Below are 57,671 nucleotides of genomic sequence, written 5' to 3' on the forward strand. Positions count from 1 at the left end.
TATATAAATTAAAAAAATAATATAAATTGATTTGTATCATTTATATTTTAAAAATAATTAGCCATAATAGGATTAAGTAAATTTTAACGGGAGGAATTAATATGGGAGCAAAAGATTTTTTAACTTTTAAAAATTGGTGTGTTGTTGGTGATGTAGGTAATGAGAAAAAGTATGCATATAAAATATTAAATAAGCTTAATGAAAAGGGATATAATGTAGTTGGCGTTAGTTTAAAAGGAGGAGAAAACATATTTAAAAGCTTATCAGAAGTTCCTTATAACATTGAGGTTATAGATTTATGCATAAATCCTATTAAAGGAATAGAATTTATTAAAGAGGCTAAAGCTTTAGAAATAAATAAAGTTTTAATTCAACCAGGTGCTGAAAGTGAAGAGATTTTGAATTTTTGTAGGAAGAATGGTATTTGTGCTATAGAAGGATGTGCATTGGTGGAATTAAGTAGAATGTAATATTAAAAAGTTCGCATGTTTAATAAAAAAGTATCTATTGAATAGATTTAAAGTATAAAAATATGTTTTTATACGTATTATAGAGAAATTAATTTACTTAAATATACGTATTTTACAAATGATAATTACAAAAAAACTTATTAATTTCATTTTTTCGACAAAAATATTCGTAAAAGTATTGATAAATATAAAAAATCTGATAATATATTAAAGGTGATTTAGAAAAACAAATGAAAGAAAGAGTGAGATTATGGAAAAGTTCTTTAGGCTTAAAGAAAATAACACTGATGTAAAAACAGAATTTATTGCTGGATTAACTACTTTTATGACAATGGCTTATATACTTATAGTAAATCCATCAATATTATCAGCAGCAGGAATGGATCAAGGAGCTGTATTTACAGCAACGGCTTTATCAGCAGTAATAGCAACTTTAATAATGGGACTTTATGCTAAGTTACCATTTGCACAAGCTCCAGGAATGGGATTAAATGCATTTTTTGCTTATACAATAGTTATCCAAATGGGATATTCATTTGAATTTGCTTTAACTGCAGTTTTATTAGAAGGAATAATATTTATACTTTTAACTATATTTAACGTACGTGAAGCAATAGTAGACTCAATACCAAAGGGAATAAAGAATGCTATATCAGTAGGTATAGGATTACTTATTGCCTTAATAGGATTAGAGGGTGCAGGAATCGTAGTACATACAGATGGAGGAACTATAGTTTCTTTAGGAAACATAGTTTCAGGATCAGGACTTTTAGCAATAATAGGACTTTTAATAACAAGTGTTTTAATAGCTAAAAATGTTAAGGGAGCATTATTTATAGGTATGATTATTACAGCAATAATAGGAATACCTATGGGAATAACTCCATTACCAAGCAAGATTATTAGTATGCCACCTTCAATAGCGCCTACTTTCTTCAAGTTCGATTTCCACAACATATTCTCTTTAGATATGGTAATAGCATTATTTACATTATTATTCATGGATATGTTTGATACAATAGGAACTTTAGTTGGAGTTGCAACTAAGGCTAAAATGTTAGATAAGGATGGAAAAGTACCTAACATAAAGAAAGCTTTATTTTCTGATGCAGTAGGTACAACATTAGGAGCTTGTTTAGGAACAAGTACAGTAAGTACTTTCGTAGAGAGTGCTTCAGGGGTTGCAGAGGGAGGAAGAACTGGATTAACAGCAGTTTCAACTGCATTTATGTTCTTCTTAGCTTTATTCTTCGCTCCATTATTTGCAGTTATAACTCCAGCGGTTACAGCATCAGCTTTAGTTTTAGTTGGATTATTTATGATAGAACCAATAAAAGAAATAGACTTACATGATTTTACAGAAGCTATACCAGCTTTCTTAACAATAATCATGATGCCATTTGCTTACTCAATATCAGATGGTATAGTATTTGGAGTTATATCATACATAATATTAAAATTATTCTCTGGAAAAAGAAAAGAGATAAGTTTAACTACTGTTATTTTAGGATTAGTATTTTTACTTAAGTTTTTAATATAATAATTAGTACAAATAGACTATGTGATTTTATCATATAGTCTATTTTTATATAATTTATTATCAATTTTTTGCATAATGTAGTAAAATAATATAATATAATGGATATCTTATTGGTATAAAACGATTCATTTAATAATGAATGGAGGAAATATTATGAAAGTTGGATTAGTTTTATCAGGTGGGGGAGGAAAAGGAGCATATGAACTAGGTGTTTGGAAAGCTTTAGTTGAAATGAAATTGGACAAGTACATAGAAGTTATATCAGGAACTTCTATTGGTGCATTTAATGCTGCCCTATTTGCTCAAGGGGATATGGACAATGCTCAAGCCTTGTGGGATGAAGTTACTATGGAAAAATTAGTTCCTATGACTAAAATGGATTTGTTAAAAAAAGGTGTAGCTTTAGCTTTAGGAGTAAAAAGTATTAACTTTGTAAAAAAACATATGTCAGATAGGTTAGAAAATGGAGATTTTCCTAAGGATGGAGCTTATGAAGTTGTAAATAAGTTTATAGATATAAATAAGGTTAAAGAATCAGGAAAAATTTGTTATGCTGCCTGTACGGAATTACCAGATTGTAAGGTTAAATATTTTAGAATTAATGATTATGATGAAGAGGTAGGAAGAGAGATAATAATGGCCTCAGCATCACTTCCTTTAATATATGATAGCTCAGAGGTAGATGGTAAAAAGTATTTAGATGGAGGAATGGTTGATAATACACCAATTCAACCTGTTTATGGAGAAGGCTGTGATTTAATTATTGTAGTACATTTATCTAAAGAGGGAACTGTAGATAGAAGCCTTTATCCAAATGCTCAGATAATAGAAATAGTACCTAAGAGTTTAGATGATAGCATGATAAATGGAACGTTAAATTTAGATATAGATGCAAAAAGATTAAGAGCACAGCAAGGTTATGAGGATACTATGAATCTTATGAGTCCTATAATAAGTTTAGCAAAAACTAGCTTTGAATTTGAAATGAATGAAAGAAACCCAATATTATATAAGTTGTTTAATAGTTTTAAGGAATTTAAAGAAAAATGTTCTAAAAGGCACTATGGTTAAAAAAGCTATGGTGTTTTTTTATTTATAAAATAAAAATTAAAGAAAAGGTTACTATAAGAAATAAAGGATTTTTAATTATAAAAATAAAACGTATTAACTAATAGAGATTTTTCAAGTGTTTAGAAATATGAAGAAAAAGAAAGTAATTTTTAAAAAATGAAAGAAATATATATAATAACCCCTTTGACTATATAAGGAATTTCTTATATATTTATAATAAAGCCTAGAATTCCTATAAGAATTAAGGTGATTCATAAATGTTATATTATTTTTATTGATTAATATAATTTTGAAGAAAAAATAGGTTAGTTCATAAATAATACATAAGTAGATGTTTTATTATAAATGGTTAAATAGAACTGGTTAGTATAGATAAGAGAATTCCAGGAGGAGAGAAATGGTGAATTTAGATAAAGGTTTATTAAAAATTATAAAAGATGAAAGTTTAGAAGATTACTTTATAAAGGCTAATTTTGGTTTGGAAAAAGAAAATGTTAGGGTTACAGAAAGCGGAAACTTAGCTTTAACACCTCATCCAAAGGCCTTTGGAGATAGAGAAAAGAATCCATATATAAAAACAGATTTTTCTGAGAGTCAGTTAGAAATGGTAACACCTGTCTGTAATACTTTAGAGGAAGTTTATAGTTTTATATGTAATTTAAATAAGGTTGTATCTTTAGAGATTATGAAAAATGGAGAATTTTTATGGCCACAGAGTAATCCCCCTATATTACCAAGGGAAGAGGAGATTCCAATTGCTAAGCTTTCTAATAGGGCAGATGAATTATATAGAGAAAATCTTAGTGATAAGTACGGCAAAAAGAAACAAGTTATAAGTGGAATACATTATAATTTTTCATTTAAAGAGGAATTTATTAAGTTACTTTATAAAGAGCTTAAAGTGGAAAAGGGTTTTAGAGAATTTAAAGATGATATCTACCTTAGAATGGCTAGAAACTTTCAAAAATATCATTGGTTATTAATATATTTAACTGGAGCAAGTCCTGTTTTCCATGAAAGCTATATAGATGAGATTAAAAAAGATGGCAAAAAACTAGGAGAGGATTCTTATTACATAAAAGATGATACTTCTTTAAGAAATAGTTCTTATGGATATAAAAATAAAAAGGATTATTATATTTCATATAACAGTATAGAAGAATATGCTAGTGACATAAAGAATCTAGTTAATGATAAGGAAATACAAAATATAAAAGAATACTATAATCCTATAAGGTTAAAATCATTAGGAAGCTCAGATATGCTTGAAAGTTTACTTCACAAGGGAATTGATTACTTAGAAGTAAGACTTTTAGATTTAGATCCATTAAGTATTCAAGGAGTAAGTAAAGAAACACTTTATCTAGTACATTTATTTATGATTTATACTTTATTAAAAGAGAACAAGGAAATAACATATAAAGATCAAGAAGAATTTTTCAAAAATCATGATATGGTTGCTTTAAAGGGTAGAAATGAAGAGGCTATTATATATGAAAATGGAGTTCCTGTTTTATTAAAAGACAAAGGAAGAGAAATATTAAGTGAAATGGGTGAAATTGTAGAGAGCTTATTTTCAAATAATGAGGAATTTAAAAATGTTATCAAAAGAGCATTAGAAAAAATTAATAATCCTCATGATACAATTTCAGAGAAACTTATTAAGGATATAAAAGAAGAGGGATATATTAATTTCCACATGAGATTAGCTAAGGAGTACTTAAATAACTTTAAAAATAAAGAATTTAATTTAGTTGGTTATGAAGATTTAGAATTATCAACACAAATATTAATATTGGATGCTATTAAAAGAGGAATAGAGTTCAATATGATGGATAGATTAGAGAACTTTATTTCTCTTAGTGATGGAGAAAAGGTTGAATATGTTAAGCAAGCAACAAAAACTTCTAAGGATTCATATATAACTGCCTTAATAATGGAAAATAAGTTAGTTACTAAGGATATTTTAAGAGAAAATAATATAAGGGTTCCTAAAGGTAAAGATTATGACAATATAGATGAGGCAAAGAAAGATTTTAGATTATTTAAGGATGAGAAAATAGTTATAAAACCTAAGTCTACCAATTTTGGTTTAGGAATTAGTATATTTCCTGGAGAATATTCAAGGGAAGACTATGATAAAGCTGTTGAAATAGCTTTTAGAGAGGATAGTTCAATCCTTATAGAAGAGTTTATGACAGGAAAGGAATATAGATTTCTTGTAATAGGGGAAGAGGTAGTAGGAATACTTCATAGAGAACCTGCCAATGTAATTGGGAATGGAGAAAGTACCATAGAAGAGCTTGTTTTTGAAAAGAATAAAGATCCATTAAGAGGAAAGGGATATAAGACTCCTTTAGAAAAAATAAAATTAGGAGAGATAGAAGAAATGTTTTTGAAAAATCAAGGACTAAGCTTTAAGTATATCCCTAAAAATGGAGAAAAAATTTATTTAAGGGAAAACTCTAATATAAGTACAGGAGGAGATAGTATAGACTTTACTGACAAAATACATCCTAGTTATAAAGAGGTGGCATTAAAGTCTGCTAAGGCTGTTAAAGCACTTATATGCGGAGTAGATATGGTAATAGATAATATAGAGGAAGAGGCACAAGAAAAAAATCATGGCATAATAGAATTGAATTTTAATCCAGCAATACATATTCATTGTTTTCCTTATAAAGGAGAGAATAGAAAAGCTGGTGAAAAAATATTAGATTTATTATTTAATTAAATTAGATATAAGACTTGTAGAAATAAGATAATATTAAATAAAAAGTAGATATATAAAATAAGATTTTAAGGGCTGTATCAAAATATATAAACAAAACTTGCAAAGATAGTCTGAGAATTCCCAGATTTCTCTAAGAATTATTTAAATTCTAAAGATGATCTAGATATTCTCTTGCTATTTGTAAGTTTTATAAGAAGTTATTTTGATACACGCCCTTATTAAGTGTTTAAATAATTTATTTTTATTTATATCTTATTACTTTCATAAATATCTATTATTTCATTAAATAGATCTACATCATCAATTGAATTATATAAATCTCCATCTTTTATATTGTATACATACTCAAGTACAAATTGTTCACCACTTAAAACTTCTTTAATTATTCTAAAACGCTTGTCCATATCTAACATTTCCACTTCACAAAGAATTTCAAGAGGTTCATTTTCATTAGTTTCATTATTGTATTGTTGTTTTATAAAGTTTTTAAATACTATAAGATTAGTATTTTCTTTATCACAATAATTAACTTTTCCAGTTTTGTTACATGATAAACATGGGTTAAAGCCACATTCTCTTATGCATTTTACACACATGCATTCAGAACATACAAATATTTTATCAAGAGAATCTTTATAAGTTTTTTTGAAATCTTCACATTCTTTTATAATTTCATTTTCTTTAGACTTATTTAAAAATGACAGGAAAGATTTTTTTTCTGGAAGTTCTCTAGATAACTTATCTAGTAAATCATTATATTTTTTTAATATTTTAATGTTTTTGTAGTATGCTCTTTCTTTTAATGTAGAATCTTCGCTTAAATCTTCAATATCATCTAAAACAAAGATTAGCTGACTGTAAAGATTGCCATAAGTATTTTTTTCTTTATCTAAAAATTCCTTTGCATTCATTTGCTATACTCCTTCACCATATAAATAATATATATATTTATGATATCATATATTATCAAATAATTATGAATTTCATCTATTAAAATATACAAAATTTAATAATTAATTTATAATGATGATATATAATACATTTAAGGAGGGGAAGAGGGTGAAAAAACATAAGAGGTTTGGTCAGTTAGTCCTATTTTTTATAGCTTTTTTCTTTTTAGTTGGATGTTTTAATATTTCTCCAATTAAAAAAGTTAAGGCTGAAACTTTTGGTATAGAAAATACTATTGCTAAAGGTGGAAGATCATCAGGTGGAGGCTCTAGAAGTAGTTCAAGGAGTTCAGGAAGTTCTTCTAGAAGTTCAAGTAAGAGTAGTTCTTATAATTCTAGTAAAAAGTATTCTAAGCCTAGTAATTCATCTAGTGAAAAGAAAAAAAGCCAAGGGAATAGTAATTATTCCACTACGGATAAGTTCAATAACTCTTCATCAGGAAGCAATTCAAGTTCTGATAAAGTAGAAAGTGGAAAAGATTCTAGTAACTCAAATAAAGGTAGTACACAGGGAAATAATAATTATTCAACTACAGATAAGTTTAATAGCAAAGCCCCTAATAATTCGGAAGAAAGTTCTCAAGGAAATAATAAGTATGAAAATAATGATAAATCCAGTAGTAGCTCAAATAAGAGCTATAGAAGTAGCAATTCAGGAGGGTTTAGCTTTTTTGATATGCTTATGTTAAATAATATACTTAATATGTTTGGAAATATGTTTAGTTTTATGTTCATAAGAAGACCTTTTATAGGTATTGGAACTATTTTAATAATAGCTTTAATAATATTTGCAATTAGAAAAAGAAGATAGTTAAAATTAATAATTATGACATGAATTTGTAAAAAAGAGAGAGTATAATAAATTTAAATAAAAAGTCGGTAAAGGTGGTAATAAAATGGGAATATTTAATAGAATATCAAATATGATTAAGGCTAAGACTAACTCAGCTTTAGATGAAATGGAGAATCCAGTAGAATTATTGGATCAAAAAATAAGAGACATGGAGAAATCTTTTAATGAAGCCAAAAGATCATCAGCTCAAATTTTTGGTAACTTAAAAGATACTGAAAAGAAAATGAATGAAGCTAAGGAAGAGTCAGCTCAGTATGATGAAAAAGTAAGATTAGCAATGAGTAAAGGAAATGAAGAGTTAGCTAAGAAAGCTTTAAAACTTAAATTAGACAGTGACAAGAAATTTGAGTCTTTAAAGGCAAGCTATGAAGGACAAAGAGCGAAAGCTGATGTTTTAAAAGCAAAATTAGTGGAATTAGAAAAAGAATTAGATAAAACAAGAAGTTATAGAGATGAGGCAGTAGCTAGATTAAATAATGCTGAAGCTTCAAAACAAATAAATGAAGTTATTGCAAATGTTCAAAGTAAGAGCAACTCAATTAATATTGATGATATAGAAAGAAGTATTTCAAGAAAAGAGAGTTATGCTGCTGGATTAGAAGAATTAAAAGGCGAAAGCTTAGATGATGAATTTGCTAAATTAGAAGAATTAAGTTTAGATGATGAATTAAATAAATATAGAACTCAAAATACACAAGAAACTAAAACTTCAGATTCAGAGGTAGATTTAGAATTAGAGAAATATAAAAATAAATAATATGAATTTTAAAGGGTTATACTAAAATAGCTCGTAAATAAAACTTATAAATATTGGGAAGAGAATATTTGAATGAACTTAAATTTTTAGTGGAATTCAGAGATTCTCAGAAGATATTTATAAGTTTTTTATTTAAGAAGAGAATTTTATAAGTTTTTAGAAAAATATTATATAGGATTTATAATTACCTAGAATTTTAAGTTACAATATAGCTACTTTTATTTAAGGGCTATATATTAAAATACTAAATCTTGATTAAAAAAGAAAGTCTATATAAAATTTAATTTAGAAAGGGGAGAATTAAATGAATTATAAATTAGTTTGTATAGATATGGATGGTACGCTTTTAGATTCTCATCACAAAGTTAGTGAAAGAAATAAAGAGGCTTTAAAGAAAGCCATTGAAAAAGGAGTACATATTGCCATATCAACAGGAAGGGTTTTTCCGTCAGCTAGAATATATGGGAATATAATAGGAGTAAATGCTCCATTAATCTGTTCAAATGGTTCATATATAAAGGATAAAAATACTGATGAGGTAATATTTAAATCTATACTAGACAGGGAAACTTACTTTAAAATATGTGATATTATAAATAAATATAAGTTTTTAGCTTATGTAGACTCTACAGATGGACTAATAGCAGATACAGATATTCCAGAGGATGATAGTCATAGGCTTATGAATAGCTGGGTAGATGAGGAAGAAAAAATAAAATTTTATAAATATGATGACTTAAGAGATGCTTATGATGAACATGAAGAAGATATATTAAAGTTCATAATAATAAAAAAAGAAGAGGGCCCTAATATAGAAGAAGCAAAGGATGAATTTGAAGCTTTAGAAGGAGTAGATTTAGTTTATGCTTCTTGGGGTGGATGTATAGAGATCATGAAAAAAGGAACTTCAAAGGGAAGTGCAGTTAAAGCCCTTGCAGATAAGTTAGGAATAAGCTTAGAAGAAGTAATATGTATTGGTGATAGTGGAAATGATGTATCTATGCTAGAAGAGGCAGGATTATCTGTAGTAATGGGAAATGCACCAGACTTTATTAAGGAATATGGAGATTATATAACAGATACAAATGAAAATGATGGTGTTGCTAAGGCTATAGAGAAGTTTATATTGAAGTAATAGAAATAAAGGGTTTAATAAAAAAAGAAATTTAGTTTGACATATTGTCTTTAAAGTTATTAAATATGTTTAGAGATAATAATAAAATGTGAATTGTTCATAGAAAGGAATGATTAAATGTTTAGTTTCACTTTTGATGAAAAAGAATATACTTTATCAGAGGATAAATTGCTTTATTTCTTTAATGAAGATGTTGAAGGTTTTGATATAGATAAGCTTTTTGAAATATTAAATAGTAGTGAGGGTGTTAGCTTTGGAAAAGCCTATTATGATGGTCCATGTGAAGAATGTAAATTTGGATTAGAGGAAAAAAAGAAGAGCTTCCCATTTTTAGAGTTTAATATGTTTATTTATTCTAAGAATGGAAAGTTTGTAATAAGCAATATAGAAAAATCTTATGAAGGTCTTACTTACAATAAATTATTAAGAGATAAAAAAGTAGACAAGAGCTACTTAGTTAATATAAATGTTTGTAAAAATTGTGGGAACTTCGCAGTTGAAGTTGAAGAACTTGAGGTATAATAAAAAAGTTTTTGGTATGTATTCTTATAATATAAAAAAGAATACATACCTTTTTTACTTTTGGAAAATTTAATTATATAGAAACAAATTAATAGCTTATATGACATAAATTTAAATGGTTTAGATGATATAATTTAAAACATATTAGTAATAAATTCTAAGAAAGGGGAATAAAAATGAGTTTATTAAAGAAAGTTAGTAAAATAGCAATAGGAGTTACAATGGTATCTTTACTTCTTGTAGGATGTGGAGGAACAGGTAAAAAGGCAAAGGAAAATATACCAGAAGATAAATTACCAGTGGCTACTATTGAGGTTAAGAATTTTGGAACTATAGAGGCAGAGTTATATCCAAACAAAGCTCCAAACACCGTTGATAATTTTATAAGCTTAGCTAATAGTGGATTTTATGATGGCTTAACTATTCATAGAATAGTTAAAGGATTTGTGCTTCAAGGTGGAGATCCAAAGGGAACAGGTACAGGTGGACCAGGATATTCAATAAAAGGAGAATTTTCTTCTAATGGAGTAGAAAATGATATTAAGCATGAAGAGGGAATATTATCAATGGCAAGATCTCAAGATCCAGATAGTGCAGGAAGTCAATTCTTTATTGTTACAAAAGAAGCACCACATTTAGATGGGCAATATGCAGCCTTTGGAAAAGTTACTAAGGGATTAGACGTTGTTCATGAAATAGAAAAGATTTCAGTAGGAGCAAATGATAAACCGGTTGAGGATGTTGTTATAGAATCAATTAAGGTAGATACAAAGGGAATAGAGTATAAGGAGCCTGAAAAGGTTAAATAAAGGAATTTTAATTTATTAATTAATATATTTTTTTAAGATAAGTTTTAAATGATTTTATAATTTAAAACTTATCTTTTATAATATTGGAATTTAAAAAGTCTTAGTGTAAAATTGAAATGAACATATGTTTGCATGGAGGCTTTATGGAAGAGAATAGAAAGATAATTCATATAGATATGGACGCTTTTTATGCATCCATTGAACAGAGAGATAATCCTAAGTATAAAGGAAAGCCATTGATTGTTGGAGGCGATCCAAATAGAAGAGGAGTAGTTGCCACTTGCTCTTATGAAGCAAGAAAATACGGAATACATTCAGCTATGCCCTCTTTAACTGCATATAAATTATGTCCGAAAGCTATTTTTATAAGACCTAGAATGGAGGTTTATAAAAAAGTTTCTAGACAGGTTATGAATATATTAAATGAATACTCTAACCTTGTAGAGCCATTATCCTTGGATGAGGCTTTTGTTGACGTAAGTAAAAGCAAAAGGTGCAAAGGATCTGCAACCTTAATGGCCCTTGAAATAAAGGCGAGAATATTTGAAGAACTAGGTCTTACTGCTTCAGCAGGAGTTTCTTTTAATAAATTTTTAGCAAAGATGGCATCAGATTTTAGAAAACCAGATGGTATAACAGTAATAACAGAGGAGAATTCAAAGGATTTTATAAGAAATATACCTATAGGAAAATTTTTTGGCGTTGGAAGAGTAACTAAAAATAAGTTAAATAATATAGGGGTATTTAAGGGGGAGGATTTACTTAAATTTTCTGAAGAAGAACTTATAGATATTTTTAGTGAAAGGGGCAAGATATTATACGAGTTTGCTAGGGGGATAGATAATAGGCCAGTAAATCCATACAGGATTAGAAAGTCTATAGGAAAGGAAATTACTTTAAGAGAAGACATAGAAGATATAGACGAAATGATAGAGATTTTAGAAGAAATAGCAGAAAGAGTCAATGAGAGCTTAGATTTATTGAATAAGAAGGGAAAGACTGTAACCTTAAAGGTGAAGTTCAATAATTTTAAACATATAACAAGAAGTATTACTTTAGAATACTTTTTAAAAGAAAAGAAAGAAATAATGGAATGCGTAAAAGATCTTATAAAAGTAGTGGATTTTAAAGATAAAAAGGTCAGATTATTAGGAATAACAATATCATCTTTAGAAGAAAATATAATAGTAGAAGAAAGTGAGCAGTTAAGTTTTGATGTTTAGACAAATTATTAACTAGATGAAAACAAATTTCGATAATATAGAAATTATTTAAATAAATAGTATAATAATACTTATAATTTATAAAAAAATATCTATATTTAATAAAGTGATTTGAAATGGAGAGGAATTAATGAACTATATATTTCTAATAATCGGGTTTCTTTTACTTATTAAAGGAGCAGACCTTTTTGTGGATGGGGCTTCAGGAATAGCTAAAAAGCTAGGAGTTCCAGCAGTTATAATTGGACTTACTATTGTATCCTTAGGAACTAGTGCGCCAGAGCTTGCAGTAAGTATATCAGCTGCATTAAAAGGTAGCAATGATATTACCATGGGAAATGTTTTAGGGTCAAATTTATTTAACCTTTTAGCAGCTTTAGGATGTACAGCCATTGTAGCTCCTTTAGTCATAAAGAAGCACATAATAAAAAATGATTTTATAGTAAATTTACTTGCAACTTTTGTTTTGTATGTTTTTACTTTTACTGGACTAATAGGAAGTAAAAATTCTTTATCTAGAATAGATGGAGGAATATTAGTCTTAATGTGCATAGCATATATAATATATTTAATATATACAGTTAAGAGAAGTAATAAAAAAGAAGATGAAGTAGCAGTAACTGCAGAATTTGAAGATTTTGAAGAGAAAAACATAAAGTCACCTAATAGCACAGGCAAAAATATTCTCTTATCAATAGTTGGAGTTATAGGAATAATATTAGGTGGAAAAATAGTTGTCGATTCAGCCTCTGCAATCGCCTTAGGTTTAGGACTGAGTGAGAAATTAGTTGGACTTACAATTGTGGCAATAGGTACTTCTCTTCCAGAACTTGTTACTTCTTTAGTGGCGGCTAAAAAGGGTGAAAATGACATAGCTCTTGGAAATATATTAGGATCTAATACCTTTAACATATTATTAATATTAGGTTTATCATCCTTAATAAGTCCTATAACAATAGCTGCAAGCTTATCAGTAGATTTAATATTCCTTATAGTTGTTACTTTAATAATAGGTGCTTTAATTTTCTTAAATAAGAAAAAGGAAAAAGTGCTTACTAGATATGAAGGATTATTTCTTTTAGTTCTTTATATTGGATATACCGTATATATAATAATGAGAAATTAATTTTTTATAACTGTCTTAAATTAAGACAGTTATTTTTATGTGAAATTTAGTGTATAATTATAGAATTTTAATTTGAATATTGTAGTTAAGAAATTTAAAAGTAGTTTATTAATTAAATAGATAAGTAAAGATAAAATTCTGTTAAATAGAGAGAAAGAATATTACTATTAGGTAAAATATATTGAAACTTTGGTAGTTTGGAAGATATACTTAAAATGAGAATTAACAGTGTTAATATGTAAGCGAAGGAGGAGAAAAAGATAAATAGTTTAATAAATATTTTTAATCAGTATAGTGAATTAGCTATATTTATAAGTTTATTTATAAGTGTAATTATAGCATTGCTAGGTATAGTTCCATCTGTATTTGTTACAGGAGCCAATATAGTATTCTTCGGTCCTATAAATGGATTCTTAATTTCTTTATTAGGTGAAGTTATAGGAGGATGGATAAGCTTTAAAGTATATAGAAAAGGTATAAAGAGATTTGCAGGGAATATTGAAGGAAAATATGAATTAATAGATAAAATTGTAAAGAGTGAAGGGAGAAGTGTTGGGATTTTAATTTTTGAAGGAAGATTAATTCCATTTATTCCATCAGGTTTAGTAACCTTAGCTGCTGCCATGAGTAAAGTTAATAGTTTAATATTTATAATAGCTACTTTTTTAGGTAAAATTCCTTCTATTTTATTAGAAGTTTTAGCAAGTTACGGGGTGATATTAGCTTATCAAAAAAATATAAAGCTAGTTATAGGGATTTTTAGTTTAATTTTATTGTTTTTAACAGTAAAAAGAATAAGAGGAAATAGAGGTTAAATTATGATGGATTTAGTATTAAAAAATAAAAAAATGGAATTTTTTTTGTAAAAAATAGGTTTTTATTGTTGATTTAATATGAATTATATGATTTAATTTAAATGGAAAGAGTCTTAATAATTTGTTAAAGCTTTACAATGTATTAAAGGAGCAACATAATGATCGAAGCAGTAATTATAGCATTAATAATTGCAAAAATAAAAGGATATAATTTAAAACCTTTCTTTAAAAGTTGGACAATCTATCCGATTTTGATTTTTGAAGCTATTTATATAGTCTTTCAAATAAGTATATTTATGGGAAACTATGATGTTGTAAAATGGGCGCCTTGGTTTAAGAGCATATATATGTACTTATTTTTAATACCTATATTCTGGTATAAAGAGTATATAAGTGCTTTAATTGGATCGTTATTTATTTTAGCAGGAACTTTTTTAAATCACATTGTAATGGCTGCTAATGGAGGAGAAATGCCTGTTTTCCCAAGCTTATCTTATTTAACTGGATATCTTAAACCCAATACTATTTCAGAGGTTAATGATATACATATGATAGGAACAAGTACAATAAAATATAAGTATTTAAGTGACATAATAGATGTAGGATATAGTGTTTTAAGTATTGGTGATATACTTATAAGAGTTTTTGTAGTTATAATAATATATGTAACAGTTAAAAAAACTAATGAAAAAAATGTATATAAGCAGAAAAATATATTTGCTTAGTGACAGCGGGGGAGAAATGTTAAAAGTAACTTTGTTTGAAACTTTAGTAAGGGGAATACCAGAAGCTCTTACAATGATGTTGGCTATGTATGCTTTTGCTAATAAAAAATTAGAAAAGAAGGAGTATTTAACTTCGAGTTTAATATTGGTGTTAGTAGTCTATTTAATTAGGTTATTACCTATAAATTATGGAATACATACAATATTAAATATATTCGTTCTAATATTTTTAGCGTTTAATGTTAATAAAATAGATCTTATAGTAAGTATAAAAGCATCAATTTTAATTCTAATGATTTTATTTTTATGTGAAGGTTTAAACTTATTATTTATAGAGAAATTTTTTAATGAAAATATTGATTGTTTATTTGAAAATGTATTTACAAAAACAATATTAGGTATTCCATCTACTATAATGTTTGTGGTTATTGTTACTTATTATTATTTAATAGCATCAAAAAAAGGAAAGTTGAGATAACATGATTGAAAATATATCAAAGGTAATAGCTGAAAAAGTTTCTAGTGAGTTAAATTATGATAAAGAAAGAAAAGAAATTATTCAGTATGGAACTTATGCTTTAATACAAACATTAATATCAATAATTTCAGTGCTTATACTGGGATTAGTGTTTAATATAGCTTTAGAAGCTTTGATATTTTTATTTACAGCAAGTATACTTAGAAAATATTCTGGAGGAGCACATTCAGAATCCTCTAATGTATGTACCTTATTGGGGATAATAATTTCAAGTTGTATTGGTTTTTTTATAAAAAGCAATTTTTTTGCAAAGATGAATTTTGAAGTTATAGTATTTGTTGGAATAGTTATTTTTGTTTTTTCATATTTTATAATCTTTAAATATGCTCCAGTAGATACGCCAAATAAACCAATAAAAACTGAAAAAAAGAAAAAACGCATGAAAAAAGGATCTTTAAAGATTTTAACTATATATTTATTTATTGAAATATTTAACATAATTTTATATTATAATTCAGGATGGAGTTTAGCTAGACCTGTTATGTTAAGCATAATGCTTGGAGTAGCATGGCAATGCATGACTCTAACCTATATAGGGGATATATTGTTAAAAACTATAGATTCTTTTATAAATAAATTATTATAAATCTTAGGGGGATGAATTAAAATGAAAAAATTAAACAAAAATTTATTAACAGTATTTGCTGCATTAACAACAGTAATAGCAACAACAGTTGCTACTTCAGCATGTCTTTGGTTTACACACCAACCAGAAGAACCAAAATCTTTAAGAGATGAATAATTTACCTAAAGGTCGGTTTAAAACCGGCCTTATTTCATACTAGATTTAGAGAGGGAGAATATGATTAGGGATGTAAATGATAATAAAAAGAAAAAAGTTGATGAAATATTATCAATAGTAAAAGTATCATCATTATTATTTTCAGCTATGGCTTTTTTACAATACACCTTTAATCTTACAAAATTTAATAATAAATTTTTAGCATATTATAGTATATTATCAATTTTAATAAGTATATTCTTATTATCAACAATTTATATACTTTGGAGTTTAGCTGGTTTAAATAAGTACAAAGATCATATAAATGAGATACGATTGATTGAAATAATTTTATTTATGATTATATTTATAATGGCAATATTAGTTTCAGGAGGAAATTCTAGTAATAATAAATTTTTATTTTTATTTATTATAATAACATCTACAATACAGGGAGGCATGCATAGAGGATGTGTGGTATCCATAGTATCATCATGTATTATCTTAGTTATAGATTTAATTTTTGCAGGGAATAACGATGTAAATATTTACTTTCAAAATGATTTAATATTAGCAGGAGTATTTGTTTTAACAGCTTGGACTTTGGGATTTTACGTGAAAACTGAAAATGATCATATAAAAGAATTACAAACATTGGTTAATGAAGATGGATTAACAGGAGTTTATAATCATAGATATTTTTATGATAAATTAAGAGAGAAAATGCATATTAGTGAGGTGGAAAATCAGAAACTTTCATTAATATTTATGGATATAGATTATTTTAAGCATTATAATGATTTGTATGGACATCAAAAAGGCGATGAGGCATTAAAAAAAATAGGAAAAATTCTAAAAAACATATCTAGAGAAAATGATTTAGTAGCTAGGTATGGAGGAGAAGAGTTTGCAATAATTTTACCTAATACTTCAGAAGAGGAAGCAACTAAAATTGCAGAAAGAATTAGAAATAAGGTAGAAAAAACATATTTTGAAGGACAAGAAAATCAACCTAATGCTAATTTTACAGTATCTGTTGGTATAGCTGTATTCCCAGATAAAGCTAAAAGTGAATTGGAATTAGTTAAATGTGCTGATGATGCATTGTATAGAGCTAAATTTTTTCACAAGAATAGAGTTGAGACCTATGTATCTGTTTTAGATGAGCTAAAACGAGATTTAAATGAAGAGGAAAATGCTCTTGTAGCATCTATAAAAACTTTAATAAGTATTATAAATGCAAAGGATAAATATACATATAGCCATGTAGAAAGAGTAGTTATTTATAGTAGACTTATGGCTAAAAAATTAGGACTGTCAGAAGATGAGAAAAAGCAGTTAATATATGGGGCTTATATGCATGATATAGGTAAAATAAATATACCTAATGAAATATTAACTAAAAAGATGAGACTTACTAAAGAGGAATGGGAGATTTTAAAGCAACATCCTAGAGATGGGGTAGAAATAATAAAATCAGTAAATTCCTTAAAGAATGTTGTACCGCTTATTTTATATCATCATGAGAGATATGATGGCTTTGGATATCCAATGGGATTAAAAGGAGAAGAAATACCATACCTAGCAAGAGTTTTAACTGTAATAGATAGTTTTGATGCTATGACTTCAAGTAGGCCTTATAATAAAAGAAAAACTTATGATGAAGGATTAGTTGAACTAGAAAGATGCAGTGGAACTCAATTTGATCCAGAAATAGTTAGTATTTTTAGTGAAGTTGTTAAGGAAAATATAAATGAAATACAAGATTTTTAAAGAGATGTATCATAATACACCTCTTTTTATTTTAGTTAAAATCTGATATTATTTTTTCACAGCATAGCTTAGCTGAGATTAAAGACATTGATATTCCAGAGCCCGGATGTACTGAATCGCCTACAAAATATATATTATGTAGTTTTTTTATTTTTGCCTGAGGTCTAAAAATAGTTGTTTGTAGCAAATTATGATTAAGACCAAAAGCTGCACCAAAAAAGCAATTAAAATCATTTTTTAAGGTCATAGGAGTTGTATAGCTTTCGTAAATTATATTTTCTTTTATGTCTTCCAAATCTTTAATTTTACTTATATCATATAAGACTTTGTTTCTCAAAGACATAATTATAGATTCGCTCCATTTTGATTTATATTTATTTAGGTTTGGAACACGTAAGGTTATATTAATGCATTCACAATCCTCAGGAGTTAATGAAGGATCTATTGAACTTGGGCAGTAGATATAATATATATATTCCTTTGGCAGAGAGCCATCTATAAAGGGTGCTAATAAAGCTTCTTTCTTATTTAAATTAAGTACTATATTATGTACATCTAAATTTTTATATTTTTTCTTAAGAAATAAATGTAGTATAAATGTAGAACAAGAAAAGGATAAATTATTTTGTTTTTTTCTAGAAATTTTACTTTTTAGTACACTCCTAGGAATTAAATTTTGTATAGTATAGGTAAAATCTGAATTACAAACAATTAAATCGGAAAATATATTTTCATGGTTTACCTTTGCTCCAATTGCTACATTTTTTTCTATAAGTATATTAGTCACATTTGAGTTAAGGTGTATTTTACCACCTAGTTCTAGGATTAATCTTTCTAAAGCTTTTACATAAGAGTACATTCCACCTTTAATATAGTATAATCCATATATTTGAGTGGTTGATGGAATTAAATTAAAAACATTAGAACTTTTAAGTGGAGACTCCCCAATATACATACATTGAAAAGCTAATAAGGTTTTTAAATATTCATTATTTATATATTCTTCAATGGTTTTATAACAATTTTTAAAAGGATGTATTTTAAGTAGTTTAGGTAAAGATTTAAAATAGCTCCAATAATTTAATGTAAAAAAACTCCTGTTTAAAAAATATTTTTCTACTAAAAGATATCTTCTATAAGAATCGGATATATATTTATAATAATTTGAACTTTCATCATTAAATACCTTTTCTAAGGACTCTGTAGTTCGTAAAAAGTCTGAATAAATATTAAAACTATCTCCTTCATCATTAAACACTTTATATAAAGTATTTAATTCTACAAGATCTATATAATTTCTATAGTCTTTTTTGGCATATTTAAATACTTCTAAATAGGGCTTAGGTAGCATAAATATTGAAGCTGAAGAATCTATTTTAAAATCTTTGTATTCAATTAAATTTACTTTTCCACCTATCTTAGAGTTTTTTTCAAAAATATCTACTTCAAAATTATTAACAAGAAGGCGAACAGCAGTAGCTAATCCACCTATTCCAGCTCCAACTATTATAGCTTTTTTCTTTGGACTCATTTAATTAACCACCTAGGGTAATATCTTGATCGTTATACCACTCAAGAGCATTAAAGAAATGATCTTTATTAAAATTAGGCCACAAATCATCAATTATGTATATATCAGAATAAACTGATTGCACAGGTAAAAATCCGCTTAATCTACGTCTACCACCCCATCTTATCAATAAATCTATCCTTGAAATATCCTTTGACTGAATATTATCATATATATTTTTACTCTTAATGTCACAGGCTTTTAGAATATTTAAATCCCATTCCCAACCATAATTAACAAGGAAGTTAACACGTATGCCACCTTTACCCATTTTAGTTCTTTTAGTATATTTTTTTAACTCTTCAGGAAAAACTGGAGAATCAGAATTTCCTATAACAAGCAATTCACAATCTTCATTTGCAATTAATTCTACTGATTTTATGCAGGCATCTATGAATGCCTTTTTTTGATATGATGGTCTTTTGGTATTGTCTGTAGTAAAACCATAATAAGTTATTTCTTTAATATCTAGTTTTTGACAAAGTTTAAAAAGTTCAAGTCCAGGGTCAATTCCATGTAAATATCCTTGATCTTTTTCAAGTCCATTTTCTACAGCCCAACGTCTATTGCCATCTGGGATAACCCCTATATGTTTTGGAATTCTCATAATATATCTCAACCCTTTCTTAAAAATAGATTCAAATGAAAGTATTCCCATTTTAATAAATAAAATGCATAAATTTGATTATTTTAAAATTTGATTATATTATTATTCTATGGAAAAATTTAATGTTAATTATACGGAGTTGAAAAAATGAGATTTATAGGTGTTAGAACTTGGAAAACAGGAATAGGAGCTGTAATAGCTATGATGATAGCAAAGGAATTAGGTCTAAGTTACTGGGTTTCAGCAGGAATCATAACTATACTAAGTATACAGAGTACAAAGAGAGAATCATTAAAAATAGCTCTTAAAAGAATAGAATCTGTTATTATAGCCTTAATAGTATCTTCAATTTTATTTTTAGTATTAGGGTTTAACTCAGTTATTTTTGGACTATATCTTTTAGTCTTTATACCTTTAACAGTAAAATTAAAGGTAACAGATGGAATTGTTGTAAGTTCTGTTTTAGTAACCCATTTATTAGTTGAGAAACAGGTGAATTCATATTGGATAATAAATGAACTAGGGCTTATGCTAGTTGGTGTTCTAGTTGCTTTAATATTAAATAGTTATATGCCTAAGAATGAGGAAAAGATAAAAGAAGACATAGATTATATCTCAGAAAAAATAAAAGAGATATTTATGGATATGGCATATTCTTTAAGAACACATAGTGTTTCAATAAAGGAACAGAGACTTTTTGATGAACTTGAAAATAGGATAGAGCTAGCTAAAAAAAGAGCCAATGATAATTTTAATAATTACTTGTTTTCAGATGTTAGGTATTATGTACATTACATAGATATGAGAGAAGTTCAATTTCAAATGTTAAAGTACATGAGAGAACACTTTTCAAGAATATCTATTACTGTGAAACAGACTGAACTGGTTGCTAATTTTACAGAAGAAGTAGCCTCTGTAATAGGTAAAGAAGTTAACGTAAATATACTTATTAATAGATTAAATAGGTTAAAAAAAGAGTTAAGTGAGCAAGAACTTCCAGTAACTAGAGAAGAGTTTGAAAATAGGGCTATGTTATTTCAATTTATTAATGATTTAGAGATCTTTATAAAAACTAAAAATCAATGTTATATAAAATAAAAAATTATACTTAGATATGTTTATTAAAATAAAAAAGTATTAGTGTAAATTTATAAGTTTTAGTTTTAATGATGGTTAAAATATATAAAAATTTCTAATAATGGTGATGAAATAAAATACAATAAATAAAGTTATATACAGAAATTATATTATATTGATAAATATGAATAATATTCATTTAACGATTATTAACAAAATTAAAATAGCATAAAATTCTTAAATAAGTTAGAATAATCAATAGATGTTTAAAAATTAAATTCTTAATTAAGTCTTAGTTTGTTACATTCGTTCTAAGGGAGGCATAAAATGAACAAAAAGTACTTTAAAGAGGTTTGGGGAAATAAAAAAACTTTGAAAAATTTGGGGATTAACTTATTTATTTGGATTACTCTATCTTTTTTCTTAGTATTTTTAGGAGAAGCATTTCATAGAGGATCTATTGAAAATGGAAAGAATTTTTTACATAATCAAACAACAGTATTTGTATTAAATTATTTAATATTTTTAATGATTACTTCAATTGCTTTTTTATTTAAGAAGACTAGAATGGTTTATGTAATAATAAGCACTATTCTTATGGGGTTTTATATAGCAAGCGGAGTAATACTAGGCTTTAGAGGAACACCACTTATATGGGCAGATATGTTTTCTTTTAAGGAAGGTTTAGCTATAGCGGGAAATTATTTAAACTTGAATATTTTTAAATATGTTGTTATAGCTTTAGTAGTTATAATTGCAATACTAGTAGTATTATGGTTTAGTGAAAGATATAAAAGTAGAAATAAAGTGATTAACCCTTATGGGTTTATAATTCTACCATTATCTATTTTAGTTATAGGAACTTTTTATGGAGTTGCAAAAGAGCATATAGAAATATACAGATGGGATTTGCCAGTTTCATATGAGAGAAATGGGTTTATGTACTCATTTTTAGATACAGCAGCAGGATTTAAAGTTAAAGAGCCAAGTGATTATACTAAGGCATCTATTGAAAAAATAAAGAATGATATAATTGAAGATGCACAATTAGCTAGTAATGATACTAAAATGGCATCTGCTACGCCATTAGAGTTTCCTAATATAATAATTGTTCAATTAGAATCATTTATGGATTTAGAGAGAATAAATGGATTAACTTTTACAGAGGATCCTATACCAAACTTTAGAAAAATAGCTAGTGAATCAACAAATGGGTTTTTAAAGGTTCCTACTTATGGAGGGGGAACCGTTAGAAGTGAATTTGAAGTATTAACTGGATTAAGTACTGATTACTTACCAGTAGGTGAAATACCTAATAATAATATACTAAAAAAACAGCCTGTTGAAAGTTTAGCTTACATATTACATGATTATGGCTATGGAACAAATGTTATACATAATTATGAAGGGAATTTCTATAATAGAGATACAGTATTTCCTAACTTAGGATTTGATAAATATATATCTATGGAGTATATGGACAAACCTAATAATGCTACTTGGCAATATCCAGAGGATGTTTTAAATATAGAGCCGATAGCAGATATAATAGCTAATAATGAAAAGCCTCAGTTTATTTATAATGTAACTGTAGAAAGTCATGGGGGATATTCCTCTTCAGATTTTGAAAATTATACAGTGGATGGAAATTTAAATCAAGAAGAAAAAAATGAACTTCAATGTTACATAGATAAATTAAGAGGTGTTGATGAATACATAAAAGAGCTTATGGATTATGTAGAATCCTCAGGAGAACCTACAGTAATAGCTATGTTTGGAGATCATTTACCTTCATTAAAGATAATAAACGATGATGAAAGTGTATTAAAAGATGGAAATAAATATTTAGCTGACTTCTTTATATGGGATAATATTGGCTTACAAAAGGAAAATGTAAATATGGAAGCAGAGGAGTTTACAACATATATATTAGAAAAGCTTAATATGGTTGCAGGAGTTATGCCTACTTTTCATAATGCATGTAAGGATGATGAGAATTACAAAGAAGATTTTGAACTTCTTCAATATGACATGCTATTTGGAAATAAATATATCTTAAATGAAAATAAAAATAAATATGAAAAAACCAATATGAAGATGGGATTAAAGGAAATAACTCTAAATAATTATGAAATAAAAGATGATATATTAACTGTAACTGGTGATAATTTTAATTATAAGAGCAAAATTATTATAAATGGAAAGATTAAAGAAACTAATTTTATAGATGAACATACATTAACAACCACTGAAATTCCTTCAAATATTAAAAATATTTCAGTTGGTCAAATAGGCAAGTATGACAAAATACTAAGTACTAGCAATTCAATAGAAATAAAATAGTAGTTAATTTATATAAAAGGTTATTCAAAAATCATATGCTTTTAATTTAATTCATAACATATGATTTTAAAATTTGAAGAATAGCCTTTTATTTATTGTCTTTTAGTATAAATTTATCTTTTAAGAATAAAATGTAAATGTTATACTTAACTTAAGAATTACTAAATTATACTAATTCAATGGGAGGATATTTATGAACATAATAAAAAAAGACGGAAGAATTGAAGAATTTAAAATTGAAAAGTTATCAACAAGCTTATCTAATGCAGCAAGTGATTTAAATTTCACACTTAATAAATCAGATATAAATATAATTGCAAAAGATGTTGAGGAAACACTAAGATCAATAAGAAAAGATAATGGAGAAACTTCAAGTTATGAAGTTATTGGTGTTGTAATTGATACATTAAAAAATGAAAAGTTTAGTGATGTTTTAAGAGCATATGTAAAATATAAAAAATAATTAAAATTAGGTAGAGAAATTCTACCTAATTTCTTTGTGAAGACTGTATTTTATTAATGGTAAATAGGGGAGAGAAGTGAAAATATGATAAAGAAAATAGTTGTAGCTGTAGGTTTATTATTTAGTTTAAGTTTTTTGTTTGGGTGTGGAAATAAAAGTTTAGTAGAACAAGGTAAAGCAGCCATAAAACAAGGAAATTATGAAGAAGCTACAGCAATTTTTAAAGCGGCAAGTGAAGAGGAGTCAAAGGATAAAGAAGAGGCTCAAAGTTTATATGATTTAACATATAATTATGTAATATCTATTAAAGCATATAATGAGTTTAAGTTAGATGTAGCCTTAGATAGTTTGAAGAAATTAGAAGAAAATAAAAATGAAGAGTTGATGAAAGAGGATATTACTAGTTTAAAAGAAGAAATAAGTAAAGATAAGAGTGCACTAGATGATTTTTATTCAAGTATGGATAAAGTTAATGATTTAGAGAGTGAAGGTAAGATATCAGAAGCAAGGGATTTGTTAAATAAATCTCTTAAAAACATTTCTTATTTGGGGGAAAATGTTAAAGAGCTAATTGCAAGTGGAAATTCTAAATTAAAGAGTTTAGATGAAAAGCTTGATAAAGAGGAACTTGGTAAAAAAGATAAAAATAAAGAAGAAAAAACTGATTTCTCTGAAAAAAATAATAAAGAATTAGCAAATAAAGCTTTAGAAACAGTAAAGAATTTTGGTGTAGTAAAAAAGGATCAGTATTTAGAGTTAAAATCTGAGGATATTTATGACCTAGGAGATAATAGTTATGGTTTTATAGTGAACAAATACTATTATCCAGAGGGAAAGCCAGAGCCTGCATTTATATGTCAGTATTTAGTAGATAAAGAATCGTGGAAAGTTAAAGAGGTTAAAGAGGGTATTACCAAAGAATTAAATTAAAGAGTTTATGACAAACTAGAGTGATATTTTATTCTCTCTAGTTTGTTTAATTTAAAATAATTTAAATTTATGGTTCTTGCAGCAATATTTAAATAGTGCCTTGCCTTGAATATCAGTACCTTGTATTAGTCCAAAATACCTAGAATCTAAACTGATATTTCTATTGTCACCCATAACAAAGAATTTATCCTTGGGTATTTTTAATTTTAAATAATAAGGAAGGTTCATTTCTTCTTTTATATATGGTTCATAAATTTTATTGCCATTTACATATACTTCAGAATCATTTATTTCAATAGTATCACCAGGAAGACCTATGATTCTTTTAACTAGAAAATTATCATATTTACAAGGGGCATAAATATTTACTATATCATACCTTTGAGGAGAAGATGTGGAATAGGATTTTTTATTTATAATTAATACATCACCGTGATGAATAGTATCTTCCATTGAAGAGCCATCAACAATGGCTATGAATATATTGTTTAAGAAGAAACCTAAAATTAGAATTAAGGATATCAATATGGTTATTATAATCTTAAAAAAACTATCAGGTGGATCTATAATATAATTAAAACATTTCATGTAGTATTACCTCATTGATATTATGAATATATTATTAGATTATTTTTTATGAATACAAATAAGAACCAATAATTAGCTTTTAGTTGAAATTTAATTACTACTTTAATATAATTAAATTGATTGTAATTTGTATACAATTAATTGGAAACGTTACCGGAGTTGGGAGAGGATTTTATGAGAAAAAATTTTAATTCTAAAGAGTTTAATGATAAGTTTTATTATGATGGAGAACTTGGAGCTATTTATGATAAAGATAAGACTATTTTTAGGGTATGGTCACCAGAAGCTAAAAGCTTAGAGTTATTACTTTATAGAGATGGAAATACAGAGAGTTTAATAGGAAGAGATTTACTTCATAAAAAAAGCAATGGACTTTGGGAAATAGTAAAAAAGGGAGATTTAAATGGAGTTTATTATAATTACCATATTGTAGGAGAAGATTTTGAGCATGATTTTGTTGATCCTTACTGCAAAGCTTTAGGAGTTAATGGGTATAGAGCTATGGTTATTGATTTGAAGAAAACTAATCCTAAGGGATGGGAAAATGAAAAGAAACCATCACTTGAAAAACCTGTAGATTCAATTTTATATGAAATGCATATAAGAGATTTTTCAATTGATAAAAGTTCAGGGGTTTCTTTAGAAAATAGAGGAAAGTTTTTAGGAATAGTTGAGGAAAATACAAAAGTTCCTGGTACAGAAGTAAAAACAACTTTAGATCATTTAAAGGAGTTAGGAATAACCCATGTACATCTTTTACCTTCTTTTGATTTTGGAACAGTTGATGAAGAGAGATTGGATGAAGAACAGTATAATTGGGGATATGATCCTGTAAACTATAATGTACCAGAAGGTTCATATTCTAAAAATCCATATAAAGGTGAAGCAAGGATTAAAGAATTCAAGGAAATGGTACTTAAACTTCATAAAGCAGGAATAAGAGTTGTCATGGATGTTGTATATAATCATACTTATTCAGGAGAAAACTCTAATTTAAATTTATCTTATCCAGGATATTATCATAGACAAGATGATTTTGGAAATTTTTCTAATGGTTCAGGCTGTGGTAATGAATTAGCATCAGAAAGACTTATGGTAAGAAAATATATGGTTGATTCATTAAAATATTGGGCAAGAGAATATCACATAGATGGTTTTAGATTTGATTTAATGGCATTACATGACATTGAAACCTTAAAGGAAATAAGAGAAGAATTAAATAAAATAGATCCTTCAATATTAATATATGGAGAAGGGTGGAATGGAGGGGAATCTCCACTACCTAGAGAAGAAGCTTGTTTTAAATGTAATATAGAGAAATTTGATAAATTACAAATAGCAGCTTTTAGTGATGATATGAGAGATGGAATAAAAGGACATGTAGCACATCTTAAAGAAGGAGGCTTCGTAAATGGTGGGAAAGACTTTGAAGAGAGTATAAAGTTTGGAATAGTAGCGTCTACTTATCATGAAGGAGTGGATTATGATAAAGTAAATTATTCAGATTCTCCTTGGGCAAATGAACCTTATCAGACAGTAAATTATTGTTCTGCCCATGATAATAATACATTACATGATAAACTTAAAATTGTATGTGAAAATGCTTCTGAAGAAGAGATAATAGAAATGAATAAGTTAAGTGCTGCTATTTTCTTAACATCTCAAGGAATACCCTTTATTCATTCAGGAGAGGAGCTTTTAAGAACTAAAATTAATGAAAAAGGAGAATTTGTTGAAAATAGTTATAATTCTAATGACTTTGTAAATAAGATTGATTGGACTAGAAAAGTAAAGTATATGGAATTATTTAAATACTATAAGGGATTAATTGAATTAAGAAAGGAATATCCTTTATTTAGGTTAGAAAGTAACAAAGAAATAAGAGAAAAAATTTCATTTATAGAGAGTGAGTTAGGAATAAATGAAAAAGGTATAGTTGCTTATAGATTAAAAGATCATAATAATGAATTCATAGTAGTTTTTAATAGTAATAATAATCAAGTTAAAATAAACCTTCCTAAGGGCCTTTGGGGAGTTCTGGTTAATAATAAATTTTCAGGAAAAGAAATAAGGGATGAAGCTAGACATTTTTATGATGTAATAAGAAAGTCAGCATGTGTTCTTAAAAAAATTAAGTGATTAAATATAATTATAAAGTTTATAGGTTGCATCAAAATAACTTTTAATATAGCTTATAAACAGTATGAAGAGAATATCTAGATGAACTTTAGAATTTAAATTATTACGTAGAAGATATCACGTTAAGAAGCTGAGACTGTTAATTTCTTAGGAATACAATCTCACAAAGTTCGATTGTATAAGTTCAAGAATCCAAATTAAAAATTTGGGCTTTCACTTAAGTTTTGAAGCTTTAGTTATATCTTCGAAGTAATGATTATTCAAATGACTCCAATGTAACTAAAGTTCCATTGGATAAGTTTAAGGTTCCAAATTAAAATTTGGACTTTCACTTAAAATCTAGTAATTCTTGGAATATGTTTGTAAGCTTTATTATATTTTGATACAGATACTTGTTTAAAATAGAGCTGATTATGAAATTTTCATATAGCTCTATTTTTCTTATTAAATTTAATATGAATTAAATTTAAACAATTTGTAACAAAAATGTTTTTATAAAGTTTTATTATAATAATGAGAGATTAATAATTTAATTTATATAGACATGGAGATGAATTTTGTGAGTAACAAAGTAAGTAATGGAAAACATAATAAGTATTTAAAAAGAAGAATAGCAGTTGCTGTAGCAGGTATTGTGGTGCTTGTAGGTGTAGGTTGTGGAATAAAGTCATTATTTAGCAATAAAGCTAATAAGGAAGCTTTAGCATCAGTTAAAGAAGAGCAAACTAAAAAAGAAGAAGAAAAACCAAAGCCAACTGACATAATGCCAAATGGGAATATAATTTATGCGGCAGATTCTTATGCAGTTAGTGCAGATGAAGTTGAAAAAATGCTTCAAGGAAAATCTACAAATACTGACAAAGAAATATTTTTAACTTTTGATGATGGTCCAAGTGAAAATACAAGAGAAATATTAAAAATTTTAAAGGAAGAAGATGTACATGCTACATTTTTTGATATAGGATCTGCATTAAAGGATAATAAAGAGAATCAAGAGTTATTAAAACAAGAAATTGATCAAGGAAATGCAGTAGCAGGGCATAGTTTTTCACATGATTATAAAACATTATATCCAGGAAATTCAGTAGATGTAAATAAATTTATGAGTGAATTAAATGAGACCAATGAAATAATGAAAAGTGTATTAGGAAATAATTTTAATGCTAGAGTAATTAGAATGCCAGGTGGATACATGTCTAGAAGATATTATAGAGATCCTAACTTAAAAGCTTTAGATGAGGCTTTTGCAAAAGATAATATAGTTAGTATAGACTGGGATGCGGAAACAGGGGATGCAACTGGAAGACATTATACAGTAGAGCAATATGTTCAAAATTCAGCTAAGAATATTAAATCTTTAAATCATGTAATTTTATTAATGCATGATGCAGCAGCTAAAAAAGAAACTGTACAAGCATTACCTTCAATAATAAAATTCTATAAAGAACATGGATATGCATTTAAAGTAATTAAAAATACACCTGTAGGTGATAATAATTCTTCAGACTCAACGAATAATTCACAAAATAGTGATAATAAAACAAAATAAGTAAAGATAAATTATTATTAATGTGAAATACAATAACTATTTTTTTATTAATAAACTTAATTAAATAGAGAAGAATGATTTAAGTAAATATTACTTAATATAAAGAAGAGAGATGATTTTATAAAAATAAAATCATCTCTCTTCTTTGCTGTAACTTATTTACAAATTTAAAAATATAATAAGTTAAGAGCTATATTAGATATTAAGGAGAAGAAAATGAAAAATGTAGTTTATTATTATGGAGCAGGAAATACAGCAAAAGGATTTAGGCCACTTTACAATTCTATATTTCAAGGGGTCAAGAAAATTTATTCACTAAATGGAGGAAGCAATATATTTAAAACTGCTATTATAAAGGAACTTATAGATGAATATAGTGATACTTTAAGTTTAGAAGTTATTGTGAGCACTATAGATAATAATGAAATGGAGGGAATAATACTAAGAGAAAAAGAAATTGCAGTAGTAAATGGAACTCCTCTTCATGGATTTATGAATTTAGTTGGTGATAATATTGAAGTTATAGATTTAGATGTATTCTTAGATAAAGATGAAATAGAAAAAAATGAAGAGACTATAAAAATTCTAAAAGAACAATTTAAAGATTGTATGGAAAATACTCATAAAGAATACGAAAAAGCTTTGAAGATACATGATTATTGGGAAGATATTTATTTTCCTTATTTAAATATTGAAAAGGCAAATAAATTTACTAATCATGTAATTTCTTTACTAACAGAGGGAGCAGTTAAAAAAGAGTCAAAGGGCAAATCTGTTGAAAGATATTTAGGTGGAGCAACACCAAGTGGTTCTAAGGATTCTGTTCCTAGTATAACTGAAGGGGTAAAAAGATACTTTTTAAAAGGAAGAGCTGGAACAGGAAAGTCAACTATGCTAAAGAAAATAGCTAAGGAAGTAATAGAATTAGGTTATGATGTGGAAGTATATAATTGTGCATTTGATCCAGATAGTAAGGATATGGTTATAAGTAGAGAACTTAACTTTGCAATTTTTGATAGTACAGCTCCCCATGAATATTTTCCAAGTAGGGAAGATGATGAAATAATAGATGTTTATACAACATATATTGATGGAGATGTTGATAAAATTCACCAAGAAGAGATTAAAAAGATTGCTTTAAATTACAAAAATCAAGTAGCAAAAGGAACAGCTTTCTTAGCGAAAGGTGAAGAAATAAAAAATAAGCTAGATGATATTTATAATAATGCATTTAATCATAAAGAAGCAAAACATGTTTTAGAATTTTTGTTTGAATAGATTGAAAAGTGCTCTGCTAAAAAGCAGAGCACTTAATTTAAGAATATTATTTTTCGTCTAATAATCTTTGAATTATGTGAGTAGCGTCCATATATGATGCTACAGATTTATCATAGTTTAATCTATTTATTATTCTTGCGATAAAATCAGATAAATCAACAGCTTTAAACCAAGGAGCAGCCTTTAATTCCTCAGGGATATAAGTTAAGTTTGTTGAGTAAACGCTCTTAATTATTCCATCATTGAAGAACTTGTTGAATTTTTCTAAACCTTCAGTGAAGAATGAGAAAGTAGTAGCAACATATACATTTCTAGCATTTCTTCCTTTAAGCTCTTTAGCAATATCAAGTACAGATTCTCCAGAAGCTATCATATCATCAACGATTAAGACATCTTTTCCATCAACGTCTCTTCCCATGTATTCATGTTTAACTATTGGGTTTTTACCATTAACTATACGTGAATGGTCTCTTCTTTTGTAGAATAAACCAACATCAACACCTAGTACGCTTGAATAGTAGATTGCTCTATCCATGGCACCAGTATCAGGACTTATTACAAGTAATTTTTCCTTATCAAGCTCTAAATCTTTTTCATTGTGAATTAAAGATTTAACTATATCATAAGTTGGGTAGAAGTTTTCAAATGACATTAGTGGGATAGCATTTTGAACGTTAGGATCGTGAACGTCAAAAGTTAAAACTTCATCAACGCCTAATCTTTCTAGTTCTTGAAGTGCTAAAGCACAGTCTAGAGATTCTCTTCCTTTACGTCTATGTTGTCTTGATTCATATAAAAGAGGCATTATTACAGTTATTCTTCTAGCCTTTCCTCTTATAGCAGAAACTGTTCTTTTTATGTCTTGGAAATGTTCATCTGGTCCCTTATGATTTTCAAAACCAAACATTTTATATGTACAACTATAGTTACCTATATCACAAAGAATGTATATATCTCTTCCTCTTACAGATTGAGGTATTTTAACCTTTCCTTCACCATTAGAGAATCTTATCTCATCAGTTTTTATTAAAAAAGATTCCTCACAATTTCTTTTCTCTTGTATAAGCTTGTCTATAGCATTACCAAGTTCTGTGCAACTTTCTAAAGCTATAATACCTAATCCATGATTTTGTTCGTTCATTCGTCTATCTCCTTTTTTAATGCTTATTTAAAATATTTTACAATCGTAAATACTAAAGATATCGTCATTTATATTATATACGAATAATTTACTTTTAAAAATAGAAATTTATCATAATTTTTGACTAAATTTAATAAAAAACTCAAAATTTTGTTGTCAGATAATTTAGATTTTTTAGAAAATATGAATATTATTCTAAATTTAATTCATAAAAAATCTATTTTTTTATAGTTAAATTCAATTTAATATGAGATAAAAATATTATATTATGATTTAAATTGTTTTTATTTTTTAATAGTAATTTTTGATTTTATAGTTGTTAATGAAGGAACATTCATATAAAATTAGACTAAATTAGAAATAGAGGAATTTTATTATGTACGTAGTTTAAAGATGTATGAAATCAATAAAATATAAGGGGGAGTTATTATGGAAGTATTAAGTCACGGATGTACATTGGATTGCTTTGATTGTTGTAAATTTAATGTTTATAAAGAAGGAAGTGAAATTCTAAAAATAGAAGGTGACAAAGATCATCCATTTACAAGGGGACTCATATGTAAGAAAGGAATAGCTCACTTAAAAAGATTGAATCATAAAGATAGAATATATACTCCTCTTTTAAAGAATAATGGAGTATGGGAAGAGATTTCCTTTGAAGATGCCTTAGAAATAATGAAAGAAAAACTTGAATCTATAAAAGAGAAGTATTCTTCTAAGTCAATATTATATTATAGCCAATATGGAAGTGGTGGAGTACTAAAGGGAATAGAGGATATATTTTTTAATTTTTATGGTGGTGTAAGTAAAGCTATAGGAGGCCCTTGCTGGAGTGCTGGAATGAGAGCTCAAAAATATGATTTTGGAGATTCTGTATCAAATTCCTTAGAGGATATGATAAATAGTAAAAACATATTTTTATGGGGTAAAAATCCTGCAAATACAACTATACATACTATGGCAATTTTAAATAAGGCAAAGAAAAACGGGAGCAGAATAATAGTTATAGATCCAATAAATACTCAAAGTGCAAAGCTTGGAGATATTCATGTAAAAATTAAACCTGGTACAGATGGAGCTTTAGCTATGGCCATGGCAAAAATAATAATTTCTAAAGGTCTTGAAGATAATGATTTTATAAATAAATATGTTTTAGGATTCCAAGAATATAAAGCTCATTTAGAGGATTTTGATTTGGATTATTTAAGTGAGGAATGTGGAATAGAAATAAGGGATATAGAAAAGCTAACTAAATACTATTGTGAAAAAAACTCTAGCATATATTTGGGATATGGAATGCAAAAATATAAAAATGGTGGAAATACCATAAGAGCTATTGATGCCTTAGGTGCTTTAACTGGTCAAATTGGAGTTAGAGGCGGTGGAGTAAATTACGCAAATAAGGTATTAAGTAGAATTTTAGATTTAGATCCATTTAAAAGTGGAGAGGTTGGAGAAAATAGAGGATTTTATGTTTCTAATATAAATGAGTTTATAGAAAAACCACAAAAATATTCTTTAAGTATAGAGGATTCTAATGCACCAATAAAAATGATGGTAATAACTAATAGCAATCTTATGAATCAACTTCCAAACTTAAATAGATTAAATAATAGTATAGATAAAGTTGAGTTTAAAGTTTGTTTTGATATGTTTATGACAGATACTGCTTCAAAGTGTGATTTATTCATTCCTTGTACCAATACTTTAGAAAGTGAGGATATGGTTTTTAGTTCAATGACTAACCCTTATTTAATATATAATGAAAAGATAATAGAACCTAGAGAAAAACTTATGGATGAATACTACTTTTTTAGAGAACTAGCTAAAAGAATGAATTTAAAAGGATATCCAATCCTATCTAAAAAAGAATATTTAAGTAAGGTTATTGAACCTCTAATGAGATATAATAAAGATATAAGCTTAGATTATTTAAAAAATAATCCTTTTACAGTTTATGATGATGTAGCTTGGGAAAATAAAAAGTTTAAAACACCTTCTGGCAAATTTGAACTTGCTTCTAAAAGGGCTTTAAAAGAGTGCGGAAGCTTAACACCAACATATATAAGTCCTAGAATAAAAGGAAACTGTTTTAGATTGCTTACTAATCATTCTAAAGATTCATTATCAAGTCAGCATTATATAGATGTGAATGAAAAGGCGAAAGTATATTTAAATGAGAATATGATAAGAAAGTTTTCCTTAATTTGTGGAGAAAAGGTTAAATTAAAATCAAAGGCAGGAGAGATTACAGCAATTTGTTCCTTAGATAATGGAGTTCAAGATTATGTGGCTTTAATGTATGTTGGTTGGTGGAAGAAACATGGGAATCCAAACTTTTTAACTGAATCAGGAATCTCTGATATGGGTGGACAAATAACATATAATGAAACCTTTATAGAGATTGAAAATATATAATAAATAAAAATCAAAAGAGAAAGGTTGTATTTTAAGAGAATAAACATTAAAGAAAAAGGAGGAGGCTTCATAATATATTCTTTGTGGAGCGAAAAGATATGGTGAATAAAGAGATTATAGAAAATGGATTTTTTAAAATAGAAAAAAAGCTAAATGAAGAATTTATAGGACAAAAAACTTTCAATAAAGAGTTATGTAATTACTTTAAAGAAAAAATAGAGGAAGATAGTAAAGGTATATTGCTTATAGTAGAGGAAAGAGACATATTTAAAAATAGTGTACTAAAATACTTTTTCAAAGAACTTAATTATTATAAGTTTGTTAAAAATAGTAAAATTGATGAGATTGATTTAGCTGCATATAAGTTTAATTTAGGGTACAATGCCTTTTTAACAGATTTATATGAAAAATTAAATAATGACTCTCAATGTTTAGTATTTAAAAATACAGATAAAGCAAGTGAAGATATATTAAATGTTCTTTCAGGAATAAGCCCTAATTCATGTATAATGCTAAAAGATAATTATGTAATAAAAAATAAATTTTTAGTTGAAGCTGAAGAAATTGATGAGGATATTGTAAATAAAATTATTTGTAATAATAAATTCTTCATATTCCTTTATAACAAGGATAAAGATGAGGACTTTGAAATAATAGATAATGAATTCTTAATAAATAAAGACAAAACCTTATATAGAAAAGCCTTAAGCGAAAAGGACAAAAATAAAGTAATAAAGAAAAAGCTATTAAAAGAAATAAATAAGGTTAAGGAGCTTTTTGATATTGACATAATAATAGGAGTAGATGAAAATCCAGATATAGAAGAAAGAGCAGGGGTTTGTCCTTATATAGAAGATAACTTTAGAGAAAAAGGAAGTTTAAGCCTAGATCAATACATATCATATAAGATTTGTAAGCCTATAATTAATATAATTAGAAAGGAAGCTATAGAAGCAAATAGTAGATTACTTATATATGTAGAAGATGATGAAATCTTTTGTAAATCAAATGATGAAGTTTATGATTTAAGTAAGTATAGTAATCCAACCTTAGAAGAGGTTAGGTATAAATTAGAATCTATAATTGGTATGAAAGAGCTTAAGGAGTTTATAGATAAGATTGAAAATAACTTTAAGGTTCAAAAAATAAGAGAGAAACTTGGATTAAAGACTACACAAATCTCATTAAACATGATATTTGCTGGAAATGCTGGTACTGGTAAAACCAATGCAGCAAGAATAACCTTTGAGTATTTATACGCCTTAGGCATGATAAAAGAAAATATATTTAAAGAGGTTAGTAAAGCAGATTTTATAGGGGAAGGAATTAGTAATACAGCAAGAAGAACTAATGAAATAATAGAATCAGCTTTAGGTGGAGTATTATTTATAGATGAGGCTTATTCCTTATGTACAGATGAAAATGATAAGGCTGGCCGTGAAATAGTAGATGCTTTATTAAAAGGAATAGAAGATAACAGAGATAACATAACTGTTATTTTAGCAGGGTATGAGAAGGATATGGAAACTTTCTTAAGTTTCAACCAAGGATTAAAATCAAGATTTCCAAATGTAATTAAGTTTGAGGACTATAATCCTTTAGAGATGTATGAAATAGCAGTTAATATTGCTAAGTCAAAGGGATATAGAATAGCTAAAAGTGCAAAGGCTGGACTTATTGAATTATTTACTAAAAACCAAATGGTTGGGAAAAGTGATTTAGGAAATGCCAGATTTGTTAGAAATATTGTAGAAAATGCAATAATGGATGCATCTAAGAAGTATTTAGTGAATAAGGAGAGAGCTATTGATCTTCTAGAAAAAGATAATTTTAACTTTAAGGTAAGTGCAAAATTTGATTTAGAAGAAAAGTTAAAAGAAATAATAGGTCTTGAAGAGGTTAAGGAATTTTTAAGAAGCCAATATAAGCTTATAGTAGCTCAAGAAAAGAGAAAATCTGTTGGTGTAAATACGAAAATAGAGCAAAATTTAAATATGATATTTGCAGGTAACCCTGGAACAGGAAAGACTAGTATAGCTAGATTAGTAGCTGAAATGTTAAATAGCATGGGTCTTTTAAAGGTTGGACAATTAGTTGAAACAGATAGATCAAGTTTTGTTTCAGATATTCCAGGAGAAACTTCAAAGAAAACTGAGGAGAAATTTAAAGAAGCATTAGGTGGAGTTTTATTTATTGATGAAGCATATACTTTAGCTAATGATTCCATAGGTAGAGAAGCTATAGAGACACTTCTTAAATTAATAGAGGACTATTCAAGGGAAGTAATAGTTATTTTAGCAGGATATGAAGAAGAAATGGAGAATTTCTTTGATGTTAACATAGGATTAAGATCAAGATTCCCACTTTGGACTAAATTTGAAGACTATAATCCTAATGAGCTTTTAGAAATGGCAATAAAATTAGTAGAAGCTAAAGGATTTAAACTTTCTAAAAATGGATATTCAGAACTTAAAAAAAATTTCGTTGAGATATATGAAAATGCAGATGCTCAATCAGGAAATGGAAGAATGGTAAGAAACTATGTTGAGCAACTTATAAGAAATCAAAGTATTAGAATTGCAGAAAGTGATATAAGTGTTTATGAAATGAACCTTATAAACACAAAAGATATAAAGGCTATGAATGCAATAAAATATGATAATCACTTTGATTTAGAGAAGAAGTTAAATGATTTAATTGGAAATGAAGAGCTTAAGGATTTCCTTAGAGGTCAATATAAACTTATGAAAATCAGAGAAAAGAGAAAGAAACTTGGTTTTCAAGTTGATTTAAATAAGTATATGAATATGGTCTTTACTGGAGAAAGTGGAACAGGTAAAAAGACAGTTTTAAATATATATTCAGAAATGCTATATAGTATGGGTATAATTAAGGCAAAAAACATAGTTCAAATAGATAAATATGAATTTATGGCAATGATTAATTCAGGCATGAAAGTTGAAGATATATTAAATAAACATGTTGGAAAAATATTATATATAGATAAATGGAATACTTTCTTTGGAGAAGAAAGATACAATGAAATAGTATCTGATCTTATAAAATTCATAGATAATAATAGCAATAGAATAGTTATTGTTCTTGGTGGAATAAGAGGCAAGATGAAAGACCTTATTTTAACTAATGAGGGATTAAATTATAGATTCCCTATTTGGGTTGACTTTGGAAACTACAATGAAAGAGAATTATATGACATAGCTTTAAGCACTTTAGTTAAGAAAGGTTTTACCTTAGATGAAGAAGCTGAATCTGCTTTAGAAAATGCTATTGGAGATATACAAAAGAGAATGGGAGAGCTAGCACTTAAAAATGGTCTTATGATTAAGCAATTTTTAGATAGCTTAGTAAGAGTACAAAGCATTAGAGTTTGTGATGAAGATTTTGATATAAATACAATAAATAGAATTATATCAGAGGATATATTAAAGAGTACTGAAATCTTTTTAAAGAAAAATACAACTCAAAATGGAAGTTTTTAAATAATTAAATTTATAAATTAAATACTTTTAAGTTAGTTATACATTCTATTTGAAAAAGTAGTAAATTTACCTAAATTGCTAGTGTCCTAGTACAATTAATATTGTGCTAGGACTTTATTTATATAAATTACTTTTTTCTTAAGATATACTAACGTAATTAAATTTTAATTTTTAGTCATATTTGCCATGATATAATTTGAAAACAGATGATTAATTAAGCAGAGTTTTAACTTTAAAGCTTAAGTTTCTCATAATAATTATTTTAGGAGGTGAGGTTGTTAGTAATAGGAAAATAGTTAAAAGTATATTAGCTATTACTTACAACAAATAGAGTATGATAAAGAAAAAGAGTATTATGAAAGTTCTTTGTGGAGCAATAGTTAGTACATTCATGTTTGGAATGGCTACTCCAGTATTTGCACAAAGTGAAAAAACTGAGGCTGTAGTAACTTTAGGAGCTAATTTAACAAAGTCAGAAAGATTACAAATGTTAGATGCTTTTGGAGTAAAAGCTAATGATGTTAAAATAATAGATGTAACTAATCAAGATATAAGAGAACAATTAGGTTTAGATACAAGTAAACCAATACCTGCTAGCAGTCAATCAATATCAAGTTCTTACGTAGTGGTTAAGGACAAAGGTGGAATAAATGTAACTACTAACAATTTAACAGAGGTAACAGGAAGTATGCTTGCTAATGCCCTTCTTACTTCAGGGGTAAATAATGCTGATGTAAAGGCTGATGCTCCATTTAAGGTTACAGGAACAGCTGCCTTAGCTGGTATTTTAAAAGGATTTGAAGATGCATCAGGGGAGGAGTTATCTCTTCCAAAGAAAGAGGCTGCAAGAGAGGAAATTTCTTTAACTAATAATTTAAGTAATGCTAAAACTAAAGATGGACAAACACTAGGAAAAGATGAAGCCGCTGTAGTAGTAAATGATATTAAAACTGATGTAATTAAAGATAAACCTAAAAATGATGAGGAAATAGGTAAGATAGTAAACAATGTTACAAATAACTATAATATACTTTTAACACAAGGGCAACAAGAGCAAACAATAAAATTTATGTCTAAAATAAATGATTTAGACTATAACTATGGTGCTATGAAAGAATCTTTAAATCAAATGAATGACAAGCTTCAACAAATATTAAAAGACACAGGAAAACAATTAGAAGAAAGTGGTCTTTTAGAAAAAGCATTAAATGGTATAAAAAATGTTTTAGTTGATATTAAGGATTTTCTAGTAAATATGTTTAGCTCAGCTAGTGAAAAAGTTAAAGATGGAATAACTTATGATGAAAATGGTAATATAGTTATAAAAACAGGAAATAATTCTGATGAATCAAAGAATCAAGAAAATATCCAAGATAAGCCACAAAATCAGTCAAATGAGAATAATCAAAATCAACAAAATGAACAAGGACAAAATCAAACAAAATAATTAGTGTTGAAAAAAGAATTATAAGAGCATGTATTAAAATAAAATTTAATAAAACTTACAAAGATATTTATATTGTAAGTTTTATTATTAGATTTTGATATATGCTCATTTTTTATTTTTAGTATTTTATATTTACTCAAAAGAATATGAGATATAGAAAAATAGATTAGCTTAAAATACAAGAGGTTTTAATTGTATTTAATTAAAAATAAATGAAATTTTGAAATAGAGTTTATAGTAAACTAATGAAACAATATTGTAAACCTAAAAATATAAAATAGTTGACAATTATAAATTATAAGGTTATTATATGGAATATACTTTGATAATCAAGATAAATTGATTTTTAAAATTGTATGGATGTATAAGATTAAAGGAGATTTAACTATGGAAATGAAAACAAGAGATTTAACACTGATACCTATTTTTGCAGCACTTACAGCTATTGGGGCTTTTATTAAGATACCAATACCAATAGTGCCTTTTACACTTCAATATTTCTTTTGTGCCTTAGGAGCAATTTTACTTGGTGCTAAAAGAGGAGCCTTAGCTCAAATAATCTATGTATTAGTAGGACTCCTTGGAATTCCTGTATTTACTCAAGGAGGCGGACCATCATATGTATTTCAACCTACCTTTGGATATTTAATTGGTTTTATTTTTGGAGCTTATATAATTGGAAAAATAACAGAAAATCTAAAAAGTATAAATATTAAAAATTTATTTTTAGCTGGAATTTTAGGACTTTTAGTAATCTATTTATTTGGAGTTTCATATATGTATGTAATTTATAATTTTTATCTAGGGGATGCTATGAGCTTATTATCAGCAGTAAGCATTGGAGCTATAGCATGTTTACCAAGTGATTTGTTATTGACATTTATAATTTCATTAGTAGGATCTAAGGTTTGTCCAAGGTTAAAAAGACTTGATTATATTTAAAGAGCGGAGTTGATTTTTATGGATTTTATTTTAAAAATGAAGGAAAAAGCTTTAAAAAATATAAAATTAACTAGGGAAGAAGGGTTAAGACTTTTTAATAGTAATATAGAGGAGTTAATTAAAGAAGCTAACAATATAAGAAAAGAAATTCATGGTGATGGTATTGATTTATGTTCAATAATTAATGGGAAAAGTGGAAGGTGTGGAGAAGATTGTGCTTTTTGTGCTCAATCTAAGTATTATAAGACTAATATAAGTGAATACCCTCTTCTTGATTATAAAGAGATAAAAAAGGTTGCTAAGGAAAATGAAGATGAAGGAGTTCATAGATTTTCTATAGTTACCTCAGGAAGAGGACTTTATGGTGAGGAATTTGAGAGAGTAATTGCTTATTATTCAAATTTAAATAAAGAACTTAAAATAAATCTTTGTGCTTCCCATGGAATAATAAATAAAGAGTCTTTAATAAAATTAAAGAAAGCTGGAGTAAAAAGATATCATCATAATTTAGAGACATCCAGAAACTATTATGAGAAAATATGCAAAACTCATTCTTATGAGGAAAGAGTAAAGACTATAAAAAATGCTAAGGAAGCTGGTTTAGAAGTATGCTCGGGAGGAATAATTGGTCTTGGAGAAACAATTATAGATAGAATAGATTTAGCTATTACTCTTAGAGAATTAGAAATAAAATCAATTCCAATAAATGTTTTAAGTGCTATTAAGGGAACTAAGCTTCAGCATATGACTCCTTTAAATGAAGAAGAAATTCTTAGGACTATAGCCGTTTTTAGATTTATAAATCCAGAAGCTAAAATAAGATTAGCAGGAGGGAGGTATTTGCTTAAAAACTTTGGTGAAAATGCTTTTAAAGCAGGAGCAAATGCTACTATAACAGGAAATTTATTAACTACATGTGGAAATAAGATAAAAGATGATAAAAGATTAATAGAGAATATTGGGATGAGGATTTTTTAGTTATGGAAAAGGGAGTATATATAATAGGAACTAATACTGATATTGGTAAAACTTTTATTAGTGGACTAATTTTAAAAAAGTTAAGAGAAGAGGGAAGGAATGCAGGGTATTACAAGGCAGTCTTAAGTGGAGCTATAAAAGACAAAAAGGGGTTAATACCTTTAGATTGTGAAGAAGTTATGGAGATTTCTGGACTTAAGGAATCTTATGAAAATATGGTTTCTTACATACTAGAAAATCCATATTCTCCTCATTTAGCAAGTGAAGTAGAAAAAGTTTCTATAAGTATGGAAAAGATAAAAAAAGATTATAAGAGGGTTAGAGATAAATATGACTTTATTCTTTGTGAAGGAAGTGGAGGAATAGTGTGTCCAATAAGTTTTTCAGAGAAAAAGCTTATGCTAGAAGATATAATTAAAGAGCTTAACCTTCCAATAATACTAGTATCTAATAGTGGATTAGGTGCTATTAATCACACTGTTTTAACAGTAAGTTATTTAAGAAACTTAGGGCTAAAAGTAAAAGGAATAATACTTAATAAATTTAATAAAAGTGATATCATACACAGAGATAATAAGAAGATAATAAAAGAATTAACAGGAGTAAATAATATTTCAACTGTACCAAAGATAGAAGATATAGAAAATTATGATTTAAATGAACTTAATGAGGTGCTTTATGGAATTTAAAGAGGATTTAATAAAAAGTGATTTAGAATATATATGGCATCCATGTTCACAGATGAAAGATTATGAGGAACTTAAACCTATAATAATAAAAGAAGGAAAAGGACCATATCTCTATGATTTAGATAATAAAAGATATTTAGACTGTGTTAGTTCTTGGTGGTGTAATCTTTTTGGACATTCCAATGAAAGGTTAAATAATGCTTTGAAAAATCAAGTAGATAAGTTGGAGCATGTTATTTTTGCTAATTTTTCTAATCTGCCAGCTATAGAGTTGAGTAAAAGATTAATAAAGTTAACGAGAGAAAGATTAGATAAGGTATTTTTCTGTGATAATGGTTCTTCAGCTATAGAGGCAGCTATAAAGATGAGTTTTCATTATAATAGACAGAGTGGAAAAGAGAAGAAAAAAAGATTTATAGCTTTAGAAGATGCATATCATGGAGAAACTTTAGGCGCGTTATCAATGGGAGACTTAGATATTTATAGTTCAGTTTATAAACCATTAATGATAGATGTAATACGAGTAAAAGCTCCAAATTGTTATAGATGTGAATTTTCTAAACAAAGAGAAAATTGCGACTGTGAATGCTTTTTTTATATGGAAGAAGAGCTTAAAAAATATTCAGAAGAAATATCAGGAGTTATTATAGAGCCCTTAGTACAAGCAGCTGCTGGAATGAAAATATATCCAGCATTATATTTAAAGAAATTAAGAGAAGCTTGTGATAAATATGATGTGCATTTTATTGCAGATGAAATCGCTGTAGGCTTTGGAAGAACAGGAAAGATGTTTGCTACAGAACATGGTGAAGTATGTCCAGATTTTATGTGCTTATCTAAAGGGTTAACAGGTGGATATATGCCAATGGCATTGTTATTAACAGGAAATAAAATCTATAATTGCTTTTATGATGATTATAATAAACATAAAGCATTTATGCATTCACATACTTATTCAGGTAATGCTTTAGGGTCATCTATAGCTGTTGAGGTTTTAAATATATTTGAAGAAGAAAATATATTAGATATGGTAAATGAGAAAGGAAATTTATTAAATGAAAAGTTAAATTCAGCCATAAAGAATCATAAAAATGTAGGTGAAATAAGAAATATTGGAATGATAAATGCTATAGAGTTGGTTAAAGATAGAAAAACAAAAGAAAGTTTTTCTAGTGATTTAAGAATAGGATACAAAATATACAAAGAAGCTTTAAAAATGGGACTTATTTTAAGACCTTTAGGGGATGTATTATATTTTAATCCACCATATATTATTTCAGAAGAAGATATGACATTTATGGTTTATGTAACTAAAAAATGTATAGAAAATGTTTTAGGAGAATAAGATAGTTTTGCTATCTTATTTTTTTGTTAATAAAATATTAAAAATGGGATTTAAGGTTTATTTAAGGTTTAAAATATTCAAAATTTATACATAATTTTTAAAAATATGATATTATTAGGATAAATAATTCGTAAGGGAGGATATTCATGAAAAAGAAATACATAATAGCAATAGTAACAGTTGTAATACTTGCAGGGGTAGGAGTTGGAAGTTATTTTTTAAAACAAAGTATGAATAAGGAATCAGTGGCAACTATGGAGATATACACTGTTCCCTCTACAGATAAGGTTTTTGTAAATGGGAAAATAGAACCAGAAAAAGTTGAAAATATATTTTTAGATGCTACAAAGGGTACTGTAGATAAGGTAGAAGTTAAAAATGGAGATGTTGTTGAAAAAGGAGATACTTTATTTACATATAAAAATGAACAGGTTCAAAGTCAAGTAGAGCAGTTAGAATTACAATTAAATTCTGCTAAAAGTCAAAAGGAAGAAATTAACAAACAAAATGCAGAAGCAAAAAAACAATTAGAGGATTTAAAGAAAGCCGGATTAGAGAATCAAATGCCTCAAGGAGGTCAAATGCCTAATTTAGGGCAAAATGCAGGTGGGGAGCTATCAACTGGAAATGTAGATGAGCAAATAAAACTTCTAGAAAAGCAAATAAAAGCATTAAAGGATAAGGAATATTATAAAGTAACGGCTCCTATAGATGGAAAAATAATATTGGCAGAATCAAGTGGAAATCCTACACAACCATATATTACTGTTGAATCAGGTGATTATTATATTAGTGGAAGCGTAAATGAAAAAGATCAACCTAAGATAAAGGAAGGACAAGAAGTTGAAATAACTATTCTTTCAACAAATAAAAATATAAAGGGTAAAATATCATCTGTTGGAAATACTCCTGTAGATAATGGAGCTTCTTTATCAGCACAGACAGGTGCACAAGGAGGCGCAGGTGGAAATATGTCTTATTACGAAGTTAAGATAACACCAGATTCTCAGGAAGATTTAACTAATGGATTCCATGTTCAAGCATCTGTTAATTTAGATAAAAAGCCAATAGAAATTCCTAAGGAAGCAATTTTAAGTGGAGATAATGAAAAATTTGTATTTAAAAATGTAGATGGAAAACTTGTTAAGCAAGTTATAACATATTCACCTAAAGAAGGAAGTGAAGATATAGTTATAGTAAGCAGTGGATTAAATGAAGAAGATAAAATAGTTTCTAATCCTACTCCGAACATGAAAGAGGGGATGAAGGTTGAGTAATATAGTAGAAGTTATTAAACTAAATAAATACTATAGCTTAGGTAAAGAGAAATTTCATGCTTTGAAGGATGTTAATTTAACAATAGAACAAGGCGATTTTGTCATGATAATGGGTAAATCAGGTAGTGGTAAAACAACTCTAATGAACTTACTAGGATTATTAGATAGCTTTGAAGATGGAACATATAAGTTTAATAATATTGATGTTAGTAAATTAAAGGAAGATCAGAAAGCTGACATAAGAAATAAGTATATGGGATTTATATTTCAACAATTCCATTTAATAAACTCCATGACCATAGGAAGTAATGTTGAGCTTCCTCTATTATATAATGAAAAAAGTATACCTCGTAAGAAAAGAGAAGAACTTATAGATAAATATTTGAAAATGGTAGGTTTATCAGAAAAGAAGAATCAACTTCCTCTAGAGTTATCAGGAGGTCAGCAACAAAGAGTAGCTATTGCAAGAGCTCTTATAAATAATCCTTATGTCATTTTTGCTGATGAACCAACAGGAGCTTTAGATAGTAATACTAGTACAGAAATTATGGAGATTCTAAAAAAATTAAATGAAGATAATAAGACAATAATCATGGTAACACATGATGAAGACTTAACTAAATACGCAAATAAGATAATAAGAGTTAAGGATGGGGTTATAACAAAGGGGGAAGATTATGTCAGCAATTAATTTAATAAAAACAGCCATTGCTAGTTTAAAGTTTCATAAGTTAAGAACTTTTCTAACAATGATTGGTATTATTATTGGCATAAGCTCTGTAGTTACAATACTTTCAGTCGGAGATGGATTAAAAGCTTATGTTTTAGAATCTTCTCAAGAAACTAATGCTAATAAGATAAACATAACATTTAAACCAGATAATTTTGATGCTAATATGAGTCTTTTAGAACCTTTTACAAAATCAGATATGAATGGAATAAAAGGAATAAAGGGAGTTAAAGATGTGAAGCCATCTCAAGGTTTTATGGGCATAATGAGCTTTTCAAGTAGTCAACTTCAGTATTTTGATAAAAATCAATTTGCTATGCTTGGATCCTATGATGGAAAAAATGAGAAAGTTGAATACGGAAGATGGTTTGAAGATGGAGATAAGGATAAGTCTGTAATTGTATTAGATAATAATGTTGCAAAAGAATTATTTAATCCAATAGAAAGTGGTATTGGTAAGGCTGTAACCATGAATGGAATAAATTTTGAGGTTATAGGTATTTTACCACAGGTTGATATGATGAGTTTTGGAGGAAATACAAGTTATGTTCCAAAGAAAGCTATAGACAATATGAATAGCAATGAAGTAATAACTTCCTTAGATGTATCACTTAATGCAGGGGTTGATAAAAAAGAAGTATATAAGGACATAGAAAAATACTTAATGGCTAATCATCCTAATATTGGAGGAAAATATGAGATGCAAGACCCAGAGGAAGTTACAAAGGCCTTTGAAAAAATAATTGGTGGATTAACAAAATTCATAGCATTTATAACAGGAATTTCACTTTTAGTAGGTGGAATTGGAGTTATGAACATAATGTATGTTTCAGTTTCTGAAAGAAAAAGAGAAATTGGTATAAGAAGAGCTATTGGAGCAAAACCTAAGAGCATACTACTTCAATTCTTATTTGAAGCTGTATTAGTAACCTTAATAGGTGGATTAATTGGAATATTATTAGGATACTTAATATCCAAAGTAGCTGGAGCCTTTTTACCATTTAAGCCAATACTTACAATGAATACCTTTGTAGGAGCTACATTGGTTTCAATAATAGAAGGAATAGTATTTGGAATAATACCAGCTTACAATGCTTGTAAGTTAGATCCTATAAAAGCTATTTATAGATAGAGAAGATAAATAGTAATAAATGTATAAATTAATCATAAAAAAAGAAAGAAAAAAAGATGGAAATTATAAATTGATTTCCATCTTTTTTTATTAATATTCTTATTTACTTAATCCGAAAAGTTCCTTTTTTCTATAAACAAAGAATGTCATTAATACTGGTAAAATTAATGAGCCTATTAATGATGATATCATAAATCCATTTATTATAATTGAATAAATTATATTAGCAGCAGTTATTAATAGGTATATGTATAGTCCAATAGCTTTTTTTCTTAATATCAGTATTATTCCTAAAAGATCTAATATTATTGAAACTAATCCAATAATAATACTAGTATTATTTATACCTAATTGATCTAATGGTGCTCCAGTAATTGTAGCTAGGTTTTCTTGAAAGCTTGGTATTAATAAAATGATTGATCCAAAAAGAGCAAAAGCTGAAAAAATTATTTGTATTACAGAAATGGTGATTATTCCAGCTCCTAATTTATTTTGTTTTTGGTTTTCCATGAGATAGTCCCCCTTTAAAAGTTATTTATTACAATATACCATAAAAGTAAATAAAATGTAAAAGCTATATGGATAAAATGTTAAAAATTAAGAATAATTTAAGAAAAGTAGTTTGTAAATACATAACAAAATACTTATATATTTAATAAAAAATATGAATTTAACTTATTTATTAAAATAGAGTATTATAAATATGTAAGGAGTTTGTTAAAAAATAAACTATCAAAAGATGAATGGTTTAAATTTTGGAGGTGTTTGAATGGGATACAAATTAAATTTAAAAGAAGTAAATGATTTATTTAATGAGCTTAAAAAAGAGTATATAATTTATGCTCCTAAAAGATTTGAGAAGCAAGGAAGATACTCAGACACAGATATTATAAAATATGATGTTATAAATAATGTGGAAGAAATAGTGTATAATGAAAAATCAACTTATCCAGTAAAAGAAGTAATAACTCCGATTTCTCAAACTTTATATTATTTCATAGAAAATGAGTTTAGAGAAAGTAAAATGGATAGTCAAAAGAAGATGCTTATATTTGCAAGACCATGTGATATAAATGCACAAAGAAGACAAGACACTATATATCTTAAAAATGGGAATTTTGAAGATACATTCTATAAAAGAATGAGAGATAGAGTTAAGTTTATTTGTATGGAATGTACAGAGGGATGGGATACTTGTTTCTGTACAACAATGAATAGCAATAAAACTGATGACTATAGTTTAGCAGTAAGATTTAATGAGGATAATTTACTTTTTAATGTTAAAGAAGAAGAATTTAATAAATACTTTGAAGGAAAAGAAGAAGAGGAATTTGAACTTCAATTTATTGAAGAAAATATAGCTAAGGTTGAGTTACCAGAAATAGAGAGTGTTGAAGTTTTAAATAAATTAAAGGACCACCCAATGTGGGAAGAATACAATAAAAGATGTATTCAATGTGGAAGCTGTACTCTAGCTTGTAGTACATGTACATGCTTTACAACAAGGGATATAGTTCATGATTCTAATCATAACATAGGTGAGAGAAAGAGAATACAAGCATCTTGCCATGTAGATGGATTTGATGAAATGGCTGGTGGACATGTATTTAGAAAAACTGCTGGCGATAAAATGAGATATAAAGTTATGCATAAAATTCATGATTATAAAGCTCAATTTGGAGAAGAGCATATGTGTGTAGGATGTGGAAGATGTACAGATAGATGTCCAGAGCATATATCAATTACAGCTACTATCAATAAGGTTTCAAAAGCAGTAAAAGAGATAATGGAGGAGATGTAAATGGAAAATATTTTAACACCTAAATCATGTGAAATAATAGACATAGTTAAGGAAACTGATAAAGAATGGACTTTTAGAATAGCTTCTGATGTTGTTCCAGAACATGGTCAATTTTTAGAATTATCTCTTCCTAAGGTTGGAGAAGCACCTATTTCTGTTAGTGGATTTGGACCTGGATACTTAGATTTTACAATAAGAGCAGTAGGTAAAGTTACTGATGAAATATTTAAATTACAACCAGGAGATAAGATTTCTTTAAGAGGAGCTTATGGAAAAGGTTGGCCTGTAGAACAATTTAAAAATAAAAATGTAATAATAGTAGCTGGAGGTACAGGAGTAGCGCCAGTTAGAAGTTTAATAAATAAATTTTATGATGAACCAAATTATGTTGAAACTTTAAGTCTAGTATTTGGATTTAAAAATTCAGAGGGAATACTTTTCAAGAATGATTTAGATAGATGGAATGAAAAATTCAATACTATTTATACTTTAGATAATGATACAAAAGAAGGATGGGAAACTGGACTTGTAACAGTTCATTTAAATAAATTACCTCTAGAAAGTTTTGGAGATAACTATGAGGTTATCATAGTTGGACCTCCTGTAATGATGCATTTTACAGCTTTAGAATTCTTAAAACTTGGAGTTCCAGAAGAGAAGATATGGGTTTCATTTGAAAGAAAAATGTCATGTGCAGTAGGAAAATGTGGACATTGTAGAATAAATGAAACATATGTATGTCTTGAAGGACCTGTATTTAATTATACAAAAGCAAAAACATTATTAGATTAGGAGGAATTATTTATGAATCATGATATAGATATTAAAAAAGTTAGATTAAATTGTTTTCGTCAATCAAAGGTTCCAGGAGAGTTTATGCTTCAAATGCGTATTCCAGGAGGAATAGTAGATGCTAAGTATTTATCACAAATACAAGAAATAGCAGAAACTTGGGGAAATGGAACATTTCATATGGGAATGAGACAAACCTTTAATATTCCAGGAATTAAATATGAAAATATTCCAGCAGTAAATAAGTTTATAGAGAATTATTTACAAGAAGTTGAAGTTGATAGATGTAATTGTGATATGAAAGTTGATGAAAATGGATATCCAACAATAGGTGCTAGAAATGTTATGGCATGTATCGGAAATTCACATTGTATAAAAGCAAATGTTGATACTAAGGATATGGCTAATAAAATAGAAAAATTAGTATTCCCATCACACTATCATATAAAGGTATCTGTAGCTGGATGTCCAAATGATTGTGCTAAAGGGCATTTTCAAGACTTTGGTGTTATAGGACAAGCTAGGATGGAATATCATCCAGAAAGATGTATCGGTTGTGGAGCTTGTGTAAGGGCTTGTGAACATCATGCAACAAGAGTTTTAAGTTTAAATGACAAAGGATTAGTTGATAAGGATCCATGTTGTTGTGTGGGATGTGGAGAATGTGTATTAGCATGTCCAGCAAGTGCTTGGACTAGAAAACCAGAAAAATTCTATAGAATAGTTATAGGAGGAAGAACAGGAAAGCAAACTCCTAGAATGGGTAAAACATTTATAAACTTTGCAACAGAGGAAGTTGTTCTTGGCATATTTGCTAACTGGCAAAAATTCTCTGCTTGGGCTTTAGATTATAAACCAGAATATCTACATGGTGGTCACTTAATTGATAGAGCAGGATATCATAAATTTAAAGAAATAATTTTAGATGGAGTAGAGTTAAATCCAGAAGCTTTAGTTGCAGATAATATATTCTGGGCTGAAACAGAGTACAGATCAAACTTTAATGTTAAGCCAATAAAGATGCATAAAACTATAGAATCTAATAGACCTTTAAGATAATTATTTAATGTGAGAAAGATAAATTTTATTATATTAGTATTGAGCTTAATTTTATAGTAATAAAAATTTATACTTTAAAAGATTATATGATTTGTAAAGTTTTAATTTTTAGGGAAGGGGTACACCCTTTAAATTAAATATAATAAGTTTACTATCATATTAAGAATTAAGAAATGAATTTATTTAAAAATTACATAGATTAGGAATTTTTATAATCTATGTAATTTTTTTATATAAGCAAAAAATACAAGGAATTAGCAAATTAATATTAATAAAATATAAATAAGTTAACAAATTATTAATAAAATGAAGTGGTATTTTAAATCTTTATTTTTCTAAGACTTTGATTGTACTATTATTTAAATTTATAATATTAGATGAAAAGAATATTAGCAAAATTTATTATAGATTTAAAAATAATTTGTCCTAAGAAGTGAAATATTTTTTCTCCCTTTCATATCACTTTTTAGGACAGATTTTTGAGAACTTTAAAAATTAGGAGGTTTTTAAAATGAGTAATAAAATAATAAAATCATATTGGGGTGTTGAATTAAGTCCAAGATTTATTGATGCTGGAAGTAAAAAGCTTTGTATAATATTACCTGGAATAGGGTATTGTTTAGATAGATCTTACTTGGATTATTCTAAACAATTAACAAAAGAAATAGGATATGATGTTCTAGAAATAGAATATGGATATCAAATAAATAGAAGTGAATTTAACATTGAAAAAGAGTTTAGTATAATGGTTTCTGAGTCATTAGAAGTTATAGATAATGCCATAGAAAAAGAATATGAAGAGATTTTAATAATAGGAAAAAGTATTGGAACAAGTGTACAATCCTTCTTAAATAAAGATTTAAGTGGAAGATTTAAAAATATAAGAAATATATATATAAGCCCAATAAATAAGACTTTAGATGAGTTTAACATAGAAGCTAATTCTTTAGTTATAACAGGAGATAAAGATCCATTATTAAGTATAGCTCATAGAGTAGAGATAGAAAAAAGAGAAGATGTAGAAAGTTTTATAATAGAAGGTGCAAATCATGCTCTCGATATAGAAGGAAATGTTATGAATACTATTGATGCTTTAAAAGAATCTCTAGAAATAGAAAAAGATTTTATATTAAAATAATTCAATTAAAACCCAAAAAATAAGGTTAATCAGTAATGGTTAACCTTATTTTTTTATTATAAATATTTTTTTGAGTATCTCATATGAAACTAATCCCATGGTTTGAATGTAAAGGATTCGAAGAAATATGAAATTTCAATAAAAAAGTATAATTTTTTATTATAATAATAATTAAATAAGTTTTAAATATGAAATTTATCAAAAAATATCTTGAAAATATTTTAAAATATAAAGTTAAAGGCTTGACAAAAAATGTGTGGAACTGATACCATATGTTCAAGAAGTAAAGGATATCAAAGGAGAAGAGATTTTAGGAGGTTTTAAAATGAGTAAAGAACAAATAGTTGCTCAAGAAATATTAAAAAATATTGGTGGAAAAGAAAATATAAAATCAATGGAACACTGTGCAACTAGATTGAGACTTATAGTTAAAGATAAAAGTCTAATAAATGAAAAGGCAATTGAGAATATTGATGGAGTAAGGGGACAATTTTTTGCTGCTGCTCAATATCAAATAATTCTAGGAACTGGATTTGTAAATAAAGTCTTTGCAGCTATGAATGGTGAAGGAGTAGAAACTGGGAATGTAAAAGAAGATGCATATAGTGATATGACTTTACCACAAAAAATATCCCGTACTTTAGGAGATATTTTCGTTCCTATAATTCCAGTACTGGTGGCAACAGGTTTATTTATGGGATTAAGAGGACTTTTAACTAATTTAGGAGTTGAATTTAGTCCAACTTTTAATACTTTATCAGAGGTTTTAACAGATACAGCATTTATATTCTTACCAGCCTTAGTAGCTTGGTCAACAATGAAAAAATTTGGTGGAACACCTGTGGTTGGTATAGTATTAGGGCTTATGCTTGTAGCCCCTCAGCTTCCAAATGCTTGGCAGGTAGCAGGAGGAGCAGATCCAATATATATTTCTTTATTAGGAATAAGTATCCCTATAGTAGGGTATCAAGGATCAGTACTTCCAGCTTTAGTATTAGGTATTATAGCAGCTAAATTAGAAAAATTTATTAGAAAGTTTATGCCAGATGTACTAGATTTAATATTTACTCCATTTTTAACTTTATTAGTATCAATGATTCTTGGACTTTTAGTAGTAGGTCCTATAATGCATACAAGTGAAGTCTACATATTAGATTTATTTAAAATGTTTTTAGGCTTACCATTTGGAATAGGTGGAGCAATAATTGGAGGAGTTCACCAAGTTATAGTTGTAACTGGAGTTCATCATATATTTAATGCTTTAGAAGTTGAATTAATTTCAAGTACAGGATTAAATCCATTTAATGCAGTAATAACTGGGGCTATAGTAGCTCAAGGAGCAGCAGCTCTTGCAGTTGGATTTAAGACAAAAGATAAGAAAAAACGTTCATTATATATTTCTTCAGCAATACCAGCCTTTTTAGGAATTACAGAAGCAGCTATATTTGGAGTAAACTTAAGATTTATTAAACCATTTATATTTGCATGTATAGGAGGAGCTGCATCAGGAATGTTTGCATCAATGATGAAATTGGCTGGAACTGGTATGGGAATAACAGCTATACCGGGAACACTTCTTTATATTAATACAGGATTAATTCAGTACTTCATAACAATTGCTATTGGATTTGCTATTTCATTTGCATTAACATATATATTCTTTAAACCACAAGAATAATTTTTAGGCTCTGTGATTTTACAGAGCCTGCTTTTAAATATTTCAAAATAGTATTATATGGTTAAAAACTTCTGGGTAATGATATAATTTATAATATAAGAAGATATATATCTTTATTTAGGAGGAAAATGATGAAAGTTACAATACAGGACATAGCTAATATGGTAGGAGTATCAAAAAGTACTGTATCAAGATATTTAAATGGTGGTTATGTGAGTAATGAAAATACAGTTAAGATAAAAGAAGCTATAGAAAAAACTGGTTTTGAAACTAACTTTTTTGCTAAAAGGTTAAAGTCTAAACAAAGTAAGTTAATAGGAATAATAGTTCCTAGAATAGATTCATTTACTGCAGGTAAAACATTAAATGGTATAAATAAAAAACTAGAAGAACAGGGTTATCAAGGAATAATATTAACAAGTGAATTTAACATAGAAAAGGAATTAGAACAAATTAATAAGTTATATAATCAAGGAGTAGATGGAATTATTATAATGTCTTTTGAAATTTCAAAAGAACATGTAAAATTAGCCAATAAACTTCCTATACCTATTTTGTTTTCAGGACAAAAAAATGATTATATAAATTATTTAGTTTTAGATGATGAAAAGATAGGAAATATTTTAGGCACATATATAAAAGAACAAGGACATAAAGATATTGTGTTCTTAGGTGTTAGTGAAAGTGATAGAGAAGTTGGAATTCTTAGAAAAAAAGGATTTTGTAATGTTTTTGAAAAAGAGTGCGATATAAGTTTTGTAGAAACAGACTTTTCTTTTGATAAAGCATATGAAGCAGGAGAAGAGGTTTTAAAATATAATCCAACAGCTATTGTATGTGCAACAGATAATATAGCTCTTGGGCTTATGAGATATCTTCTTGAGAATGGGAGGAAGATACCAGATGATATTTCTATTGCAGCCTTTGGAGGATATGAGGTAAGTGCAATAACATATCCATCACTAACCACTGTAAAAATTGATTATAAATTATTTGGTGAAGAAATAGCACTTAATATTTTAAGTTTGATAAATGGAGAGAAAAGTATAAATACTTGTGAAATTCCTTTAGAACTTATGGTAAGAGAAAGTGTTAAAAGTTTAAAGTAGGGTTTGCTTCACCGAATAATTTAAAGAAAGGTGAAGTAAATGGAGTTTTTAAATGATGAAGATATAAACAAAAAATCAAAAGAATATTATAATAAAACTAAAGATATATGGAGAGATAATTTTCATTTTGAGCCTCCCTTTGGGCTTATAAATGATCCAAATGGATTAAGTTATTATAAAGGAGAATATTACATATTTTTTCAGTGGAACCCATATGGCTGTGAGCACAAGAATAAACATTGGGGAATTGTAAAAACAAAGAATTTTAAAGATTTTTCAATACCTAAAATTGCCTTAACTCCAAAGGAATATTTTGATAAGGATGGATGTTATTCAGGGGGAGCTATTGTTAAGGGTGGTAACTTACAAGTGTTTTATACTGGGAATGTTAAAGGGGATAAAGGAGAGAGAATATCTTATCAATGCAAGGGGATTCTTGAAGAAAATGGACAATTGAAAAAATTAGGCCCAGTTATTTCTACATTACCAAAAGGATATACAGCTCATTTTAGAGATCCATATATTTGGGAAAACAATGGTTATTATTATATGATTCTTGGAATACAGACTGAAAAGCTAAAGGGTAGATGCGTAATATATAAATCAAATGATTTAGATGATTGGAAGTTTTATGGGGAACTAAAAACGTCTTATGAGGATTTTGGATTTATGTGGGAATGTCCATCCTTTTTAAAAATTGATAATAAGGATATTTTTATATTTTCTCCTCAAGGAATTAAAGAAGAAGAGTTTAGATATCAAAACATATATCAATCGGGATACTTAATAGGAAATTTAAATTATGATACTTTAGAATTTAAAAATTATAATGAGTTCAAGGAATTAGATATGGGTTTTGATTTTTATGCGCCTCAAGTATTTAAGGATGAAAAAGGAAGAAATATATTAATTGGATGGATGGGACTTCCTGAAAAAGAAGAGTTTCACTGTAGTAGGGAGAATGGATGGATATTTTCTTTAACAATGCCTAGAGAACTAACCTTAAAGAATGGAATTTTACATCAAAACCCTATAGAGGAGATAAGAGAACTTAGGGGTGATAAAATTGTAAGCTTAAAAAATATACTCATTGAAGACTTAAGTTTTAATGAGGTAAAAGAAAATAGTTATGAGCTTAAACTAGATATAGAAAGACAGGAAGCATCAAAGATTAAAATTAATTTTATGGAGAGTGATGAAGAACACACATCTTTAATTTATGATTTTAAAAAAGAAATTTGTATAATAGATAGAAATTCAATGATTAATGGAGAAAAGGATATAAGGAAGTTTAAGTTACATTCTAATGGGCATTTAAGAATTAATATGTTTGTGGATAAATCATCAGTAGAAATATATTTTCAAGATGGAATTGAAGTAGCATCATTAAAGCTTTACCCTAAAAAAGATAGTTTTAATTTAAGTTTAAAATCAGAAGAGGGTAAAATTAAAATAAATTCCTTGAGTATATGGGAGATGAATGAGGTGAATTATAATGAATAAAGTATTTTGTATAGGAGAGTTATTAATAGATTTTATAGGAAAAGATATAGGAAAAGGTCTTAAAAATGGAGTAAACTTTGAGAAAAAGGCTGGTGGAGCTCCAGCAAATGTTGGAGCAGCAGTTTGTAAGCTTGGAGGAGAATCTTATTTTTTAGGACAAGTTGGTAATGATTCTTTTGGAGAATTTCTAGTGGATATGCTAAAAAATATAGGTATAAATACTGAAATGACTAAAATGGATGGACATACCACTTTAGCATTTGTAGCTATTGATGAAAATGGAGAAAGAGATTTTGAGTTTCATAGAGGTAGTGATGGAGAATATTCATTTAATAATATTGATTTAAGTAAAATAGAAAAGAATGATATAATTCACTTTGGTTCAGCTACGGGATTCTTAAAAGGTGAACTTAAGAATACTTATTTTAAACTTTTAGAGATTGGACGTAAAAATGGAAACTTTATATCTTTTGATCCAAACTATAGAGATATGCTTATTAAAGAAGAAGGAATTGAAGAGTTTAAAGAAGACTGTAAGAAATTTATAAGCTCTTGCGATTTTTTAAAGCTTAGTGATGAGGAGATAAAGCTTTTAACTGAGGAAGAAGATTTAGAAAGAGGAGTTGAAAAACTTCATTCTTTAGGAGCGAAAATAATAGCTGTTACATTAGGAGGAAAAGGAACTCTTTTAAGTAATGGAATTCATTCAGAGATAGTTCCATCAATAAAAATTAATCAAGTAGATTCAACGGGGGCAGGGGATGCTTTCGTTGGCGCTGTTCTTAAGAAAGTAAGTGAATTAAAAGATAAGAATAATTTAGATTTAAATTCATGGAAAGAAATTATAAGTTATGGAAATAAGGTTGGAGCATTAACATGTACAAATTATGGTGCTATTGATGCTATTCCAAATGAAGAAGATTTAAGAGAATATATATAGTTTATTTGAAAGCATATGAGAATTTTTAGAAACCTATTAAAATCTTTTAGTTCTCATATGTTTTTTTATTTTAGATTAGAGTTTTATAGTTTAAAATAAAATTAAAATTTTATGAGTATATTAAATATTATTTTTAACTTTAGATTAAGAGGTTATATTAAAATTTAACAGGAATATAGTTTAGTAAAGTAATTTTTTTGGAGGAATCTTTGAAGGAGTTTTTTAAAGATATATCTTATGATGATAGAAATCTTTTAGCTATAGGCCTTGCATTTATATCAAATTTAATATTTTTAAATATAACAGAAAGAGAAGTGGGATTTAATAATATCTATGAAATACTTAATTTAAAGGGGGATGAAGCTTTAAAGGAAATATTTATTATTTTTATAACTTTTATAGCTATAATTTTTTTGATTTTTGCTATGATTATAAGTATAAATATAATTTTACATTCCTTAGAGGTCTTTAACAAAATAGTATCTTTAGGAACTATTATAGTAATTTTTATAATAGCTTTTTATGGATTAAATAACAGTATTCAAGGGTTTAAGATATTATTTTTAACTTTATTCTTTGTAGGATTATTTTTTAAGATATGGGAAGAAGTAAAGAATAACAAATAATCAAAAGGAATTTAAGATTAAATCCAAATTAAAAATAAATAATTTGGATTTAACCTTTATTTAAAAGTGAAATTTACTTTTCAGAAACTTGTTCTATTGAAATAATAGATACATTTCTTTTTTCAAATTCATCAATTACTTTTTGGATTATAGATGGCTTTTTATAATTATCTTCAGGGTAACCATCTTGTCCATCTTTAAAATCTATTAGTTTAGCTTCTAAAAATGGATGATAAAACATCCCAGCAAAAGTAGTATTAGACATGTTTTTTATCTTATTTAACATATCATTTTCTTTACCACCCTCAATATAATAAAGAGGGGTAGGTACATAATAAGAACCACTTCCAGTTGGTGATTTAATAGGCTTTGATTGATGGTTATTTTCATCATAATCATTAAATATATATTTAAAATTCTTTTCTAAAGCTTCATTTTGTTCTTTGCTTATAGTGTAATGAGGAGCTTCAAAGAAATTTATTTTTATATCAAGATCTTTAGATATTTGTAGAGCTTTATCAACTCTTGTATTTAAGTCCTCTACAGAAGGATTGTATTTTCCAAATTCAAAGCCATGTCCACTAATTGTATTACCTATTTGATGAGTATATCCGTGTAATCCTATTTCACCTTTATGAGAAGCTACAAAGTCTAAAGTGTATATAAGCTCTGCATTAGCAAAGTCATTTTCTTTAGAAGGATCATTATCTATTTTCTTTTCAGGATCTATATACCTAGGTATCCAAGCGATATGGTAAGGTACATTTTTTTTACCTAAATATCTTCCCATAACTCTTATAGTCTCAAGATATTGTGAATCATATTCTGTTCCAGTTCCAGTAGAGGCAACATCTTCAAATCTTATTATACCTTTTTGAGGGCCTTTTCCCTTATAAGGTTTAACATCTAACATGTCTTTATTATTATATAATTTTATTAGCTTGTCCTTTGAGTTCCATCTGCTTTTTAAATCAAACATATTAGCAACATCAATTAAAGACATATATACAGTATCATCTTTTACTATAGGGTCAATTTTAAATTTCTTAGCCTCTGGATTTTCCTTTGATGAATCAATCCAAGTATTATCTTTTAAATTAACTTTAATATCTTTATTTTC

At 27.3% G+C, this 57,671-nt stretch carries 50 protein-coding genes (1 of these 50 only partly in view); 43 read left to right on the plus strand and 7 right to left on the minus strand.

Annotated features, from left to right (window positions below; translation table 11 throughout):
- Positions 1–101: 101 nt before the first annotated feature.
- The 4 genes from ACYUCG_RS04595 (at position 102) to gshAB (ending at position 5,815) form a co-directional block, all read left to right on the plus strand.
- Positions 102–470, plus strand: coding sequence for a CoA-binding protein (locus ACYUCG_RS04595; protein WP_139933630.1), 369 nt, complete (start codon positions 102–104; stop codon positions 468–470).
- 250 nt (positions 471–720) lie between these two features.
- Positions 721–2,010: an NCS2 family permease gene (locus ACYUCG_RS04600; protein WP_060796010.1), complete on the plus strand. Its 1,290-nt coding sequence runs from the start codon at positions 721–723 to the stop codon at positions 2,008–2,010.
- 153 nt (positions 2,011–2,163) lie between these two features.
- Positions 2,164–3,081: a patatin-like phospholipase family protein gene (locus tag ACYUCG_RS04605; RefSeq protein WP_060796009.1), complete on the plus strand. Its 918-nt coding sequence runs from the start codon at positions 2,164–2,166 to the stop codon at positions 3,079–3,081.
- A gap of 397 nt (positions 3,082–3,478) precedes the next feature.
- Entirely contained in the window at positions 3,479–5,815 is a 2,337-nt protein-coding gene (gene gshAB / locus ACYUCG_RS04610) for a bifunctional glutamate--cysteine ligase GshA/glutathione synthetase GshB (RefSeq protein ID WP_460268201.1), read from the plus strand.
- Between the two features lie 245 nt (positions 5,816–6,060).
- On the opposite strand, the gene ACYUCG_RS04615 is transcribed toward gshAB, so the two are convergent.
- Entirely contained in the window at positions 6,061–6,726 is a 666-nt protein-coding gene (locus ACYUCG_RS04615; RefSeq protein ID WP_060796007.1) for a hypothetical protein, read from the minus strand.
- A 148-nt stretch (positions 6,727–6,874) separates the two neighbouring features.
- Here ACYUCG_RS04615 and ACYUCG_RS04620 point away from each other — a divergent pair, with 148 nt between their 5' ends.
- The 13 genes from ACYUCG_RS04620 (at position 6,875) to ACYUCG_RS04680 (ending at position 17,762) form a co-directional block, all read left to right on the plus strand.
- On the plus strand, positions 6,875–7,576 hold the full coding sequence (locus ACYUCG_RS04620) for a hypothetical protein (protein WP_460268203.1): 702 nt from the start codon (positions 6,875–6,877) through the stop codon (positions 7,574–7,576).
- Between the two features lie 85 nt (positions 7,577–7,661).
- A complete protein-coding gene (locus ACYUCG_RS04625) occupies positions 7,662–8,375 on the plus strand; it encodes a PspA/IM30 family protein (protein ID WP_060796005.1) in 714 nt (237 codons plus the stop codon).
- Positions 8,376–8,679: 304 nt separating this feature from the next.
- Positions 8,680–9,510 carry a Cof-type HAD-IIB family hydrolase gene (locus ACYUCG_RS04630; protein ID WP_283677822.1) on the plus strand — a complete coding sequence of 277 codons (831 nt, stop codon included), beginning with the start codon at positions 8,680–8,682 and terminating at the stop codon, positions 9,508–9,510.
- Between the two features lie 117 nt (positions 9,511–9,627).
- Entirely contained in the window at positions 9,628–10,032 is a 405-nt protein-coding gene (locus ACYUCG_RS04635; RefSeq protein WP_139933624.1) for a DUF3785 family protein, read from the plus strand.
- A gap of 176 nt (positions 10,033–10,208) precedes the next feature.
- Entirely contained in the window at positions 10,209–10,841 is a 633-nt protein-coding gene (locus tag ACYUCG_RS04640; RefSeq protein ID WP_139933623.1) for a peptidylprolyl isomerase, read from the plus strand.
- Positions 10,842–10,984: 143 nt separating this feature from the next.
- Complete coding sequence (gene dinB, locus ACYUCG_RS04645) at positions 10,985–12,064, plus strand: DNA polymerase IV (protein ID WP_460268205.1); 1,080 nt, start codon at positions 10,985–10,987, stop codon at positions 12,062–12,064.
- A gap of 130 nt (positions 12,065–12,194) precedes the next feature.
- Complete coding sequence (locus ACYUCG_RS04650; RefSeq protein WP_283677820.1) at positions 12,195–13,190, plus strand: calcium/sodium antiporter; 996 nt, start codon at positions 12,195–12,197, stop codon at positions 13,188–13,190.
- A 260-nt stretch (positions 13,191–13,450) separates the two neighbouring features.
- Complete coding sequence (locus tag ACYUCG_RS04655) at positions 13,451–14,005, plus strand: TVP38/TMEM64 family protein (protein ID WP_181159635.1); 555 nt, start codon at positions 13,451–13,453, stop codon at positions 14,003–14,005.
- 158 nt (positions 14,006–14,163) lie between these two features.
- Positions 14,164–14,730: a DUF5317 domain-containing protein gene (locus ACYUCG_RS04660; RefSeq protein ID WP_283704611.1), complete on the plus strand. Its 567-nt coding sequence runs from the start codon at positions 14,164–14,166 to the stop codon at positions 14,728–14,730.
- A 16-nt stretch (positions 14,731–14,746) separates the two neighbouring features.
- Complete coding sequence (locus ACYUCG_RS04665; protein ID WP_283704610.1) at positions 14,747–15,208, plus strand: hypothetical protein; 462 nt, start codon at positions 14,747–14,749, stop codon at positions 15,206–15,208.
- A gap of 1 nt (position 15,209) precedes the next feature.
- A complete protein-coding gene (locus tag ACYUCG_RS04670; protein ID WP_283704609.1) occupies positions 15,210–15,854 on the plus strand; it encodes an accessory gene regulator ArgB-like protein in 645 nt (214 codons plus the stop codon).
- A 21-nt stretch (positions 15,855–15,875) separates the two neighbouring features.
- Positions 15,876–16,010 (plus strand): cyclic lactone autoinducer peptide, encoded by a 135-nt coding sequence (locus tag ACYUCG_RS04675; RefSeq protein WP_283704608.1) that lies wholly within the window; start codon positions 15,876–15,878, stop codon positions 16,008–16,010.
- 60 nt (positions 16,011–16,070) lie between these two features.
- Positions 16,071–17,762: a diguanylate cyclase gene (locus ACYUCG_RS04680; RefSeq protein ID WP_460268206.1), complete on the plus strand. Its 1,692-nt coding sequence runs from the start codon at positions 16,071–16,073 to the stop codon at positions 17,760–17,762.
- Between the two features lie 31 nt (positions 17,763–17,793).
- Here ACYUCG_RS04680 and ACYUCG_RS04685 read toward each other — a convergent pair whose 3' ends face one another.
- Positions 17,794–19,293: a phytoene desaturase family protein gene (locus ACYUCG_RS04685; RefSeq protein WP_283677818.1), complete on the minus strand. Its 1,500-nt coding sequence runs from the start codon at positions 19,291–19,293 to the stop codon at positions 17,794–17,796.
- A gap of 4 nt (positions 19,294–19,297) precedes the next feature.
- Entirely contained in the window at positions 19,298–19,939 is a 642-nt protein-coding gene (locus tag ACYUCG_RS04690; protein WP_060796146.1) for an undecaprenyl diphosphate synthase family protein, read from the minus strand.
- A gap of 147 nt (positions 19,940–20,086) precedes the next feature.
- On the opposite strand from ACYUCG_RS04690, the gene ACYUCG_RS04695 reads away from it, so the two are divergent.
- The 4 genes from ACYUCG_RS04695 (at position 20,087) to ACYUCG_RS04710 (ending at position 24,752) form a co-directional block, all read left to right on the plus strand.
- The gene (locus tag ACYUCG_RS04695; RefSeq protein WP_460268207.1) at positions 20,087–21,037 is read left to right on the plus strand and encodes an aromatic acid exporter family protein; all 951 of its coding nucleotides are present in this window, start codon (positions 20,087–20,089) and stop codon (positions 21,035–21,037) included.
- 306 nt (positions 21,038–21,343) lie between these two features.
- A complete protein-coding gene (locus ACYUCG_RS04700; RefSeq protein WP_460268208.1) occupies positions 21,344–23,359 on the plus strand; it encodes an LTA synthase family protein in 2,016 nt (671 codons plus the stop codon).
- A gap of 193 nt (positions 23,360–23,552) precedes the next feature.
- Positions 23,553–23,822, plus strand: coding sequence for an ATP cone domain-containing protein (locus ACYUCG_RS04705; protein WP_060796591.1), 270 nt, complete (start codon positions 23,553–23,555; stop codon positions 23,820–23,822).
- Between the two features lie 84 nt (positions 23,823–23,906).
- Positions 23,907–24,752 carry an outer membrane protein assembly factor BamD gene (locus tag ACYUCG_RS04710; RefSeq protein WP_415318842.1) on the plus strand — a complete coding sequence of 282 codons (846 nt, stop codon included), beginning with the start codon at positions 23,907–23,909 and terminating at the stop codon, positions 24,750–24,752.
- A 51-nt stretch (positions 24,753–24,803) separates the two neighbouring features.
- On the opposite strand, the gene lepB is transcribed toward ACYUCG_RS04710, so the two are convergent.
- Positions 24,804–25,340 carry a signal peptidase I gene (gene lepB / locus ACYUCG_RS04715; protein ID WP_240298477.1) on the minus strand — a complete coding sequence of 179 codons (537 nt, stop codon included), beginning with the start codon at positions 25,338–25,340 and terminating at the stop codon, positions 24,804–24,806.
- A gap of 174 nt (positions 25,341–25,514) precedes the next feature.
- Between lepB and pulA the strand changes: the two genes are divergently transcribed.
- From pulA to ACYUCG_RS04730, 3 genes are all read left to right on the plus strand, one after another.
- Positions 25,515–27,479, plus strand: a complete 1,965-nt coding sequence (pulA, locus tag ACYUCG_RS04720; protein WP_460268209.1) for a type I pullulanase — start codon at positions 25,515–25,517, stop codon at positions 27,477–27,479.
- Positions 27,480–28,038: 559 nt separating this feature from the next.
- On the plus strand, positions 28,039–29,028 hold the full coding sequence (locus ACYUCG_RS04725) for a polysaccharide deacetylase family protein (RefSeq protein WP_139933612.1): 990 nt from the start codon (positions 28,039–28,041) through the stop codon (positions 29,026–29,028).
- Positions 29,029–29,244: 216 nt separating this feature from the next.
- Positions 29,245–30,306 carry a PRK06851 family protein gene (locus ACYUCG_RS04730; protein ID WP_283704601.1) on the plus strand — a complete coding sequence of 354 codons (1,062 nt, stop codon included), beginning with the start codon at positions 29,245–29,247 and terminating at the stop codon, positions 30,304–30,306.
- A gap of 46 nt (positions 30,307–30,352) precedes the next feature.
- Here the strand turns inward: ACYUCG_RS04730 and ACYUCG_RS04735 are convergent, their stop codons facing one another.
- A complete protein-coding gene (locus tag ACYUCG_RS04735; protein WP_003455967.1) occupies positions 30,353–31,447 on the minus strand; it encodes a ribose-phosphate pyrophosphokinase in 1,095 nt (364 codons plus the stop codon).
- A gap of 429 nt (positions 31,448–31,876) precedes the next feature.
- Between ACYUCG_RS04735 and ACYUCG_RS04740 the strand changes: the two genes are divergently transcribed.
- The 10 genes from ACYUCG_RS04740 (at position 31,877) to ACYUCG_RS04785 (ending at position 45,905) form a co-directional block, all read left to right on the plus strand.
- Positions 31,877–33,865, plus strand: coding sequence for a molybdopterin-dependent oxidoreductase (locus ACYUCG_RS04740; protein ID WP_460268210.1), 1,989 nt, complete (start codon positions 31,877–31,879; stop codon positions 33,863–33,865).
- A gap of 98 nt (positions 33,866–33,963) precedes the next feature.
- Positions 33,964–37,365 (plus strand): AAA family ATPase, encoded by a 3,402-nt coding sequence (locus ACYUCG_RS04745; RefSeq protein ID WP_283683039.1) that lies wholly within the window; start codon positions 33,964–33,966, stop codon positions 37,363–37,365.
- A gap of 355 nt (positions 37,366–37,720) precedes the next feature.
- Positions 37,721–38,812, plus strand: a complete 1,092-nt coding sequence (locus ACYUCG_RS04750) for a DUF1002 domain-containing protein (protein ID WP_060796458.1) — start codon at positions 37,721–37,723, stop codon at positions 38,810–38,812.
- A gap of 387 nt (positions 38,813–39,199) precedes the next feature.
- A complete protein-coding gene (locus tag ACYUCG_RS04755) occupies positions 39,200–39,754 on the plus strand; it encodes a biotin transporter BioY (RefSeq protein WP_003481659.1) in 555 nt (184 codons plus the stop codon).
- Positions 39,755–39,772: 18 nt separating this feature from the next.
- Positions 39,773–40,732: a biotin synthase BioB gene (bioB, locus tag ACYUCG_RS04760; protein ID WP_460268211.1), complete on the plus strand. Its 960-nt coding sequence runs from the start codon at positions 39,773–39,775 to the stop codon at positions 40,730–40,732.
- A gap of 2 nt (positions 40,733–40,734) precedes the next feature.
- Positions 40,735–41,421 (plus strand): dethiobiotin synthase, encoded by a 687-nt coding sequence (gene bioD / locus ACYUCG_RS04765; protein ID WP_460268212.1) that lies wholly within the window; start codon positions 40,735–40,737, stop codon positions 41,419–41,421.
- A complete protein-coding gene (bioA, locus tag ACYUCG_RS04770; protein WP_460268213.1) occupies positions 41,411–42,766 on the plus strand; it encodes an adenosylmethionine--8-amino-7-oxononanoate transaminase in 1,356 nt (451 codons plus the stop codon). Before bioD ends, bioA begins: the two co-directional genes overlap by 11 nt.
- 146 nt (positions 42,767–42,912) lie before the next feature.
- A complete protein-coding gene (locus tag ACYUCG_RS04775; protein ID WP_460268214.1) occupies positions 42,913–44,043 on the plus strand; it encodes an efflux RND transporter periplasmic adaptor subunit in 1,131 nt (376 codons plus the stop codon).
- Positions 44,036–44,734 (plus strand): ABC transporter ATP-binding protein, encoded by a 699-nt coding sequence (locus tag ACYUCG_RS04780; RefSeq protein ID WP_164475236.1) that lies wholly within the window; start codon positions 44,036–44,038, stop codon positions 44,732–44,734. The genes ACYUCG_RS04775 and ACYUCG_RS04780 overlap by 8 nt, the downstream gene beginning before the upstream one ends.
- Positions 44,721–45,905: an ABC transporter permease gene (locus ACYUCG_RS04785; protein WP_460268215.1), complete on the plus strand. Its 1,185-nt coding sequence runs from the start codon at positions 44,721–44,723 to the stop codon at positions 45,903–45,905. Before ACYUCG_RS04780 ends, ACYUCG_RS04785 begins: the two co-directional genes overlap by 14 nt.
- Positions 45,906–46,004: 99 nt before the next feature.
- Here ACYUCG_RS04785 and ACYUCG_RS04790 read toward each other — a convergent pair whose 3' ends face one another.
- A complete protein-coding gene (locus ACYUCG_RS04790; RefSeq protein WP_460268216.1) occupies positions 46,005–46,415 on the minus strand; it encodes a hypothetical protein in 411 nt (136 codons plus the stop codon).
- A 259-nt stretch (positions 46,416–46,674) separates the two neighbouring features.
- Here ACYUCG_RS04790 and asrA point away from each other — a divergent pair, with 259 nt between their 5' ends.
- The 9 genes from asrA to ACYUCG_RS04835 all read left to right on the plus strand — a co-directional run bounded on the left by asrA (position 46,675) and on the right by ACYUCG_RS04835 (position 56,551).
- On the plus strand, positions 46,675–47,706 hold the full coding sequence (gene asrA / locus ACYUCG_RS04795) for an anaerobic sulfite reductase subunit AsrA (protein WP_087325627.1): 1,032 nt from the start codon (positions 46,675–46,677) through the stop codon (positions 47,704–47,706).
- The gene (gene asrB, locus ACYUCG_RS04800; protein ID WP_060796468.1) at positions 47,707–48,498 is read left to right on the plus strand and encodes an anaerobic sulfite reductase subunit AsrB; all 792 of its coding nucleotides are present in this window, start codon (positions 47,707–47,709) and stop codon (positions 48,496–48,498) included.
- A gap of 12 nt (positions 48,499–48,510) precedes the next feature.
- The gene (asrC, locus tag ACYUCG_RS04805; RefSeq protein WP_164813233.1) at positions 48,511–49,557 is read left to right on the plus strand and encodes a sulfite reductase subunit C; all 1,047 of its coding nucleotides are present in this window, start codon (positions 48,511–48,513) and stop codon (positions 49,555–49,557) included.
- Positions 49,558–50,068: 511 nt separating this feature from the next.
- Positions 50,069–50,695, plus strand: a complete 627-nt coding sequence (locus ACYUCG_RS04810) for an alpha/beta hydrolase (RefSeq protein WP_460268217.1) — start codon at positions 50,069–50,071, stop codon at positions 50,693–50,695.
- Between the two features lie 325 nt (positions 50,696–51,020).
- The gene (locus ACYUCG_RS04815; protein WP_460268218.1) at positions 51,021–52,373 is read left to right on the plus strand and encodes a sucrose-specific PTS transporter subunit IIBC; all 1,353 of its coding nucleotides are present in this window, start codon (positions 51,021–51,023) and stop codon (positions 52,371–52,373) included.
- Positions 52,374–52,504: 131 nt separating this feature from the next.
- Entirely contained in the window at positions 52,505–53,482 is a 978-nt protein-coding gene (locus ACYUCG_RS04820) for a LacI family DNA-binding transcriptional regulator (protein WP_460268219.1), read from the plus strand.
- Between the two features lie 39 nt (positions 53,483–53,521).
- A complete protein-coding gene (locus ACYUCG_RS04825; protein WP_460268220.1) occupies positions 53,522–54,985 on the plus strand; it encodes a glycoside hydrolase family 32 protein in 1,464 nt (487 codons plus the stop codon).
- A complete protein-coding gene (locus tag ACYUCG_RS04830; protein WP_333961426.1) occupies positions 54,978–55,925 on the plus strand; it encodes a carbohydrate kinase family protein in 948 nt (315 codons plus the stop codon). The genes ACYUCG_RS04825 and ACYUCG_RS04830 overlap by 8 nt, the downstream gene beginning before the upstream one ends.
- 209 nt (positions 55,926–56,134) lie before the next feature.
- Positions 56,135–56,551 (plus strand): zinc ABC transporter ATPase, encoded by a 417-nt coding sequence (locus ACYUCG_RS04835; RefSeq protein WP_415318831.1) that lies wholly within the window; start codon positions 56,135–56,137, stop codon positions 56,549–56,551.
- A 73-nt stretch (positions 56,552–56,624) separates the two neighbouring features.
- On the opposite strand, the gene ACYUCG_RS04840 is transcribed toward ACYUCG_RS04835, so the two are convergent.
- Positions 56,625–57,671, minus strand: the 3' portion of a protein-coding gene (locus ACYUCG_RS04840) for a polysaccharide deacetylase family protein (RefSeq protein ID WP_460268221.1). Its footprint extends 291 nt past the window's final position; 1,047 of the gene's 1,338 nt are visible here — the last part of the coding sequence; its start codon lies beyond the right edge, outside the window — the gene reads right to left on this strand; it ends in the stop codon at positions 56,625–56,627.

The sequence above is a fragment of the Clostridium sp. CTA-17 genome (assembly GCF_054767895.1).

Bases quoted from the DNA above. Each gene is read 5' to 3' on its own strand.
- ACYUCG_RS04595 (WP_139933630.1), top strand. From the start codon at position 102: ATGGGAGCAAAAGATTTTTTAACTTTTAAAAATTGGTGTGTTGTTGGT.
- ACYUCG_RS04600 (WP_060796010.1), top strand. From the start codon at position 721: ATGGAAAAGTTCTTTAGGCTTAAAGAAAATAACACTGATGTAAAAACA.
- ACYUCG_RS04605 (WP_060796009.1), top strand. From the start codon at position 2,164: ATGAAAGTTGGATTAGTTTTATCAGGTGGGGGAGGAAAAGGAGCATAT.
- gshAB (WP_460268201.1), top strand. From the start codon at position 3,479: ATGGTGAATTTAGATAAAGGTTTATTAAAAATTATAAAAGATGAAAGT.
- ACYUCG_RS04615 (WP_060796007.1), bottom strand. From the start codon at position 6,726: ATGAATGCAAAGGAATTTTTAGATAAAGAAAAAAATACTTATGGCAAT.
- ACYUCG_RS04625 (WP_060796005.1), top strand. From the start codon at position 7,662: ATGGGAATATTTAATAGAATATCAAATATGATTAAGGCTAAGACTAAC.
- ACYUCG_RS04630 (WP_283677822.1), top strand. From the start codon at position 8,680: ATGAATTATAAATTAGTTTGTATAGATATGGATGGTACGCTTTTAGAT.
- ACYUCG_RS04635 (WP_139933624.1), top strand. From the start codon at position 9,628: ATGTTTAGTTTCACTTTTGATGAAAAAGAATATACTTTATCAGAGGAT.
- ACYUCG_RS04640 (WP_139933623.1), top strand. From the start codon at position 10,209: ATGAGTTTATTAAAGAAAGTTAGTAAAATAGCAATAGGAGTTACAATG.
- dinB (WP_460268205.1), top strand. From the start codon at position 10,985: ATGGAAGAGAATAGAAAGATAATTCATATAGATATGGACGCTTTTTAT.
- ACYUCG_RS04650 (WP_283677820.1), top strand. From the start codon at position 12,195: ATGAACTATATATTTCTAATAATCGGGTTTCTTTTACTTATTAAAGGA.
- ACYUCG_RS04660 (WP_283704611.1), top strand. From the start codon at position 14,164: ATGATCGAAGCAGTAATTATAGCATTAATAATTGCAAAAATAAAAGGA.
- ACYUCG_RS04665 (WP_283704610.1), top strand. From the start codon at position 14,747: ATGTTAAAAGTAACTTTGTTTGAAACTTTAGTAAGGGGAATACCAGAA.
- ACYUCG_RS04670 (WP_283704609.1), top strand. From the start codon at position 15,210: ATGATTGAAAATATATCAAAGGTAATAGCTGAAAAAGTTTCTAGTGAG.
- ACYUCG_RS04675 (WP_283704608.1), top strand. From the start codon at position 15,876: ATGAAAAAATTAAACAAAAATTTATTAACAGTATTTGCTGCATTAACA.
- ACYUCG_RS04680 (WP_460268206.1), top strand. From the start codon at position 16,071: ATGATTAGGGATGTAAATGATAATAAAAAGAAAAAAGTTGATGAAATA.
- ACYUCG_RS04685 (WP_283677818.1), bottom strand. From the start codon at position 19,293: ATGAGTCCAAAGAAAAAAGCTATAATAGTTGGAGCTGGAATAGGTGGA.
- ACYUCG_RS04690 (WP_060796146.1), bottom strand. From the start codon at position 19,939: ATGAGAATTCCAAAACATATAGGGGTTATCCCAGATGGCAATAGACGT.
- ACYUCG_RS04695 (WP_460268207.1), top strand. From the start codon at position 20,087: ATGAGATTTATAGGTGTTAGAACTTGGAAAACAGGAATAGGAGCTGTA.
- ACYUCG_RS04700 (WP_460268208.1), top strand. From the start codon at position 21,344: ATGAACAAAAAGTACTTTAAAGAGGTTTGGGGAAATAAAAAAACTTTG.
- ACYUCG_RS04705 (WP_060796591.1), top strand. From the start codon at position 23,553: ATGAACATAATAAAAAAAGACGGAAGAATTGAAGAATTTAAAATTGAA.
- ACYUCG_RS04710 (WP_415318842.1), top strand. From the start codon at position 23,907: ATGATAAAGAAAATAGTTGTAGCTGTAGGTTTATTATTTAGTTTAAGT.
- lepB (WP_240298477.1), bottom strand. From the start codon at position 25,340: ATGAAATGTTTTAATTATATTATAGATCCACCTGATAGTTTTTTTAAG.
- pulA (WP_460268209.1), top strand. From the start codon at position 25,515: ATGAGAAAAAATTTTAATTCTAAAGAGTTTAATGATAAGTTTTATTAT.
- ACYUCG_RS04730 (WP_283704601.1), top strand. From the start codon at position 29,245: ATGAAAAATGTAGTTTATTATTATGGAGCAGGAAATACAGCAAAAGGA.
- ACYUCG_RS04735 (WP_003455967.1), bottom strand. From the start codon at position 31,447: ATGAACGAACAAAATCATGGATTAGGTATTATAGCTTTAGAAAGTTGC.
- ACYUCG_RS04740 (WP_460268210.1), top strand. From the start codon at position 31,877: ATGGAAGTATTAAGTCACGGATGTACATTGGATTGCTTTGATTGTTGT.
- ACYUCG_RS04745 (WP_283683039.1), top strand. From the start codon at position 33,964: ATGGTGAATAAAGAGATTATAGAAAATGGATTTTTTAAAATAGAAAAA.
- ACYUCG_RS04750 (WP_060796458.1), top strand. From the start codon at position 37,721: ATGAAAGTTCTTTGTGGAGCAATAGTTAGTACATTCATGTTTGGAATG.
- ACYUCG_RS04755 (WP_003481659.1), top strand. From the start codon at position 39,200: ATGGAAATGAAAACAAGAGATTTAACACTGATACCTATTTTTGCAGCA.
- bioB (WP_460268211.1), top strand. From the start codon at position 39,773: ATGGATTTTATTTTAAAAATGAAGGAAAAAGCTTTAAAAAATATAAAA.
- bioD (WP_460268212.1), top strand. From the start codon at position 40,735: ATGGAAAAGGGAGTATATATAATAGGAACTAATACTGATATTGGTAAA.
- bioA (WP_460268213.1), top strand. From the start codon at position 41,411: ATGGAATTTAAAGAGGATTTAATAAAAAGTGATTTAGAATATATATGG.
- ACYUCG_RS04775 (WP_460268214.1), top strand. From the start codon at position 42,913: ATGAAAAAGAAATACATAATAGCAATAGTAACAGTTGTAATACTTGCA.
- ACYUCG_RS04785 (WP_460268215.1), top strand. From the start codon at position 44,721: ATGTCAGCAATTAATTTAATAAAAACAGCCATTGCTAGTTTAAAGTTT.
- ACYUCG_RS04790 (WP_460268216.1), bottom strand. From the start codon at position 46,415: ATGGAAAACCAAAAACAAAATAAATTAGGAGCTGGAATAATCACCATT.
- asrA (WP_087325627.1), top strand. From the start codon at position 46,675: ATGGGATACAAATTAAATTTAAAAGAAGTAAATGATTTATTTAATGAG.
- asrB (WP_060796468.1), top strand. From the start codon at position 47,707: ATGGAAAATATTTTAACACCTAAATCATGTGAAATAATAGACATAGTT.
- asrC (WP_164813233.1), top strand. From the start codon at position 48,511: ATGAATCATGATATAGATATTAAAAAAGTTAGATTAAATTGTTTTCGT.
- ACYUCG_RS04810 (WP_460268217.1), top strand. From the start codon at position 50,069: ATGAGTAATAAAATAATAAAATCATATTGGGGTGTTGAATTAAGTCCA.
- ACYUCG_RS04815 (WP_460268218.1), top strand. From the start codon at position 51,021: ATGAGTAAAGAACAAATAGTTGCTCAAGAAATATTAAAAAATATTGGT.
- ACYUCG_RS04820 (WP_460268219.1), top strand. From the start codon at position 52,505: ATGAAAGTTACAATACAGGACATAGCTAATATGGTAGGAGTATCAAAA.
- ACYUCG_RS04825 (WP_460268220.1), top strand. From the start codon at position 53,522: ATGGAGTTTTTAAATGATGAAGATATAAACAAAAAATCAAAAGAATAT.
- ACYUCG_RS04830 (WP_333961426.1), top strand. From the start codon at position 54,978: ATGAATAAAGTATTTTGTATAGGAGAGTTATTAATAGATTTTATAGGA.